Below are 43,300 nucleotides of genomic sequence, written 5' to 3'. Positions count from 1 at the left end.
AAAATATTTATCATTTTGATTTATATCGTGTGGCTGATCCTGAAGAGCTAGAGTTTATGGGGATCAGAGATTATTTTGAAAATGATAGTTTGTGTTTGATTGAATGGCCTGAAATGGGCCAAGGCTGCTTACCTCAAGTTGATGTGAATATTTATATTGATCTTGTGCGTGGTGGTAGAAAAGTCAGTATTGAAGCGATCAGTGATAAAGGGATTAATGCTCTAAAAAGTCTTGACCAAAAGCTGGCTGGCTAAGATAAAATTAGTTACTGCATTGAGATCGTGATAGGCAAGCGTTATAGTGTGCTCTTAACGCTTGCAGCTATCTGATATGTATGAAGAAACTCTATCAATTAACCTTTAATTTAGTTCTCACCTTTAGTCTTTTGTTTACTGTCAATGCATTTGGAGCGACAGTAAAAGACGTGCGTATAGCTCAAGAAAATGGCCTTACAAGGTTGATTTTTGACCTGTCTGAACCTGTTACTCACCGTTTGTTCCCCTTATCCAATCCTGATCGAGTCGTGCTTGACCTAAAAAGTGTTGAGCTTAGTGCGGCTTTGGAAAAGAAGTTAGCCAGCATTTCATCTGGTGTATTAAGACGTTTGCGTGCCGGTAAAAGAGAGGATGGTACGCGTTTTGTTATCGATTTAAGTCAAAAAGCTAAAGCTAAGAGCAGCGTGTTAGGGGCTAATGCTAAATATGGCCCTAGGGTAATGGTTGAATTAAGTTATGGAAAAACAGCCAAGCTAAGCGTGCCGGTTAAAACGACAAAAAATATCGCAAATATAAAACGCGACATTGTGATCGTTGTTGATGCTGGGCACGGTGGTAAAGATCCTGGCGCGTTGGGGCAGTATAAAGTAAGAGAAAAGGACATCGTGCTATCGATAGCAAAATCGCTTGCGAGCAAAATAAATGCGGTGGACGGCTTTAAAGCCGTTTTAACCCGTTCAAAAGATGTCTATTTGAAGCTAAGGCAACGTTCTAAGATTGCCCGAGACGCAAATGCGGATTTACTGGTGTCAATTCATGCGGATGCTTTTACCAATCCAAAGGCAAGAGGCGCTTCTGTATGGGCGCTTTCTTTAAGTGGTAAGACAAGTGAAATGGGTCGTTGGTTGGCACAACAAGAGCAGTCGGCCGAGTTGGTTGGTGGTATATCATTAGATGATAAAGATCAGCTGTTGGCTGAAGTGTTACTTGATATGTCAATGAACTCAAAAATTCAATTTAGTTTAGATATTGGTGACAAGGTCCTTAATCAAATGGATAAGGTTGCCCATATGCATAAAAACACAGTGCAGCAGGCGGGTTTTGTTGTGCTCAAATCCCCTGATATTCCCTCTATCTTAGTAGAAACTGGGTTTGTTTCTAATTCCACTGAAGCAAAAAATTTAGGCAGTGCAGGCTATAGAAAAAAATTAGCATCAGCCATGTCAAAGGGAATAGTTGAAGCATTTACAGCAACGCCACCAGAAGGGTCCTTATTGGCTTGGCGTCAGCAAAATAAAAACACGGCCACCTCTTATGTCGTGTCTAAGGGAGATACTTTATCGGAAATTGCCCGTAAAAACCGTATTTCCATTGCTGAGCTTAGAAAGGCAAATACCCTTAAAAATGATGTTATCTGGATAGGTCAAAAGCTTGTTATACCAGCAGGTTAATTTACAATGACGCTCATTTAGCTTGACATATATCTAGCTTGGTATTTGTGCTCTTTTAATTTAGGTAGTCGTTCTAAAAATTATGCAAAGAATAAATTTATTATCACCGCGTTTAGCCAACCAAATTGCCGCGGGTGAGGTGGTTGAGCGTCCCGCATCTGTGGTGAAAGAGTTGTTAGAGAATAGTTTGGATGCCGGAGCAACTCAGCTCGATGTTGAGGTTGAGCAGGGGGGCGTGAGGCAAATCAAGATTCGCGATAATGGCGCGGGTATTGTAAAAGATGATTTGCCCTTAGCCTTGAGTCGGCATGCGACCAGTAAAATCCATACTTTAGATGATTTGGAAGCGGTGCAGTCACTCGGCTTTCGTGGTGAGGCATTAGCCAGTATTAGTTCGGTTTCTCGTCTTTTGTTGACTTCAAAGGCCAAAGGAGAACAAGACGCTTGGCGAGTAGAGGCTGAAGGCAAAGATATGGGGGCCAATGTGAAGCCTGCTTCTCACCCAGAAGGTACTTGCATTGAGGTGCGTGATCTTTTCTTTAATACACCTGCTAGACGTAAATTTTTACGTACGGATAAAACCGAATTTAATCATCTAAGCGAAGTGGTTAAGCGTCTGGCATTAAGTCGATATGATGTGGCTTTTAGATTAAGTCATGATGGTAAGCAGGTGTATGACTTAAGGGCTGTTACTGATCAAATGCATGCTGAGCATCGGCTGGCGACTTTGTTGGGTAAGAGCTTTGTACAAAATGCATTGGCAATTGATGTTGAAGCTGCTGGGTTAAGGCTTTGGGGTTGGATAGGTCTGCCGACCTTCTCGCGCTCACAGGCTGATCTGCAATACTTTTTTGTAAATGGGCGTGTTGTTAAAGATAAATTGGTGGCCCATGCTGTGCGTCAAGCTTACCGAGATGTTCTATATAACGGCAGGCATCCTACCTTTGTTTTATATCTTGAGTTAGATCCTGCGACAGTTGATGTGAACGTGCATCCGACTAAGCATGAGGTGAGATTTCGAGATGGTCGTTTGGTGCATGATTTCCTCTTCAGTAAAATTCATAAAGTGCTTGCTGATGTGCGCCCGGAAGCGACGGCTGAGCTTGATGTGGTTGATAATGCTGCAGTAAGTCAATCTATTACTCAGCAAGATAGCTTGACCTTGTCTAATCGATCGCCAATGACACCAGGTGCTATGGGTGATGTTTCATGGATGAGTGCAGCAAGCTCGGCCCCAGTCACTTCTGGGCAGGTGTCTGGGCAAATGGGTGTGATGTCTCAAATGGCAGACTTTGCCCATCAAGTAACCTCCTCAGATGTGCCTGTATCAAATGTTAATCCCCTAACGGGTGAGGTCATAGAGCGGGCGCCAATGTACAAAGATGGGGTGGCTGAGGCCGAAAGGTCTGGAATGCCACCGCTGGGTTTTGCAATTGCTCAATTGCATGGCATTTATATTCTTTCAGAAAATCAACACGGGCTTATTGTGGTTGATATGCATGCGGCTCATGAGCGTATTTTATATGAAAAAATGAAGAATGCTTTTTATGCTAAACAGATTGTTTCTCAGCCTTTATTAGTCCCTATTAATATTAGCGTTGCGCAAAGTGAAGCGGACTTAGTCGAAGAGGCGGATGAGGTGTTTAGCTCGTTTGGTTTAAGGGTTGAGCGCTCTGGGCCGGAAAGCATTATGGTTAGAGAGGTGCCTGTTATCTTGAGTCAAGGGCACGTGGAGAACTTGGTTCGTGATGTTGTAAGTGACCTTATTATGCATGGTACGACCGATATTCTTGAGGCGAGATCTAATGAATTAATGGCGACTATGGCCTGTCATGGCTCTGTGAGGGCAAATAGAAAGCTGACCATTGCAGAAATGAATAGTTTGCTGAGGGATATGGAAATTACAGAAAGAAGTGGGCAATGTAATCATGGTCGTCCGACTTGGACTCAAATGACAATGTCAGAGTTGGATAAGCTCTTTTTGAGGGGGCGTTAATTGTGTTAAACGAGAAGCCTCAGGTGGTCTGTTTGATGGGGCCAACTGCCGCGGGGAAAACCAATCTAGCCATCGAAATGGCTGAAAAACATGGTTATGAAATTGTGAGTGTTGATTCTGCTTTGATTTATCGTGGTATGGATATTGGGACGGCTAAGCCTGATTTAGAGATGCAAAAACGAGCCCCTCATCGATTGATTGATATTAAAGAGCCGACAGAAGTGTATTCTGCTGCTGATTTTGTGAGTGATGCCAAAAATGAAATCGAAGCCATCTTAAAGCGTGGTAATAAGCCGTTATTGGTTGGTGGTACCATGATGTATTTTAATGCCCTAATCAAAGGGTTGGCAAAAATGCCTCAAGCCAATCCAGAGGTACGAAAAGACATTGAAAAAGAGGCGGCAGAGTTTGGCTGGTCTCATTTGCATCAAGAGCTTGAGCGTCTCGATCCAGAATCTGCAAAGCGAATACACCCTAATGATCCACAGCGACTACAGCGTGCGATTGAGGTTTGTCGATTGTCAGGGCGATCTATGACAGACCTATGGGCTGAGCAGCAGCAAAGTGCAGGGGATTATCAGTTTGCTAGTATAGCGGTTATGCCTGAAGAGCGATCTGTGTTGCACGATCGTATTCAGCAGCGTTTTGATATTATGATGGAGCAAGGTTTCCTGGCGGAAGTGGAAGCCTTGTATGCAAGAGGTGATTTAAATGTGGATATGCCTTCGGTGCGATGTGTCGGTTATCGACAAATTTGGGCCTATCTTGCGGGCGAATGTGATCTAGATGAGGCGATTTATCGCGGGGTTGTTGCAACGAGGCAATTGGCCAAAAGGCAGGTGACTTGGTTAAGAAGTTGGGAGAATCTTCAAGTTTTTGACACTTTTGACAAAGATCTTTTGTCCAAGGCCTTGAAATCCCTTTGAAGCAGGATTATATAGGGTAAACAAGAAAGAAATAATGTACTATCTACAATATTGTTTTAATGAGATTTAATTTGAATCTCAAGTCAATTTTTTAAGGAGATGACAATGTCAAAAGGGCAATCACTACAAGACCCTTATTTAAACGTTTTACGCAAAGAGAGAGTACCTGTTTCTATCTTTTTGGTTAACGGTATTAAGTTGCAAGGGCAAATTGAATCATTTGATCAGTTTGTAATTTTGCTGAAGAACACAGTAAGTCAAATGGTGTATAAGCATGCGATTTCGACTGTTGTTCCTTCTCGTACGATCCGTATACCATCTCCTGATCAGCCAGAAGATGCTGCTGAATAGTTTGTCTATTACTAAGGCAAACTGAGGTAATTAAATTTGTTTTTTGAACGTCCTGAAAGTGGCGATGTTTCTGTTTTAGTTCATATTGAATTTCACAATGGTGAGATTCAATATGGCCCAGAAGAGTTTGTAGAGCTTGCAACCTCAGCTGGTATCGCTCCTGTCGCAGTGGTTACTGGCTCTCGCCAAAAACCCGACCCTAAATATTTTATTGGTAAAGGCAAGCTTGATGAAGTGCGCGAAATTGTTGAAAAAGAAGAGGCGCAAGTCGTTCTTTTTGATCATGCGCTTTCTCCTTCCCAAGAAAGAAATTTAGAAGAAGCTTTGCAATGTCGTGTTCTAGATCGTACTGGACTGATATTGGATATTTTTGCTCAGCGTGCGCGAACCCATGAAGGTAAGTTGCAAGTTGAGTTGGCGCAATTACAGCATATGGCAACCCGTCTTGTAAGAGGTTGGACTCACCTTGAAAGACAAAAAGGTGGTATTGGTGTTCGTGGTGGCCCAGGTGAGACTCAGCTAGAAAGTGATAGGCGTCAACTTCGTGAACGAATTACATCTATTCAAAAACGATTAGATAAAGTAAGTTCCCAACGAGACCAAAACCGCCGTTCACGTGATAGATCTGCAGTGCCAACTGTGTCATTGGTGGGTTACACCAATGCGGGCAAATCAACCCTGTTTAACTTTATTACTGGGGCTGAGGTGTTTGCTGCCGACCAATTATTTGCCACATTGGATCCAACGTTACGCCGTTTGGATTTGGCGCAAGTAGGTGCGGTTGTTTTGGCTGATACTGTGGGCTTTATTCGCCAATTACCCCACAAACTGATTAAAGCATTTCAGGCGACTTTGAAAGAGTCTTCTGAAGCGGATCTGCTTTTACATGTTGTTGATGCAAGTGACATTAATCGTGATGAAAATGTCGGGCATGTGAATGCAGTGTTAAAAGAAATTGATGCTGATGAAATTCCTACCTTGTTGGTCTTTAATAAGATTGATGATTTGGCAGATGTTGAGCCAAGGATTGATCGTAATGAAGATGGTATGCCGTATCGAGTTTGGATTTCTGCCAAGCAGGGTACTGGAATTGACTTGTTGCGCCAAGCGATTGCTGAAGTGTTAGCAATTGATGTTATTCGAGAAACCTTGGTGTTACCTGCTAGTGCTGGGCGCCTTAGGGCAATGTTATTTGATCAGGGTGCCGTTTTATCAGAGACCTATGATGAAGCTGGTTCCTCTGTGTTAAAAATTTGCATACCCAAAAGTGATTATTTGACTATTTTAGCGAACGCCGGTGTTAAGCCTGAAAGTGGTTTGTCTGCATTTATGCAAGACAGGCAAGAGCTTGACCCTTGGCTTTTAGATTAATTTTATTAGTGGAGATCTAGTATGGCCTGGAATGAACCGGGTAATAACGACAATGACCCATGGAATCCAGATAAGAACAAGAATTCTGGAAATGGTCGACCTGATGATAATGGTCAAGGTGATAATGACCCTTGGGGCCGTAAAGGTCGTAATGACCAAGGGCCACCAGACCTTGATGAAGCTTTCCGTAAGCTGATGGACATGATAGGTGTCAAAGGCAATAAGGGTGGCTCAGGCGGCCCTAGTGGTGGCGGTCTTGGCGGTAAGATGAGTGGTGGTTTGCTTGCTGTCGGTGTTGTTGCTGTTACTGCGCTTTGGGCGGCCTCTGGTGTTTATCAGGTGGATCAGCAGGAACGTGGTGTTGTTTTGCGCCTTGGTAAGTACCATGAAACGGTAATGCCTGGACTGCATTGGAATCCACCTCTAATTGATAGTGTGCAATCTGAGAATGTGACCAAAGTACGTTCACATGACCACAAAGCGCTTATGTTGACCGAAGATGAGGCGATCGTAGAGGTTGGTTTATCGGTTCAATATTTAGTGCAAAATCCTAAAGATTTCTTGCTGAATGTTCGTGACCCTGAAAGTAGCTTGTCGCAAGCGACAGAAAGTGCCTTGCGTCATGTGGTAGGTAGCTCTGAAATGGATCAGATCTTGACAGAAGGTCGTGAGCTTTTAGCTCAGGATGTTAAGACAAGGTTGCAAAGATACATTGACGACTATGGTACAGGCTTGTTGATTTCCCAGGTGAACGTGGAAAATGTACAGGCGCCACAACAGGTGCAGGCTGCATTTGATGATGTTATCAAGGCGAAAGAGGATGAACAGCGTGTTCGTAACGAAGCAGAGTCTTATGCTAATGGTGTGATACCTGAGGCTCGTGGTCGTGCACAACGTATTCGAGAAGAAGCTGAAGCTTATCGCTCTGAAGTTGTTGCCAGGGCGGAAGGTCAGGCGGATCGTTTTGATCGTTTGTATCAAGAGTATGTTAAAGCGCCTGAAGTAACGCGTCGTCGTTTGTATATTGAAACTGTGGAAGATGTTTACGGTAATGCAAACAAAGTCGTTGTTGATGTTGAGGGTGGAAATAACATGATGTATCTACCGCTTGACAAAATAGTGTCTGAACGCAAAACAACAGCTTCGGGTGTTGCTAGCTATGATACAGCCAATATCAGTGACTTAACTGATCAGGTTTTAGATGAGATCAGAAAACGTCAAGGTGTAACACGTAGAGAGGGCCGCAACTAATGAAAGGTATATCATTTGTCGCTTTATTTGTGGTGGTGTTGGGTGTTTTTGCAGCATCTCAGACGCTTTATGTTGTTAATGAAACTGAGCGTGCGGTTGTATTGAAGTTTGGTGAAATCGTTGATAACGATGTTGAGCCGGGTATTCACTTTAGAATACCTATTATGAACGAGATCAAAAAGTTCGATGCGCGTATTTTGACTTTAGATTCAAGACCTCAGCGTTATTTAACACTAGAGAAGAAAGCTGTAATTGTTGATTCTTATGTGAAATGGCGTATCGAGTCTGTTGATAAGTTCTATACCGCAACTTCCGGTGATGAGATTAATGCCAATCGTGTCTTGACGTCATTAGTCGATACAGGTCTTCGTAATCAGTTTGGTGAGCGTACCATGCACGAAGTTGTATCTGGTCAACGTGATAGTTTGATGACTGAATTGCGTGATAATTTGAATGAAGTTGCTAAAGCGCAATTAGGTATCACTGTGATTGATATTCGTGTTAAACGAATTGATCTTCCGCCAGATGTTTCTGAGTCGGTGTACCAGCGTATGCGTACTGAGCGTGAGCGAGAAGCTCGTGAGCATAGATCGAAAGGTCTTGAGCTTGCAGAAGGTATTCGAGCTGATGCTGATAGACAAAAAGTCGTATTAGAGGCTGAAGCATTTCGTGAGTCTGAGATGATTCGAGGTGATGGTGATGCAACAGCTGCATCTGTCTACTCTAATGTTTATACTCAAGATCCTGAGTTTTATGAGTTCTACCGAAGCCTTCAGGCTTATCGTGAAAGCTTAGGTAATCAAGGAGATGTGTTTGTCTTGAAGCCAGATAGTGAATTCTTTAAATATCTGAATCAGGCAGAACAATAAAAGTGGTGTTTTAATACTGAGTTTCCTGTTTGAGGGTCTGTTTGTTCAAATGGGAAACATGGTATGATTACAAAAACCGGGCTCGACCCGGTTTTTTAATGGTTGTAATAAAGAGAATCTATGCAGGAATTGTTGCAGTCGCTACTCGTAGGAGCCAGTTTGTTATTGATCGCTGAAGGTGTGTTACCTTTTTTAGCACCAAATGTGTGGCGAGAAATAATGGCAAAAGCAATCGCTAGTTCAGATTTGAATCTACGTATTTTGGGTGCTGTTAGTATGTTTCTTGGTTTAGTGATGCTTTATTTTATCCGTAGCTAAGAGGAATTATGTTAATGACAGACCGTTGGTTGCTTCCTGAGGGAGTTGATGAGGCTCTTCCAGAACAGGCTGAGAAAATTGAACAGCTTAGAAGAGTGCTACTTAATCTTCATGGTCGTTGGGGATATGACTTAGTAATCCCTCCTTTACTTGAATACCTTGACTCATTATTAACAGGTGCTGGCTCAGATTTGGAGCTGGAAACCTTTAAAGTGATTGATCAATTGTCTGGTCGATTAATGGGTATACGCGCTGACTTTACATCACAAGTTGCACGTATTGATGCTCGCTGTATTAAAGAGCAGGGCGTTCAGCGCTTAAGTTACTGTGGTAGTGTGCTTAGAACTATTCCGGCAGGTCTTGATGGAAGCCGCAGCCCAATTCAAATGGGGGCTGAGTTGTATGGGCATGGTGGCGTTGAGAGTGATATAGAAATTTTATCTTTAATGCTGGAAACGCTTGAGGTTGCTGGCATTAAATCCCCTGTTTTAGATTTGGGGCATGTTGATATTGTGCGTGGCGTGATCGAAGCCAGCTCAATTAATGAGGGTGACAAAGAAACGCTCGCTGACTTTTATCGCTCTAAGGCATTGCCTGAGTTGGAGTCATTTGTTAGCTCATTGTCTATTTCTGAACAGCAAAAGGCCTGGTTGATTGCCTTGCCTAGGCTTTGTGGTGGCGAAAAAGTATTAGCCGAAGCTCAGGCGATTTTTGCAGGTGCAGGCAAAAAAATTGAAGATGCCCTTGCAAGTCTTGTTGCTATAAAAACACAGGTGCAGGCACGTTTTCCTAATGTGGGATTACATTTTGATTTAAGTGACTTGGTATCTTATAGCTATCATACAGGGTTGGTTTTTGCAGCCTATGTGCCAGGTTTTGGTAATGCAATTGCCAGAGGTGGTCGCTATAACAATATAGGCGAAGTCTTTGGTCGTTCGCGTCCAGCGACGGGTTTTAGTACAGATTTAAAAACCTTGGTGTCGCTTGCGGATATCAAGGTTGAAAAAGCGAAAAGAGTCTTGGTGCCAGTGGCGACAGATGTGTCTTTATGGCAGGCAATACAAGCTTTACGTGCGCAAAATTATCAAGTAGTTGAGCAGCTAACCGAATTGGATAGCCAGGTCGATTATGATTATACCTTGGCTCAAATCCAGGGTGAATGGCAGCTAGTGGCTGCGACTAAATAACACTTTTTGTTGAACTATCTATATGAGACCTGAAATTATGGGTAAAAACGTAGTAATTCTAGGCACCCAATGGGGTGATGAAGGTAAAGGGAAGGTTGTAGACCTACTTACTGAAGATGTGGCAGCGGTTGTTCGCTTTCAAGGTGGACATAATGCGGGTCATACCCTAGTTATCGACGGAAAGAAAACCGTACTTCATTTGATTCCATCGGGCATTTTGCGTGATGGTGTTCAGTGTGTGATTGGTAACGGCGTAGTTTTGTCACCAGCAGCATTGTTGAAAGAAGTGAAAGAGTTGGAAGAGCAATCTATTCCAGCGGTTGAGCGTTTAAAGATCAGTGAAGCTTGCCCTCTCATTTTGTCTTACCATATTGCTATGGACCAAGCCCGTGAAGTGGCTAAAGGTGCTAAGAAAATTGGTACTACAGGTCGTGGTATTGGGCCGGCTTATGAAGATAAGGTCGCACGTCGTGCTATTCGTGTAGCTGACTTGCTAGATAGCGAGCGTTTTGCTGAGAAGCTAAAAGAGGTTCTAGATTACTATAACTTTGTTTTAGTTAACTATTACAAAGCTGACGAGATCTCATTTGATGAGGTTTATGAAGAAGGTCTGAAAATGGCTGAATTCTTACGTCCAATGGTCGCTGATACCATTTCTTTGCTGCATGATTTACGCCGTTCAGGTGCGAATATCATGTTTGAAGGTGCGCAAGGTTCCCTGCTTGATATCGATCATGGTACCTATCCTTACGTGACGTCTTCTAATACGACTGCTGGCGGTGCGCCTGCTGGTACTGGTTTTGGTCCTTTGTATTTGGATTATGTCCTGGGGATTACTAAAGCCTATACGACACGTGTTGGTTCAGGTCCTTTCCCGACAGAGCTTTTCTGTGATGATGGTGCAAGATTAGCTGAGCGTGGTCATGAGTTCGGTGCAACAACAGGTCGTGCGCGTCGTTGCGGTTGGTTCGATGCAGTTGCTTTGCGTCATGCGGTGCAAATTAACTCAGTGTCTGGTATTTGCTTAACAAAACTTGATGTCTTGGATGGATCTGAAACTATCAAGGTGTGTGTTTCCTATGCTGATGAAAATGGGCAAGCGGTTGCAGGCTCCTTGGTTGATAGCGAAGGTTATGAAAAGGCTAAACCTGTTTATGTTGAGTTACCGGGTTGGTCTGAGTCAACGGTAGGTGCGCCTGACTTTGATTCGTTACCAGCTAATGCTCAAGCTTATATTCGCTTTGTTGAAGAGCAGGTGGGTGTGCCAATTGATATCATTTCAACTGGTCCTGATCGTAAAGAAACAATAGTTTTACGTGACCCATTCAAAGCTTAACTTAAACTTAAGTTAAGCTTAATGATAAAAAAGCCGACTTGTCGGCTTTTTTATTGCCTAAAATTTATTGGGTTGGATTGTAAATAAATTGAAAATGCCACAGGTATTATGCAACTGGTGAGGTAAAATTTTGTCACTGTTAATAAGCTGTAAATGGCAGCGTTAAATGTTTGAGTAAATTGTGGGGTGGTAAATGGTTAAGCTTCTATTGGCGGATGATGATGCGCGTCTTTCGGACCTAATTAAAGAGTACTTTTCAGGGGAAGGTTATGAGGTGTTGCATGCGTGGAATGGAGTTGAAGCCTTAGATTTACTGGTTAAACAATCTCCAGATTTAGTTATTTTAGATGTCATGATGCCAGAGTTAGATGGCTTTGAGACGCTTAAGTTGATCCGTGCCAAATCCAAAGTACCAGTCATTATGCTGACTGCGAAAGGGGATGATATAGATCGTATTTTAGGGCTAGAAATGGGGGCTGATGATTATTTGTCAAAACCTTTTAACCCAAGAGAATTGTTGGCAAGAATCAAAGCAATTTTGCGTCGAGCTGCCAATGATAAAGAAGAAGATTTGGCCACCGATTTAGTGTCTGGTAATTTGCTGCTGCAAAGAAAAGATAGAAGCGTTTATTTAGAGGGGGAGCTAATTGAATTAACAACCTCTGAGTATACTTTGCTTGAGTGTATGTTGAGCTTGCCAGGTCAAGTGTTGACTAAGCAAGAGTTATCCGAAAAGGCTTTGGGTAGGAAGTTAACTATGTATGATCGTAGTTTAGATATGCACATTAGTAATTTGCGCAAAAAAGTGGGCACCTTAATCAATGGTGAGCCGAGAATTAAAACCGTGCGCGGTGTTGGCTATATTTTTGTTGATCAAGAAATGCGTAAGTAAGCGAAATGCGCAGTACTTTTCTAAAAGTATTTTTGGTGATTTTGCTTTCAAACTTGTTAGTGGTGACCTTAGGGGCCGGCATTATCAAGTTAACTCAAAAGCGTGGCGATTTGTCTCATCAGGAGTTAAGTGATACGGGGGAGCTGTTGGTCTCTCAGTATGAATCGTCAGGTATGCGCTTATTGAGGCGTTCAGCTGAAATGCAGGAGCAAAAGTTGAATGGTCGTTTGTTTTTGTATGAAGAGAATGGACGAGCTTTATTGTTACCTTTGCCTAAAGACTTTGGGATGGATGAGTTGATGGAAGATGATATGGGTGAGTTATCATCTTATCCCGCCTCTGACTTTCATCGTAGTCAGTTTGCGCAAATTCGTAGTGAGTCTGACCGTGGTTATATGCTTATCTTTAGGCCTAATGAAGATATGCGACCTCCTAATGCAAATATTCTAATGGTTATGTCCTTATTTGGTCTTCTATTTTCCAGTGCAGTATTGGCGTATTGGTTGTTGGGCCCGTTAGTCAGTTTGCAAAAAATGGCTCGCGCCTTTGGTCAGGGAAATATGGATGCGAGACTGGATTATAAATTAGCAGAAAGATCTGACGCTATTGGTAAGCTGGCTCTGGAATTCAATGAAATGGCGTCTCGAGTGGAAGGGGTGCTGATGTCGAAAGAGCGCCTGATGCGAGATGTGTCCCATGAGCTAAGAACGCCTTTGGCTCGTATTGAAGTGGCGTTAGTGCTCGCTGAGGATAGGCATGGAGATGCATCCCAATTTAATTATTTAGATCGAATACGAAATGAGCTGCATGAGCTTGATGCCTTGATCGGTAATGTGCTGCTGCTTAGTCGGCTTGAAGAAGAAGCGTTAGTGAAGCAGGAGGTTGATGTTGCTGCGTGGATATCTTCGATTGTGGATGATGTCGTATTTGAATCTCAGTTGAAGAATATTGAGATTGTGCAAACAGGATCCCTGTCTTGTAAGTTACTGATTGATCCTGTGCAGCTTAGGCATGCATTGGAAAATGTGTTGCGTAATGCCTGCTTTTATTCAGGTGAAGGTTCAATTGTGACTGTGTCTATTTCGGAGCGAGGTTCAAATGCCATTATTCTGGTTCGAGATACGGGTGTTGGTGTTGATGAGGTTAAACTTGAGAAGATCTTTCATCCATTTTATCGCTCTTCAGAAGCGCGAGAGGCGAACAGTGGCGGATTTGGTGTGGGCTTAACCATTGCTCAGCGTATTTTGGCGGCGCATCATGGTGATATTAGTGCTAGAAATCATGAGTTGGGTGGCCTTGAGGTGTGCTTAAGTTTGCCAATTGATTAGTTTTTAATCTCATTTCGTTTTGAAATGCTTAAATTTTAATGATTAATATTTTTGTGGTGTAAATTTCATTTAGATGAGCATGTTTTCCTTGTTATTTTCTATTCCTGTCAGTATTATGCGCGTCGCAAGTTGGTCAGGCAGTCGCTGTAATGCTGTTTCAGTGTTATGGAGGAAAGTCCGGGCTTCGCAGGGTAAGGTGCCAGGTAACGCCTGGGGGGCGCGAGTCTACGGAAAGTGCAGCAGAAAAAATACCGCCTAAGCAGTTTACTGCCGGTAAGGTTGAAATGGTGCGGTAAGAGCGCACCGCGCATCTGGTAACAGTATGTGGCAAGGTAAACCCCACCTGAAGCAAGACCAAATAGGAATCCATTGGCGTGACCCGCGCTGGATTCGGGTAGGTCGCTAGAGGCATGTAGCGATACATGTTCGAGAGGAATGACTGTCCACGACAGAACCCGGCTTATCGACCAACTTGCAATTTTCCTTTCTCATTTCTAAATCTCTTTTTCTTGTGTTATCCAATTATCAAAACACCATTTGTACACTTTTGTTGTTCATTTTTATTTCTGAGGCCTACTTTTGCCGCTTTTTGCGTGTGAAGAGACTTTTTTGTCGCTTTTTTTGTAATTTATACACAATAAATCATATTTATTTTTTAAAAAGTGTTAAATTGTGGGTAATAGTGTCGATAAGTGGGTATGGGTGTGTTTCGTGGGATTCATCAAGTCAGTGTAGATGCGAAGGGGAGAATGTCTCTACCTACACGCCTGCGTGATGAGTTGCTGCAATATGAAGAGCCGAGTGTGGTGGTAACTATTGATCCCTCTGCTCGATGTTTGCTCATGTACCCATTGCCTGAATGGGAGCTGATACAGGCAAAGCTAGATAAGCTGCCAAGTTTTCAGCCTCAGGCAAGAAGGCTGCAGCGTCTGCTGGTCGGACATGCAACAGATTTAGAAATAGATAAGGCGGGGCGAATTTTATTGCCTGCGCCTTTGAGAGACTTTGCTCATTTAGATAAAAAAGCGGCGCTTTTAGGGCAAGGTAAGAAAATTGAAATTTGGAGCCAGACCGAGTGGGAGGCCCAAAGAGATGAATATTTGGCGCTTGATGAGCAAGAGCCTATGACATTAGAGAATTTAACGGATATATCATTATGACAGAGTCTATCCCTGTACATATCAGTGTGATGCTTAACGAATCAGTAGAGGATTTAATTACTGATCCAAATGGTAATTACATTGATGGCACATTTGGCCGTGGCGGGCACTCTCGTCTAGTGTTGCAAAAGTTAGAAAATGGCAAGCTATTGGGCTTTGATAAAGACCCTGTCGCCATTGAGTATGGAAAGGCTTTAGAAGGGGAAGATGCACGCTTTCAAATCGTGCAGGACTCTTTTGCTTCTATGGATCAGTATATTGCCAGCCATCTTGATGAAAGTGGCAAGCTAGATGGTGTTTTGATGGACCTTGGTGTGTCCTCTCCGCAGCTAGATGACGCCGAGCGTGGTTTTAGTTTTATGAATGATGGCCCGCTAGATATGCGAATGAATCCTGGTGTTGGTCTAAGTGCTGCTCAGTGGATTGCTCAAGCCAAAGAGAAAGAAATTGCTGATGTGATGTATCAGTATGGTGAAGAGCGTTTTTCTCGTCGTATTGCAAAAGCGATTTGTGAGTATCGTGCTCATACAGAGATTTTAACAACGTTACAGCTGGCTAATATCGTGAAGGATGCGAATCCGGCTTGGGAAAAAGGCAAAAACCCAGCGACACGTGCTTTTCAGGGGATTCGCATTTTTATTAACAATGAATTAGGTGACCTTGAAACTGGACTTGAATCTGCGGCTAATGCATTGAAAGTCGGCGGTCGTCTTGTGGTCATTAGCTTTCATTCTTTAGAAGACCGTATTGTTAAGCGGTTTATGAAAACCATGTCTAAAGGGCCAGATTTACCAAGACATTTACCCATTCGTAATACTGAATTATCGATCAAGTTCAAAACCATAGGTAAAGCGATTAAGCCATCAAAGCAAGAAGTTGACGATAATGTTCGTTCTCGTAGTGCTGTAATGCGTGTTTTAGAGCGTGTAAGTGACTAGATCTATTTCTCCTTTAGTAATCTTGTTCTGGCTTTTATTGGTTGGCGTTATTGCTGTGGGATTAGTGGTTCAAGTGTATCAATTTAGAAAAGAATTCTCATATTTACAGTCACTTAAGCGTGATGAAGTGAATTATGAAGTGGTGTGGGGGCAGCTTTTGTTAGAGCAAAGCGCCCTTACTCAACCCAGTCGATTAGAGCAGGCCGCAGTGAAGGAACTAAATATGCATGCCCCGGATGCAACTGAGATGGTTATTGTGAAACCATGAGTGTGTTGAATCAGTTTTTAAAGCCCGCTCAGTGGCGTTTTTATTTTGTGTACGCTATAGCCATTATGCTATTCGGTGTCATCGCTGGCCGTTTGTTTTATTTGACAGTGGTTGAAAAAGATTTCCTGCAAAACCAAGGTGAAATTAGAGCGGTAAGAACAGAGATAATTCCTGCCACTCGAGGCATGATTTTAGACCGTCGTGGAGAACCCTTGGCGGTCAGTACACCAACTTGGACGCTTGTTGCTAACCCTAAGCGTTTGTGGGCAATGCCTGTTGATGAAGAGAAAGGGACTGGGCCTAAAGCTGAAATTGCTCGCCTCGCAAAAGTCTTGGGCGAGGGACGTGCTTCGTTAACGAAACGTTTTGAGCAAAAGCGTAATAGCTCGTTTATGTATTTAAAGAGGCAAATTCCTCCTCATATTGCTGAAGATATCATGCAGGCAAAAGTGGTGGGAGTGAGTCGTACCAAAGAGTATAAGCGTTTTTACCCGGCAGGTGAGGTTGCCTCTCATGTCGTTGGCTTTACTGGTATTGATGATCAGGGCCAAGAAGGGTTGGAGCTATCTTACGAGAAAGCGCTGGAAGGTGAGCCTGGAAAAAGACAGTATGTAAAAGATTTGACAGGGAATATTATTCGTCAAATTGGGCAAGAAACCCATGCCGAACCTGGTCAAAATATTGAGCTGAGTCTTGATCTTAGATTGCAATATCTGGCTTATAGAGAATTAAAAGCGGCGGTGACTGAACACAGAGCGACATCAGCGTCTGCCGTCATTTTAGATGTTAAAACAGGTGAAGTTTTAGCCATGGTAAATCAGCCTTCTTATAACCCTAATGACAGATCAAAATTAAATTATGATGAGATGCGGAATCGTGCCGTCATAGATTTATTTGAGCCAGGGTCAACCATGAAGCCATTTACATTAAGTGCGGCATTGGGAAGTGGGCAATATACCACTGAATCTAAAATTGATACATCGCCTGGCTATATTCGCTTTGGTCGTCAAACGATTCGAGATTTAGGTAATTACGGTAAAATAGATCTAGAAACCTTGTTGGTGAAGTCGAGTAATGTGGCCACCTCTAAAATCGCATTATCTTTGCCACAAGATGCCGTTTGGAATTTATATTATCAACTGGGGATAGGCTCGCCGGTAGATATTGGTTTTCCGGGTGAGTCATCTGGCTCTTTACCGACCCATCCAAAGTGGCATCCTGCAGAGATCGCAACTCTGTCTTATGGTTATGGTTTGTCTGTTTCTACGCTTCAGCTTGCCCATGCTTATGCCACATTAGGAAATAGGGGGTATAAAGTCCCTGTTACCATGTTTAAGCAAGATGTGATGCCCGAAGGTGAGCAGGTGATTCCTTCTGGCGTGGCGAAAGATGTATTGAAAATGATGCGCTCTGTCGTGGATAAGTCTGCAAAGGCGGCAAAAGTGCCGGGTTATGTGGTTGCTGGTAAAACAGGTACGGTACACAAGGTGGGGACCAAGGGATATGAGTATGATCAGTACATATCTTTATTCGCTGGTGTTGCGCCTGCGACCAATCCAAGGTTAGCCATGGTTGTTATGGTAAATGATCCTAAAGGTCGAGAATATTATGGTAGTGAAGTGTCTGCCCCAGTATTCTCCCGCGTAATGGATGGTGCTATGACGATTTTAAATGTGTCGCCGGATCTGCCAGAAGGTTTGAGAGAGGTTCGGCTCGGTAAAAAAGTTCCTTATAGAGTGGTGCTAAAATAGTGTCTATTTTTTCCACACCAATAAAGTCTCACCTGGTTGAGGCTTTTTTTGGTTTAAAGACGGGCCAACTGTCTTCATTTGATGAGTTTGAGTATCTAGCAACAGACAGTCGTAATCTGTCCAAATCCACACTTTTCTTTGCCTTGCCTGGGGTGAGTTCAAATGGCTGGGATTACCTCGCTTCCATTGCTGCTCAAGGTTGTCGTGTTGTCGTCGTGCCTGAAGTTGTTAAACTTGATGAAACGCTCGATTTAGCTGTCATTAGGGTGCCAGATACGCTAATGAGTATGACGGCTTTTATCACTAAATTTGCTTTGCCTTATCCATCATCAATTTGTGCCGTAACGGGTACAAATGGTAAGTCGTCAATCAGTTATTATAGTGCTCAAATTGCCAAGGCGATAAATTTATCATCGGCTATTGTGGGTACTTTTGGTGTCGGCTTACTGGATGATTTAAAACCTTCAGAGCAAACTACGCCAGACCTTTTATCTATGCACACCTTGGCAATAACGTTTGCTTCTCAGGGGGTTGAGCATATGACCTTTGAGGCCTCATCTCACGCTTTGGATCAAGGTAGAATTGAAGGCCTACCTATTGAAACGGCAATATACTCTAACTTAAGCCGTGATCATTTGGATTATCATGGTTCTATGGCTGCCTATGCAGAGGCAAAGGCAAAGTTGTTCCGTTTTCCGCAATTAAAACGCGCTGTGATATGTATTGATGATGAGTATTCAGACATCATGCTCGATGCTGCTGCTTGTCCTGTTTATAGCTATAGCTTACAGCATGAGAATGCTGACTTTTTTGCCTCTAATCTAAATTATCTTACTGACCGTGTTGAATTTGATCTGAAGGTTTTAGGTAAGTCTTACTCTGTCTCTTTGCCTTTGCTTGGTGAGTTTAATGTGGCAAACGCCATAGCCGCTTTGGCAGCTCACTGGGATCAAGTGGAGGATAAAGCGCAATTAATTTCGGCATTGTCTTTACTGTCAGGGGCGCCTGGCAGAATGCAAATGGTTAATTTGCAATCTGCCCCTTTAGTGGTCATTGATTATGCTCATACACCCAGTGCGATTGAGGTGGCATTAAAAGCGTTAAGGTTGCATAACAAGGGTCGCTTAACCTGTATTTATGGTTGTGGTGGTGATAGAGATAGGGGGAAAAGGCCCTTAATGACTGAAGCCGCTTTAGCTTACTCAGATATTGCTTGCTTAACATCGGATAATCCAAGAACTGAATCTGTTGCTCAAATTCTGGATGACGCTTTGATAATGCTTGAAAATAAAGACGCCTTGGTTGAGCAAGGTAGTCTACATATTTTACCCGATAGACGAGCGGCTATTTTTGATGTGATTGCGAAGGCTCAATCTGATGATGTGATATTAATTGCGGGTAAAGGGCATGAAAACTATCAAGATATTGATGGTGTAAAACATCATTTTGATGATGCCGAAGTTGCTTTGGAGGCGTTGACACTATGTTGGTCGAATTAAAACTAAGTGAGATTGCAAGCATTTGTAATGGCTCATTGCTAGGTGAAGACAGACTAGTTTACTCGGTTAAAACTGATACGAGATTGTCCCTACAGGGCTCGCTCTATCTGGCCATTAAAGGTGACAGTTTTGATGGTCATGCTTATTTAGAAACGGCGTTGAAAAATGGTGCTTTAGCCGTGTTGTCTCAACAAGATAGTCAGGTGAGACCCCTTGTGTTAGTTGACGATACGCGGCAAGCTTATGCCGATATAGCGCATTATCTAAGACAGTTATTCTCAGGAAAGTTGGTTGCTATTACTGGTAGTAATGGTAAGACGACCATCAAGGAATGGTTGTCCCAATGTTTGGCAGAGCGCGTTAAGGTGTTGAAAACAGAAAAGAATAACAATAACCAGATTGGTGTACCTCTTACTCTTCTTGGCCTTAAAAAGGAGCATCAAGTGGCAGTTATTGAAACTGGCACAAGTTTTGTAGGTGAAATAGCTAAGTTAGCACAAATTACAACGCCGGATATTGCCATTATCTCCAATGCAAGTGGTAGTCATTATGAGGGTTTTGGTTCTATTGAAGGGATTGCAAAAGAAAAGGGTGCACTTTTAACGGGTTTGACCGCAGAGGGTGTCGCCATTCTTAACCATGATGACCCTTGGTTTGATTATTGGGTAGGGCTCTTGGATAAAAGAGCCTGTGTTAGCTTTGGTTTTGGCTCTGGGGCAGATTTGGTTGCAAAACAGGTTGAGCTTTTTAGTCAATCTTCAAAATCAATACTCTGTTATCAGGGTGAAGAATATGTATTGCATTTGGCTGTGCCGGGTAAGCATCAGGTGGCAAATGCCATGGCGGTATTATTAGCACTGCTTAATTTAGGGGTGACGTTTGAGTCTGCCTGTGAAAGTTTGTCTCGACCTTTGGTGATAGATAAGCGACTGGAGTTTCAATATTTAAATAGCCAAGCCCTTGTTTTGAATGACTGTTATAATGCGAGCCCAAAATCAGTTGAGGCCGCAATTGATGTCTTAATGAGCCAGTCACAAGGGCAAAAATGGTTGGTGCTAGGCGCGCTGGGTGAGCTTGGAGAGCTAGAAGAAAAAATACATCAGCAGTTAGGTGAATATGCTGCATTTGCTGGTGTGACAGGGTTAATCAGTGTTGGGCCTATTGCGGCGATTGCGGCAAAAGCTTATGAAGAAAGAGGTGGTGTTGCTGTGTATTGCGAAAATAATTTACAGGCAGCGGAATTTATTAAACCACTCGGAAAAGAGAATGCCATCTTGGTAAAAGGGTCTCGCTCTGCCCAGATGGAACAAATTATAAAAGTATTAGAAAATTAGGATAAATCCTGCCCATGTTATTGTTGTTAACTGACTATTTGAGTCAATCATTTACATTTTTTGCAGTCTTTAACTATCTCTCTTTAAGAGCGATTTTAGGTGTGTTAACTGCTTTTGTTATTGCGCTGATTATTGGTGGGCCTGTTATAAGAATGCTGCAAAATCTGCAAATAGGGCAGGCTGTACGAAGTGATGGGCCTCAGTCCCATTTAAGTAAAGCGGGTACGCCAACCATGGGTGGCGCCATGATTATTTTCTCTATTGCTGTCAGTACTTTGCTCTGGGGTGATTTGAGTAACGAATATGTTTGGGTCGTGTTGTTAGTTATGTTGGCTTTTGGTGCGATTGGTTGGGTGGATGACTATCGTAAAGTTGTCGAAAAAAACCCACGGGGTTTGCCTGCTAAATGGAAATACTTCTGGCAGAGTTTATTTGGTTTGTTGGCAGCTGTTTATCTTTATATGAACGCCTCAACACCGGCTGAAACTGAGTTGATCGTGCCTATTTTTAAAGATGTTGTGTTGCCCATGGGGATCTTTTTCATTGTCTTAACTTACTTTGTCATTGTGGGTACCAGTAATGCGGTTAACTTAACGGATGGTTTGGATGGGCTAGCTATATTGCCAACCGTGTTAGTGGGTGGCGCGCTGGGTGTGTTTGCTTATTTAACAGGTAATGTGCGATTTTCAGAATACCTGCTGATTCCTTATGTTGGTGGGGCAGGTGAAATTGTGGTTTTTTGTGCTGCGTTAGTCGGTGCTGGTTTAGGTTTCTTATGGTTTAACACTTACCCTGCACAGGTCTTTATGGGCGATGTTGGTTCTCTCGCTCTAGGTGCTGCTTTGGGTGTGATTGCAGTGATTGTTCGCCAAGAAATCGTGCTCTTTATTATGGGGGGCGTCTTTGTTATGGAGACGGTGTCCGTCATCTTGCAGGTAGGGTCCTATAAATTAACTAAGCGTCGAATTTTTAGAATGGCACCTATACATCATCATTTTGAGCTTAAAGGTTGGGCTGAGCCAAAAGTCATTGTGCGTTTTTGGATTATTACGGTTTGTCTTGTGTTAATCGGTTTTGCCACATTAAAAGTTCGATAAGGATAGCCGTATGTCATTAATAGGGTCTGATAAAATTCGTGCAGTTGTGGGTCTGGGTATTACGGGCTTGTCCTGTGCAAAATTCTTGGCAGCTAAAGAATTAGATTTTTATGTGGTTGACTCGAGAGAAGCACCGCCTGGCCTTGATGAAGTCAAGGCGCTGGTTCCTGAGGACCGTATTTTTACAGGCAGCTTGGATAAGCTTTTAGAGTTGCCTGTTACTGAACTTTTTGTTAGCCCTGGTGTTGCTCTGGCGGAACCTGTTTTGCAAACATTGGCAGAGCAAGGTGTGCAAATGCGTGGTGATATTGATTTGTTCTGTGAGCATGTCAATGCACCGCTTGTTGCTATCACAGGGTCAAATGCGAAAAGCACTGTGACAACCATGGTGGCCGATATGCTTCTAGCTTCAGGTAAGAATGTCGCTGTGGGGGGGAACCTAGGTCAACCTGCATTGGATTTGTTAACGCACACACCGGACTATTATGTGCTTGAGTTGTCTAGTTTTCAGCTAGAAACCACCCGAGTCTTGAATGCAAAAGTGGCGTGTATTCTTAATGTTAGTGAAGATCATATGGATAGGTATGACTCTTTATATGACTATCAGAGGGTGAAGCAAAAGGTTTATCGAAATTGTGAGTCTGCTGTTTGTAATAAGCAGGATATTTTGACGGCACCTTTGTTGCCTGCTGGCACCCCGGTTGGTGTTTTTACAACAGGGTTAGCAGATCTGAATGAATTTGGTTTGATTGAGGATGAGGGTTTTTGGCTTTGTCATGGGGTTAAACGACTTTACCACTCTTCTGATATCAGATTAAAAGGCAAGCATAACTATGCCAACTTTTTGGCATCGTTTGCTATGTTGCATTTGTTGGGGGTCGAACTTAAAAGTGATGCAATTGCGGAATATTTAAAGACGTTTTCGGGGTTGGCTCATCGCTGTGAATTTATCGCTGAGCACCAAGGTGTGACTTATATTAATGATTCAAAAGGGACAAATGTTGGTGCCACTCTTGCGGCATTGGAGGGTTTGGGCTCTAAACATAGGAATATTCATTTAATCTTGGGTGGTAAGGGGAAAGGCGCTGACTTTTCGCCTTTGTTGTCAAGTATTCAGCAATATGTGAAATCTGTTTCCGTATTTGGTGAGGATGCGAAGATTATTATTGGTGCCTTGGGTGCAGTAGACAACCTCTCTCATTATCAAGATTTAGATGAGGTCATGGTTGGGTGTGTTGAGCAAGCCGTTGCTGACGATATTGTGCTATTTTCGCCTGCGTGTGCGAGCTTTGATCAGTTTGCAAGTTATGTGGCAAGAGGGGAATACTTTACTTCTTTGGTCAGGGCGTTATGACGCCAAATAAATTTATCAATAGAATATCTTTAAAGGAGCTATATGAAATAGATTTTATTTTCATTTGCTCCTTGTTTGCTATTTTGGTGATGGGTTTTGTGATGGTGTCCAGTGCCTCTGTCTCTGTCTCCGATGACCTATTTGGTCACCCTTATCATTTTATGACGCGTCAACTTATTTATCTTGTTCTTGCTATCTTGGTTGGCGTGTTGGTTGTGAATATCTCCACTGATACGCTTCAGCGTTGGGGTGTCGCCATGATGCTCCTCTCTCTCTTTTTACTCCTCTTGGTGCTCATGCCTGGTATAGGTAAGAGTGTTAATGGCAGTCAGCGCTGGATTAACCTGATTGTATTTAATTTGCAAGCGTCCGAAGTCGCCAAAGTGTGCATGGTTGTGTATATGTCTGGTTATTTAGTGAGACGTGCAGATCAGGTGAGAGAGCAGTGGAGTGGCTTTATTATCCCCTTAGGCTTGACCTTCTGTTTTTTAGTGCTGCTATTGCTCGAACCTGATTTCGGTGCGTCCGTTGTTTTGTTGGGTACCGTGATGGCGATGCTTTTTTTGGGTGGGGCTAGGGTCTATCAGTTCATTTTAGTACTCTTTATTGCCTGCTGTGCATTAGCTGTTGTGGCTGTTTCTGAAAGTTATCGAATGAAGCGTTTAATGAACTTTATTGACCCTTGGGCTGATCCGTTCAATGAGGGCTATCAGTTAAGTCAGGCTTTGATTGCTTACGGACGAGGTGAATGGTTTGGTTTAGGTTTGGGTAATAGTGTTCAAAAACTTTCTTATTTGCCTGAAGCACATACGGATTTTGTGTTTTCAATTTGGGTGGAAGAAACAGGCATGTTGGGTGGCATAGTTTTAATTTTGTTATTCGCAGTGCTTGTTAGTCGAATTTTTAGAATTGGTAATAAAGCTTTGAGTTTATCACGGCCTTTTGCTGGTTATATGTGTTATGGTTTTTCTATTTTGATCGTAGCGCAAGTGGTAATTAATGTTGGGGTAAATACTGGTTTTTTGCCTACTAAGGGATTAACACTGCCTTTGATTAGTTATGGCGGGAGTAGTTTGATTATTACCTTGTGTAGCCTGTTTATTGTGGCGCGGGTAAATATTGAAAATAACCGACTCGACATTGAAGGTGTGAATGAGAAAAGGTCGAAAAATATAAAAGATTCGAACAAGGTTATTAATGAATAAAAAACGTGTATTAATTATGGCAGGCGGAACAGGAGGGCACATCTATCCTGCGTTAGCGTGTGCAGAGCTTCTTGCGTCTCAAGGTTATGAAGTTAGATGGCTAGGTTCAAAAGGTGGGATGGAGTTAGATTTAGTCCCTCAGCATAATATTGAAATTGATGCCATTGCCATTAAAGGTGTTCGAGGGAATGGGATAAAAGGTTTATTGCTGGCACCTTTGCGCGTTTTGTATGCCATAGGTCAATCTATCGCTTTAGTTAGGCGATTCCGCCCCCATGTTGTTTTGGGTATGGGGGGCTTTGTTGCAGGCCCTGGTGGTGTTGCTGCAAGACTTTGCTCTATTCCTCTGGTGGTGCATGAGCAAAATGCGATTGCAGGCACAACCAATAAATTACTGTCAAAAATAGCCACAAAAATTCTACAGGCTTTTGCCGGCGCGTTACCAAAGGGGCAAACCGTCGGTAATCCGGTGCGTGCTGATATACTTGAACTTAAGTCAAAGCCTGAAGGTTATCGTCAAGGTCGTCCCTTAAAGCTCCTTGTTGTCGGAGGGAGCTTAGGTGCGCAAGCTATTAATACTTTAATGCCGCAAGTTTTATCCCAGTGGGGTGGCGATGTCAGGCTCGATGTTTGGCATCAAACAGGTAAGCGCAATATCGATTCTGTAGCAGCTTTGTATGAGGATGCCCAAGTTGAAGCGCGTGTAGATGCTTATATTGAAAATATGAATGATGCCTATTATTGGGCGGATGTTGTGCTTTGCCGTGCTGGTGCCATGACAATCAGTGAACTTGCGATAGCAGGTTTGCCTTCGATATTAGTGCCATTCCCCTATGCTATTGATGATCATCAGACAAAAAATGCAAAAAGCCTAGTGATGGTTGGTGCAGCTAAATTAATGGCGCAGGATGAATTGAATTTATCTTCATTAACTCAGGTTCTTGAGGAATTTGTAAGTGATGAAGGTTTGCTAAATAAGATGGGGGCAGCAGCAAAGCGTGTTGCTTATCCAAATGCCACGCAAAATGTCGTGGCTGAATGTAAAAGGTTGATTAAACATGATTAGAGAGCAAGGACAACAAGTATTACCAACGATGCGTCGTATTCAAAATATTCACTTTATCGGTATTGGTGGCGTGGGGATGTGTGGTATCGCAGAGGTATTACATAACCAAGGCTATACGGTATCTGGCTCTGACTTAAATGAGTCTGTCACGACTAAACGACTGTCGGATTTAGGGATTAAGGTCTTTTATGGGCATGATGCTAGTAATGTTGAGAGTGCTCATGTCATTGTTGTTTCAACGGCAATTAATATTGAAAACCCAGAAATTAAATGGGGGAAGGAAAATCGAATTCCGATAGTGCGCCGTGCAGAAATGTTGGCTGAGCTTATGCGTTATCGTCACGGTATTGCGGTGGCGGGAACCCATGGCAAGACAACAACGACAAGTTTAATGGCGTCTGTCTTGGCGGCAACAGGTGATGCGCCTACTTTCGTTATCGGTGGTCGATTAACCAGTGCAGGCACAAATGCTCAATTGGGCAGTAGTAAGTATTTAGTGGCTGAAGCAGATGAAAGTGATGCTTCGTTTCTGCATTTGCAGCCACACTCTGCCATTGTTACCAATATTGATGAAGATCATATGGATACCTATGGTGGTGATTTTGAGAAGGTTAAGCATACTTTTGTTGAGTTTCTTCATAACTTGCCATTTTACGGTATGGCGGTGCTATGTGTTGATGATGAAAATGTCAGGGAGATTTTGCCTCAGGTTAGTCGCCCTATTTTGACTTATGGTATTGAGCATGAGGCTGATTTTTATGCAACAGATCTAGTGCAAACTGGCCGTTATTGTGAGTTTGTTGCTCATCGACCTAATTTAGAGCCTATTCGTATTCGCCTGCCTATGCCGGGTAAGCATAATGTGCTAAATGCTTTGGCAACCATTGCTGTAGCAACTGATTTAGGGGTTGAAGCTGTTGCGATTCAAGCCGGTTTAATGGGGTTTGAAGGGGTTGGTAGACGTTTTCAAGAGCAGTCTCCGTTGGCCTTGCCTAAATCTGGTGAAGTCATGTTTATCGATGATTATGGGCACCATCCTCGTGAGGTTGAGGTGACCATAGATGCAATTCGAGATGGTTGGCCGGATAAACGTTTGGTGATGATTTATCAGCCCCATAGATTCTCACGTACCCGTGACTTATATGAAGACTTCGTTAAAGTGCTATCTAAGGTTGATGTGCTCTTGTTGTTGGATGTATATGCCGCAGGAGAAGCGCCTGTGAATGGAGCTGATAGCCGAGCTCTGTGTGCCAGTATTAGGCAGCGTGGTGCTGTAGATCCGATTCACGTTGGTAAGGATGAGGACTTGTCTTCGATTTTAGCGAATGTGTTACGTGATGGTGACCTTATGATTACACAAGGTGCTGGTGATATCGGCTTGATTTCTAAATCTCTTTCTCTACATGGTTTAAAGGGGTTGGCTGAATGAGCTTAAAAGCTGCAAAGATCCTTGTGATATATGGTGGTCGTTGTGCAGAAAGGGAAGTCTCTCTGCAAAGTGGTGGCTTGGTGTTAGCAGCATTGCAGGAGAGTGGTTATCAGGCCACTGGTTTGGATTTATATGGACAGGACTTATCTTTGAACCCTGTTGAGCAATTGCAATCAGCTGATTTTGATTTGGCTTTTATCGCCTTGCATGGTGGTGAGGGAGAAGATGGTCGAATTCAGGCATTGCTGGAGTTAATGGGTAAGCCTTATACCGGCAGTTCTCCTCTTGCGTGTGGTTTTGCTATGGATAAAGTGTTATCCAAAAAGTACTGGCAAGGTATTGGCGTGCCAACCCCGACTTACTTAGCTTTTAGAGCACCCGATGCTTCAGATATAGATGCGATTGAAGATGAATTAGCTTATCCGGTTATTGTAAAGCCATCGCGAGAAGGCTCTACGATTGGCATTAATAAAGCAAATGATAGAACGCAATTAGAATCAGCCTTAGCTAAGGCTAGAGAATATGATTCTGATGTCTTGGTTGAGCAGTTTATCGCAGGGCCTGAGTTTACGGTCACCATTATTGATGATGTTGCCTATCCTGTGATCGGTCTAAAGGCGTCTGATGAGCATGAATTGTATGATTATGATGCTAAATACATTGCTAATGATACCCAGTACTTATTGCCTTCGGGTTTGTTAGAAGATGATGAGTTATATGTGCAAAAAATCGCATTGGATGCTTATCAGTCTTTAGGGTGTTCCGGTTGGGGGCGAGTGGATGTCATGCAAGATCAAGCGGGTGTTTTTTGGGTGTTGGAAGTGAATACTTCGCCAGGGATGACGTCTCACAGTTTGGTGCCAATGTCGGCTGCTTATGTGGATATTTCTTACTCAGCGTTAGTGGAGAAAATAGCGCAAGCGGCTTGGGCGCAATCATTACAAGACGAGAAGAGATGATCCGGTGCGAATAGCTGCATTGTTAGGGGCCTTCTTGTTATTTTTGTTGGCTTTTCTTCAAGGAGAGGCAGAATCAAGAGGTTGGTTTAGTATTGCTGACGTTGAGGTTGAGGGGCGTTTTAAATATGCCTCACAGCAAGAACTAAATCTCGCTTACGATGTCTTTGTTGGGCAGAGTTTATTGTTTTCATCGGTAAAAGAGTTCTCTGCTCTTGCAAGCCAGCTTGCTTGGGTTGACTCTGTCAGCGTGAGAAAGATTTGGCCTAATAGGTTGATTGTTACCGTTGTAGAAGAGGAGCCTGTTGCGAATTGGCGTGATGGGCAGATAATTACCGCTCAGGGCGAGGTTATTTTACCGCCTAGGTCGGCTAATTTGCCGTTGCCTAATTTGCAAGGGCCAAAAGGTATGAGTCGCCATGTGCTTGAGCAGTTCAGATTGGTGAGTCAGGTGTTAACGAATTCTGATTTGAAAGTGAAAACACTTGAGCTGGAAGAGCGTGGCGCTTGGAATGTCTATTTTACGAATGGTCTGTTGGTGAAATTGGGTCGAGATGAGATTCTCTCTAGGTTGCAGCGTTTTATTGCCGTGTATAAATCTGATTTATCGGGTAGAATGGCGAATATTGAAAGTATCGATGCAAGATACCCTCATGGTATAGCTGTTGCTTGGCAAACCATTGAAAAGTAGAAGTGGCTTGATACTTGCTTAATGGCTAAATTAACATCTTTAAATTTGCTTTTTTTTATTGGAAGAATGAATGATAGTTGGACTTGACGTTGGAACATCAAAAGTAGTTTGCCTTGTTGGTGAGGTGATGGCTGATGGACGTCTTGAAATTGTAGGAATAGGCTCCCATGCGGCTAAAGGTATGAAGCGTGGTGCCGTTATCAATATAGAGTCTACCGTGCAATCGATTCAGCGTGCGGTCGAAGAAGCTGAGTTGATGGCAGGCTGCAATATACATTCTGTTTATGTCAGTGTGGCAGGTAGCCATATTAGAAGTTTAAATTCCCATGGCATAGTCGCAGTTAAAGATGGTGAAGTGCATGAGGCGGATATTGAGCGAGTGATTGACGCTGCTCAGGCTGTTCCTATTCCTTCTGACCAGAGAGTGCTACATATATTGCCGCAAGAGTACAGTATCGACTCTCAGGAAGGGATCAAAGACCCTTCTGGCATGTCTGGTGTTCGCTTGGAAGCAAATGTACATCTGATTTCTGGTGCCGCAAATGCGGTAATGAATATTGAAAAGTGTATTAAACGATGTGGGTTAGGTGTTGATGGTGTCATTTTATCGCAGCTTGCCTCTAGTCATTCTTCTTTGAGTGATGATGAAAAAGATTTAGGTGTTTGCTTGGTTGATATTGGCGCTGGTACCGCAGATATGGCGGTCTGGATAGATGGTGCGATTCATCATACTTCCGTTGTGCCTGTTGCGGGTGATCAAGTGACAAACGATATCTCTATGGCGTTAAGAACACCAACACAGCATGCTGAAAATATTAAAGTTCAATATGCGTGTGCTTTGTCTTCTCTAGCGGGTGCAGATCAAAATATTGAAGTGCCAAGTGTTGGAGATAGACAATCAAGGTCAATATCGCGTCATGCTTTAGCAGAAGTGGTTGAAGCAAGATACGAAGAAATTTTTAGTTTGGTGCTCGATGAATTGCGCCGAAGTGGATATGCGGAGCGTATTCCAGCTGGCATAGTTGTGACAGGTGGTACCTCTTTAATGGAAGGGGCGACAGAGTTAGCGGAGCGAGTGTTTGATATGCCGGTTCGCATGTCGGTCCCAGTAAGTGTGAAAGGGATGTCTGATATTGTAGATAATCCAATCTTTTCGACAGGTGTTGGTTTAATTATGTATGGCATTGATGAATCGGACTTAGGAATGGCTCAGCAGCATGTGAGTTCACTTAAGGTTGAAGAATCAAAGCATAGTGTTAAATCTGAATCCACCGCGGAAGCTGCGAATAAAATGTGGCGGAATATGAAAAGTTGGGTTAAAAGTAATTTTTAGTCAAGGGTTGACATCGATTAGAATTGAGGAGCGATAAGCCCATGAATGTCTTTGATTTGGCAGAAGAAAATTTATCCGATAACGCGATTATTAAAGTTGTTGGTGTTGGTGGCGGTGGCGGTAATGCTGTGCGTCATATGTTGGAGAATCAGTTAGAAGGTGTTGAGTTTATATGCGCCAATACGGATTCTAAAGCTTTGGTGGGTATTGATTCTGGTATGTCTTTACAGCTAGGTTCAGCCATCACTAAAGGTCTTGGTGCAGGGGCAAATCCTGAAGTTGGAAGAGATTCTGCGCTAGAAGATCAAGAAAAAATTACAGAATTATTATCTGGTGCCGATATGGTATTTATCACAGCAGGAATGGGTGGTGGAACCGGGACAGGAGCTGCGCCAGTAATTGCTAAAGTAGCACGTGATCTAGGTATTCTTACTGTTGCTGTTGTGACTAAGCCGTTTCCTTTTGAGGGGCGTCGAAGAGCAAAAGTTGCTGAAGCCGGTGTTAAAGAGTTAAGAGATAATGTTGATTCTTTGATTATTGTGCCCAACGAGCGTTTGTTACCTGTTTTAGGTAAAAATATATCGCTACTGAAGGCGTTTGGTGAAGCAAATAATGTGCTCTTTAATGCTGTTCAAGGTATTACAGATTTGATTATGCGACCTGGTCTGATTAACGTCGACTTCGCAGATGTAAGAACTGTAATGTCTGAAATGGGAATGGCCATGATGGGCATTGGTGCTTCAACAGGGGAAGATAGGGCGTTGGTTGCGGCTGAGTCTGCGATTCATAACCCTTTGCTAGAGGATATTAACTTAAAAGGCGCACGTGGTGTGTTGGTTAATATTACTGCCAATGAAGAAGTTGGTCTGTCTGAGTTTACTGAGGTGGGTAATATCATCGAAGAGTATGCTTCAGAAGATGCAACAGTTGTTATTGGTTGTGCAATCGATCCTAGTGTTGGTGATGAGATGCGAGTAACTGTTGTTGCAACAGGTTTGGAGTCAGCTCAGGCTGCTCAACAAGCGGCAGCACAGGTAGCACAAGTTGCTGAAAAAGCGGCTCCAGTTCAAATGGCGGCGCCCGCTCAGCAGGTAGTAAATAGTGCTGTTGATTCTACTCGAGTTGAGACGGTATCAGTGACTAGAGGGAATGTTGGGGAAGTGGCTTCCAATCGTTCTGTTGATGTTGAAAAGACGGAGCGAGTAGAGGCTGGAACGAATGCCAATCCTCAGGCAGATGAAGATAAATTGTCTTATCTGGATATACCGGCATTCTTACGCCGACAAGCGGATTAGATTTTAGCTTGTTGTAAATTGTTAATGCTCTATAATTGCGTTGTAACTGAGTTGTTAAATTGTTACTATTCGCGAATTATTGTAGCTCTGGTCATAAAACTGTAGGAATATCATGGTACGTCAACGCACTCTTAAAAATGTAATCCGCGCAACTGGTGTTGGATTACACTCTGGCGAAAAGGTTTATCTCACTCTAAAACCTGCCCCTGCTAACACAGGTATTGTTTTGTCCGTACAGATCTAGAGCCCGCAGTTGAAATTACAGCAGATGCCTCTGCTGTAGGATCAACTAATTTTGCAACTGTACTTTGTCAAGGTGAGGTGAGTATAAGTACGGTAGAGCATCTATTATCGGCAATGGCTGGTTTAGGTGTTGATAATGCCTATGTTGAAGTTAGTGCAAGTGAATTGCCGCTAATGGATGGTAGTGCTAGCCCATTTGTTTTCTTACTTCAATCTGCCGGTATTGAAGAGCAAGATGCCTATAAGAAATTTATTCGCATTTTGAAGCCTATCACGGTTGAAGACGGTGATAAGGTTGCAAGTCTGAAACCTCACTCTGGTTTTAAGCTTTCTTTTACCATTGATTTTGATCATCCTGCTATTGGTGAAGATGTTCAGTCTACCTCAGTTGATTTCTCTACCACTGCGTTTATTAAAGAAATTTGTCGAGCACGTACTTTTGGTTTTATGAAGGATATTGAGTACTTTAAAACCAATAATTTAGCACGTGGTGCAAATATGGAAAACGCGGTAGTACTTGATGAATATCGAGTGCTTAATGAAGAAGGTTTACGCTATCGCGATGAGCTTGTAAGGCATAAGGTTCTTGATGCAATTGGTGATTTATACCTTCTTGGTCATAGTCTGATTGGTGAGTATACCGCTCATAAATCAGGGCACGCCTTAAATAATAAGCTTTTACACCAACTACTTGAGCAAAAAGATGCTTGGGAATATGTTGTTTATGAAGATAAAGAGCAAGCTGTTCCTATTTCTTATGTAGAGCCTATCGCGGTAGGTTAATCTGCAAAGATTGAGTTTTTCAAAAAAGCCGGACAAATGTCCGGCTTTTTTGTGTCTATCACCTTGATATTATGTGATTAGTTCATATCTACCATGGTAGACTGTGTTTAATATTAACTGGCTGAGTTGAGTTCAAGATGTTAGGAAATGTCATAAAAAAAGTCATTGGTACGAAAAATGACCGCGAAGTAAAGCGATTAAAAAAACTTGTAAATCAAATTAATCAATTTGAGCCAGCACTTGAAGCCTTATCAGATGAGCAGCTTTCAGAAAAGACGAGTGAATTTAGAGCGAGATTAGAAATAGGTGAGAGTTTAGATGTACTTTTGTCTGAAGCGTTTGCGACGGTAAGGGAAGCGAGTAAACGTGTTATGGGGATGCGTCATTTCGACGTGCAGATGATAGGTGGCATGGTGTTGCATGAAGGCCGTATCTCTGAAATGAGAACGGGTGAAGGTAAAACCTTGGTAGCGACCTTGGCTGTTTACTTGAATGCTTTGCCAGCCAAAGGTGTTCACGTTATTACAGTGAATGATTATCTTGCTAGTCGTGATGCGAACTGGATGAGACCTTTGTATGAATTCTTGGGTCTATCTGTGGGTGTTGTTGTATCTGGGCAGGAAAAAGAAGAAAAGCGCAACGCTTATGCTGCCGATATCACTTACGGAACAAATAATGAGTTTGGCTTTGATTACCTCAGAGACAATATGGTTTTTCGCCTGGAAGATAGAGTGCAACGTGACCTAGCCTTCGCTGTTATTGATGAGGTTGATTCTATCCTTATTGATGAGGCGCGTACGCCGCTTATCATTTCTGGGGCTGTAGAAGACAGTTCTGAGCAATATCGAAAAATTAATAAACTTGCTCCCCTTCTTGAGCGTCAAGAAATGGAAGGTGATGAGGTTAAAGTTGAAGGTCATTTTGTTTTTGATGAGTCTCAAAAAAGTGTCGAACTGACTGAGGCTGGGCATACCTATGTTGAAGATTGGCTAGTAGAGCAATCTATGTTAGCCGAAGGTGATAGCCTTTATGCTGCAGCAAATTTAGGTTTGTTGCACCACGTGCATGCTTGTCTAAGAGCGCATGTGGTTTTCCAAAAGAATGTTGACTATGTGGTCCAGGGTGGCGAAGTCGTTATTGTTGATGAGCACACTGGGCGAACAATGGCGGGTCGTCGTTGGTCAGAAGGTATTCATCAGGCTGTTGAGGCAAAAGAAGGGGTTGATATTCAACCAGAAAGTCAAACGTTGGCATCGACTACCTTTCAGAACTTCTTCCGTCTTTATGAAAAATTAGCGGGTATGACTGGGACGGCAGATACCGAGGCATTTGAATTTCAGCAAATTTATGATTTAAGTGTTGTGGTTATTCCGACTAATAAGCGGGTGCAGAGAAAAGACTTTAATGATCTTATCTTTATGTCTACGCAAGAGAAGTTTGATTCGATTGTTAAAGATATTGAAGAGAATGTTAATAATGGTCGCCCTGTTCTGGTGGGTACAGCCTCTATCGAATATTCAGAGCTTTTATCAAAATACTTAAATGATAAAGGTGTAAAGCATAACGTTCTGAATGCAAAACAGCATGAGCGAGAGGCGCAAATCGTTGCGGAGGCAGGGAAACCTGGTGCAGTGACGATTGCTACCAATATGGCGGGTCGTGGTACTGACATCGTATTGGGCGGTAATCTTCAGGTGGAATTGGCTGAACTGAATAATCCAACTGATGAAGATAAAGCTAAGCTTGAGAAGGATTGGGCCGAGCGCAATCAGTCTGTTTTAGCGGCAGGTGGTTTGCATATTATTGGTACCGAGCGCCATGAGTCTCGACGTATTGATAATCAATTGCGTGGTCGTGCTGGTCGTCAAGGTGATGTAGGTTCTTCAAGATTCTACTTATCCCTTGAAGATAATTTAATGCGTATCTTTATGTCTGACCGTATCAAGCGAATGATGCAGGCGTTAGGAATGGAGAAAGGTGAGGCGATTGAACATAAGATGGTCTCCAATGCGATAGAAAAAGCGCAGCGTAAAGTTGAGGGCAGAAACTTTGATATTCGTAAGCAGCTTCTAGAATACGATGATGTTGCTAATGATCAGCGACAAGTTATTTATAGCCAGCGTTATGACATGATGGTCAGTAATGACCTGTCTTCTGCTGTGATCGCTATGAGAGAAGATGTGGTTGCAGGTGTAATCGATGAATATATTGCGCCGCAAAGCATGTTTGATCAATGGGATCTTGAAGGGCTTGAGGAAAGGTTGAAGTCTGACTTTAGTTTGGATATGCCGATTCAAGAATGGGTGAAAGAAGATAAAAAATTATACGAAGAGCCACTTCGTCAACGTATTTTATCCAGCTTTATCGAAAACTATCAGGCCAAAGAAGAGATTGCTGGAGAAGAGTCTCTGCGCATGTTTGAAAAGCAAGTTCTTTTGCAGGTACTAGATACATTGTGGAAAGAGCACCTTCAAACCATGGATATGTTGCGTCAAGGTATTCACCTTCGCGGTTATGCGCAAAAGAATCCAAAGCAAGAATATAAGCGTGAATCGTTTGAGTTGTTTCAAGGCTTACTTGAGCAGATTAAATTTGATGTTGTTCAAATTGTTACCCAGGTAAAAGTGCAGTCTCCAGATGAAGCAGCCAAGATAGAAGAAGCGCGTCGTCAAGCTGAGTCAAATATGAAGATGACAATGACACATGCTTCGCCAACGCAAGAAGAGGGTGTTGACGAATCTGTAGAGCCGCAAGAAACGGTTCCGCGAGTGGGTCGTAATGAGCCTTGTCCTTGTGGGTCAGGTAAGAAGTATAAGCATTGTCATGGTCGTTTGGTTTAGGGGGTTGTAATGGCGGTAGGTAATGGTGAGTTTCCTTCTATCAATCAGATTGATGGCTTGCGTTTAGGTGTTGCAGAAGCGGGTATTAAGTATCCTGGCAGAAAAGATTTAGTTGCCTTCGAAATTTGCGAAGGGGCTTCGGTAGCGGGTGTTTTCACTTTGAATGCATTTTGTGCTGCTCCGGTTACCTTATCAAAAAAACACATGGCTCAAGCGCAATCTCGTATGTTAGTTATTAATACGGGTAATGCCAATGCAGGTACAGGTGTGCAAGGCATGAAAGATGCTGAGCGTATGTGTGAAGCGATGGGGTTGGCAGCGGGCTTGGATGCGAATCAAGTGTTGCCTTTTTCGACCGGCGTAATTGGTGAGCCTCTGCCGATTGAAAAAATTGTAACGGCTATGCCTAGTCTTGTTGCATCATTTGGTAATACCTCATGGCAGGATGCTGCTTTAGGCATTATGACAACAGATACAAGGCCAAAAGGCGCGGTTAGGCAGTTTACCTTTGATGGAAAAACCTATTCTTTAGCGGGTGTTTCTAAAGGGGCAGGCATGATTAAGCCTAATATGGCGACTATGCTTGGCTTCGTTGCAACGGATGTCAATGTAGAGCAGGCTTTTCTACAGAGTTTGTTAAAAGAGGTTACAGATCAAAGTTTCAATCGCATCACGATTGATAGTGATACCTCTACAAATGATTCATGTATTCTGATCGCTACAGGCAAGGCTGATAATCCGCAAATTGTGGATTCAGCGTCTGAGTTTGCGCAAGTGTTTATTGCTGAGTTAACTTCCATTATGCAAGAGCTTGCGCATGCGATTGTGCGTGATGGTGAAGGGGCGACTAAGTTTGTTGAAATTGAAGTCAGCGGTGCTCGCACTCAAGATGAAGCGGCGAAAGTAGCGTTTGAAATTGGTCATTCGCCTTTGGTTAAGACGGCACTTTTTGCGTCTGACCCAAATTGGGGGCGAATTTTGGCTGTTGTTGGTCGTGCTGGTGTCGAATCATTGGATGTTGAGAGAGTGCAAATCTTTATTAACGATGTTCAGATTGTCGAAAATGGTGGGCGTGCTGCAAGTTACACTGAAGAGCTTGGTCAGCAAGCAATGACACCAGAGGAAATAAACATTCAAGTTCAACTTGGCCTAGGTGACGCTGTTGATCGGGTTTGGACAACGGATCTGTCTCATGAGTATGTGACGATTAATGCTGAGTATCGAACCTGATGTTTGTTCGAGTGGCGGCCGGTATTATTGTTCGTGATGGAGAGATCTTTTTGGCTAAGCGAACAAAAGAGCAGCACCAAGGTGGGCTTTGGGAGTTTCCAGGCGGTAAGTGTGAGTCGCATGAAACACCAGAGCAGGCGCTTGTGAGGGAATTGCAGGAAGAGGTGGGCATTACTCCTCTTTCGCCAAAATTGTTTGAAGAAGTTGAGCATGACTATGGTGATAAGCGAGTTTGCTTGTATTTCTTTTTGGTTGATTCATTTGCGGGAGAAGCCAAAGGCAATGAAGGGCAACTCACGGCTTGGTTCGATTCTTCTGAGCTGGCGAATCTGGATTTTCCTGCAGCGAATAAGGTGATTGTAGAAAAATTGCTGAATTCTTGAATTTGTGTGTTAAAAAAAACGGCCTTTGGGCCGTTTTTTTTGTTTTAAGCAGGTGTTTTAGTTATGACATTATTTGGGATAATAGTTGCCTCACTGTTGCCGGCTCAAAAGGTTTGTCGCAGATAGCGTCAACACCTGCTTGAGCGATGTTTGATAGGTGTGTTTCGTTTGCTTCAGAGCTCACCATTAGTACGGGAATATGGGAAAATTCACCTGAGTTGCGTACTGCTTCAGTAAGTTCTCTGCCATCCATTTCTGGCATGTTGTAGTCAGTGATGATCAAATCAAACGCTTCTGTTTGGAGAAGTTTTATTGCCTCCACCCCGTTTTCGGCTTGCTTGGGCTCTTGAATACCCATGCCATCCAGTACTCGTGAGATGTGTTTTCTGGCAAGTCGGCTATCGTCAACAATAAGCACTCTTAAGAGTTTTGTGTCGAATAGTTCAAGTTCAATCTCATCTTCACTAATAATGTCTATGGTGGCTTTTAATGCTCGCGTAATTGCTTCTGAGGTGAAGGGTTTTGGTAGGATCGCGAGTACACCAGACTGTCTGAGTTGCTCCAAGTAGGATTTGTTTCTTTCGCTTGAGATAAGCATAAAGGCTTGATGTTCGGTGTTTTCATTGTGGCGAATTTTTTGTAAAAAATCATCGGCATTGCCATCTTCAAAGTACATGGCGCTGATAACAAGATCAGGCTGATAATCTTCGAGTATGTTGAGTGCGTTTGCAATTGAATTAGCGCTTTCTATTTGGCTAACGCCGCTCTCTTGTAGGGCTCTATGGATAAGTTTTTGTTGAACATCGGAAGGCTCAACCAATAATATTGACAGTTCTTGTATTCCTACTAGATTGCTCATTTCTATTTTCTCTATGCTTGAAGTCTGTTACTAACAATAACGTTACCATATATTTGCACTTTCTAATTGGGTTAAAATGTATCTTTAATTTACAAACTTTATTTTTTTTGAGGGTTTTATGTCTGTTGCCAGTGCTTGTCATATTTTGACAAAAAGCAAAGCTGAATGTGAGAAGGTCAAAGCGTTATTGGATAAGGGTGGAGACTTTCATCAGTTGGCTAAAAAGTACTCTACTTGCCCATCGGCTAAAAAAGGTGGTGATCTTGGGGAGTTTAGAAAAGGTGACATGGTGAAAGCGTTCGATAAGGCTGTGTTTAATGGCCCTTTGCTTAAAGTACAGGGGCCTATTAAAACGCAGTTTGGTTTTCATTTGATTAAAGTCTTGTATCGTAATTAATTTTTTAAAAGGTGTGTTTGATGGATCCAATTAAATTAACTGATGATTACTTTGTATTGCCTCAGATAGCTGAGCTAGATGTTGCTGAGTTGGCTTCTTTGGGGTTTGATATTATTGTCAATAATCGTCCAGATAATGAATCAGAGGGCCAACCGTTATCAGCGGATTTAGCTCAAAAGTCTGCTGATTTAGGGGTTGAATATGTTTATAACCCAATCGATTTGTCTAAGCTTTCTCAAACTAACTTGGATGTACAGCAAGAAGTTTTGTCTTCGGGTAAGAAGGTTTTGGCATTTTGTCGTACTGGTACTAGATCGTCTGTGCTTTGGGTGTTAAATAACCAGGTTGAGTATGGTTTTGATGCGCTTGTTGAAAAAGTAAGTGGAAAAGGGTTTGATTTAGCGCGTTGTTTGCCTGCAATGGAGCCCTTTAGAAAAGCTTAATTGCTCAAATTGCCGTGTTAGTACCTAGGTACAATAGTTTTTATAGCCAAATCGTTTATTTTGTTAAGTAATCGGAAAACTATTATGACTTAGGTGCTAAATATGAGTGATGGACAGGTATCTTTTGCAACTTTGGGTAAAGCGGTTGGTTTTGTTTTACAAGTTGATGGCGGAGTACGTGCTCAATCAATTGATGGACAAGAACGTCCATTAAAAGTTGGCGATCCCATTTTTTATGGGGAAACGGTTGTTTCGCAAGGTGTTGGTACCGCTGTCATTGAGTTTGTAGATGGCAATCATATTGTTATAGGCCAAAAGTCAATAGTTGAAATAACTGATGAAGTATTTACCGAAAAAGAAAATGAAGAGTTAACCGCGGAGGCGGCAGCCGAAGCTGAAGCCCTCCAAGAAGCCATTCTAGCCGGCCTTGACCCGACGCAAATCCAAGAGGCACCTGCTGCCGGTGAAACAACGGATGGCTCAGATGCTCAAACAAATACCGATGTTGATGTCCTTCGTGATAATAGTTTTGCCTTACCTGAATATGGTTATGATACCGATGATACGCCTGCAGAAAGCCAAGATAATACCCGTGAAATTGAGGCTAACCAAGATTCAACTGCCGATGAGGGTAATGACCTAACAGTTTCGGTTTCCAGTGCCAATATTGGCTTTGTGAATGCCATTGAATCTTCTAATGTTTCAAGCTCTTTGTCTGGTGTTGACCCTGATATTGTGAGTGTTACCGTTACTTATTCCGATGGTGCAAACCAAATAACGGTTAACGCAACAAATTCTGGCTCTGATTGGAGTACAGGTGCGACGGACATCAGTAGCCTTGCTGATGGTACGATTAGTGTTAGCGCTCTTGTTACCGACTCTTCAGGTAACTCTTCTGCGGTAACCGATTCTTTTACTTTAGATACTACAGCCGATGCGGGTACTGTGACGGTTGATGCTATTACCTCTGATGATGTGATTGATGCTTCTGAAGCGACAAGTACCATCTCAGTAACAGGTACAGCAACAGGTGGTGATATTTCAACCGGTGATACCGTTACTTTGGTTATCAATGGCACAACTTATACCACTACCGTAGCGGCCGATAATACCTGGTCTGTTGATGTGGCAGGCGCTGACCTGGCTGCAGATACCGCATTTGATGTCGTTGTTACCTCTAATGATGCGGCAGGTAATACTGTCGACTCAACAGCATCCTCAAGTCATACCCTTGATGATACAAGCTTACAGATTAATATCGATATTGACCCTATTACCGATGATTCGGTTCTCAATGCTACTGAAGTTGCTGGCGATGTTATTGTTACCGGTTCGGTGACAGGCGATGCTTTTGATACTGGCCTTGTGACTTTAACTGTTAATGGTGTGAATTATACCGGCTCGGTTGAAAATGGCACTTTCTCTATCAGTGTTCCTGGTTCTGAATTATCGGCTGACTCTGATACTACTGTGGCAGCAAGTGTTCAGGTGTCTAATGCTGTCGGCCAAGAAGGTATTGCAGACTCTACTGAGAAATACTTTGTAGACACCAGTGCCAGAGCAACTATTCGTGTTAATTCAATTACCTCTGATGACGTAATTAATGCCAGTGAAGCGGCTGGCACTGTTACCGTTAGTGGTAGGGTTGGTTTTGATGCTCAAGCTGGAGATACCGTCACTCTTGAAATTAATGGAACGACCTATACCGCAACTGTCCAAAGCAATAAAACATGGAGTGTTGAAGTAGCAGGTAGTGACCTTACACAAGATACGTCTTTCGAGGCGAGTGTCACTGGCCAAGACTCATCTGGTAATAGTTACTCAGCTAGCACAACCTCAACTCATACGGTAGATACCTCAGCGACAGCGGGAACAGTGACCGTGAATGCGATTACTTCTGATGACGTGATCAACGCGAGCGAAGCCGCCGGCACAGTGTCCGTGACAGGTACGGCGATAGGTGGCGATATCGCAGAAGGCGATGTTGTGACCATGACGGTCAATGGTGAAGACTACACAACCACAGTTGATGAGGATGGCAACTGGACAGTGGATGTTGCAGGTAGCGACTTGGCAGCGGACACGGCGTTCGATGCGGTTGTTGAGTCAAGCGATGCGGCCGGAAACACAGTCGTAAGCTCAGGCTCTTCAACTCATACAGTCAATGTAGCGCCAGTTGCTGAAGCCGCAACAGGTGCGGTGGCAGAAGACGCGAGCATCACAGGCACCATCAGTGCCAGCGATGTGGATCTGGCTGACGATGCGAGCTTGGTGTTCAGCACCGAGTCAACAGTCGAAGGCTTGACGCTGAATGCGGACGGTTCTTACAGCTTCGATGCGTCGTCTTACGACAGCTTGGAAGCAGGTGAAACACAGGTGATAACAATCCCTGTGACCGTGACCGACGACCAAAATGCGACCGACACAACGACCTTAACGATTACCGTGACCGGCACAAACGATGCGCCAGTTGCTGAAGCCGCAACAGGTGCGGTGGCAGAAGACGCGAGCATCACAGGCACCATCAGTGCCAGCGATGTGGATCTGGCTGACGATGCGAGCTTGGTGTTCAGCACCGAGTCAACAGTCGAAGGCTTGACGCTGAATGCGGACGGTTCTTACAGCTTCGATGCGTCGTCTTACGACAGCTTGGAAGCAGGTGAAACACAGGTGATAACAATCCCTGTGACCGTGACCGACGACCAAAATGCGACCGACACAACGACCTTAACGATTACCGTGACCGGCACAAACGATGCGCCAGTTGCTGAAGCCGCAACAGGTGCGGTGGCAGAAGACGCGAGCATCACAGGCACCATCAGTGCCAGCGATGTGGATCTGGCTGACGATGCGAGCTTGGTGTTCAGCACCGAGTCAACAGTCGAAGGCTTGACGCTGAATGCGGACGGTTCTTACAGCTTCGATGCGTCGTCTTACGACAGCTTGGAAGCAGGTGAAACACAGGTGATAACAATCCCTGTGACCGTGACCGACGACCAAAATGCGACCGACACAACGACCTTAACGATTACCGTGACCGGCACAAACGATGCGCCAGTTGCTGAAGCCGCAACAGGTGCGGTGGCAGAAGACGCGAGCATCACAGGCACCATCAGTGCCAGCGATGTGGATCTGGCTGACGATGCGAGCTTGGTGTTCAGCACCGAGTCAACAGTCGAAGGCTTGACGCTGAATGCGGACGGTTCTTACAGCTTCGATGCGTCGTCTTACGACAGCTTGGAAGCAGGTGAAACACAGGTGATAACAATCCCTGTGACCGTGACCGACGACCAAAATGCGACCGACACAACGACCTTAACGATTACCGTGACCGGCACAAACGATGCGCCAGTTGCTGAAGCCGCAACAGGTGCGGTGGCAGAAGACGCGAGCATCACAGGCACCATCAGTGCCAGCGATGTGGATCTGGCTGACGATGCGAGCTTGGTGTTCAGCACCGAGTCAACAGTCGAAGGCTTGACGCTGAATGCGGACGGTTCTTACAGCTTCGATGCGTCGTCTTACGACAGCTTGGAAGCAGGTGAAACACAGGTGATAACAATCCCTGTGACCGTGACCGACGACCAAAATGCGACCGACACAACGACCTTAACGATTACCGTGACCGGCACAAACGATGCGCCAGTTGCTGAAGCCGCAACAGGTGCGGTGGCAGAAGACGCGAGCATCACAGGCACCATCAGTGCCAGCGATGTGGATCTGGCTGACGATGCGAGCTTGGTGTTCAGCACCGAGTCAACAGTCGAAGGCTTGACGCTGAATGCGGACGGTTCTTACAGCTTCGATGCGTCGTCTTACGACAGCTTGGAAGCAGGTGAAACACAGGTGATAACAATCCCTGTGACCGTGACCGACGACCAAAATGCGACCGACACAACGACCTTAACGATTACCGTGACCGGCACAAACGATGCGCCAGTTGCTGAAGCCGCAACAGGTGCGGTGGCAGAAGACGCGAGCATCACAGGCACCATCAGTGCCAGCGATGTGGATCTGGCTGACGATGCGAGCTTGGTGTTCAGCACCGAGTCAACAGTCGAAGGCTTGACGCTGAATGCGGACGGTTCTTACAGCTTCGATGCGTCGTCTTACGACAGCTTGGAAGCAGGTGAAACACAGGTGATAACAATCCCTGTGACCGTGACCGACGACCAAAATGCGACCGACACAACGACCTTAACGATTACCGTGACCGGCACAAACGATGCGCCAGTTGCTGAAGCCGCAACAGGTGCGGTGGCAGAAGACGCGAGCATCACAGGCACCATCAGTGCCAGCGATGTGGATCTGGCTGACGATGCGAGCTTGGTGTTCAGCACCGAGTCAACAGTCGAAGGCTTGACGCTGAATGCGGACGGTTCTTACAGCTTCGATGCGTCGTCTTACGACAGCTTGGAAGCAGGTGAAACACAGGTGATAACAATCCCTGTGACCGTGACCGACGACCAAAATGCGACCGACACAACGACCTTAACGATTACCGTGACCGGCACAAACGATGCGCCAGTTGCTGAAGCCGCAACAGGTGCGGTGGCAGAAGACGCGAGCATCACAGGCACCATCAGTGCCAGCGATGTGGATCTGGCTGACGATGCGAGCTTGGTGTTCAGCACCGAGTCAACAGTCGAAGGCTTGACGCTGAATGCGGACGGTTCTTACAGCTTCGATGCGTCGTCTTACGACAGCTTGGAAGCAGGTGAAACACAGGTGATAACAATCCCTGTGACCGTGACCGACGACCAAAATGCGACCGACACAACGACCTTAACGATTACCGTGACCGGCACAAACGATGCGCCAGTTGCTGAAGCCGCAACAGGTGCGGTGGCAGAAGACGCGAGCATCACAGGCACCATCAGTGCCAGCGATGTGGATCTGGCTGACGATGCGAGCTTGGTGTTCAGCACCGAGTCAACAGTCGAAGGCTTGACGCTGAATGCGGACGGTTCTTACAGCTTCGATGCGTCGTCTTACGACAGCTTGGAAGCAGGTGAAACACAGGTGATAACAATCCCTGTGACCGTGACCGACGACCAAAATGCGACCGACACAACGACCTTAACGATTACCGTGACCGGCACAAACGATGCGCCAGTTGCTGAAGCCGCAACAGGTGCGGTGGCAGAAGACGCGAGCATCACAGGCACCATCAGTGCCAGCGATGTGGATCTGGCTGACGATGCGAGCTTGGTGTTCAGCACCGAGTCAACAGTCGAAGGCTGACGCTGAATGCG

At 43.9% G+C, this 43,300-nt stretch carries 35 protein-coding genes, 1 other RNA gene and 1 pseudogene; 36 read left to right on the top strand and 1 reads right to left on the bottom strand.

Going from position 1 to position 43,300, the window contains the following annotated elements:
* From tsaE to mutT, 33 genes and pseudogenes are all read left to right on the top strand, one after another.
* A partial coding sequence (gene tsaE / locus MED121_RS08140; protein WP_009833178.1) for a tRNA (adenosine(37)-N6)-threonylcarbamoyltransferase complex ATPase subunit type 1 TsaE occupies positions 1 to 254 on the top strand: 254 nt, incomplete at its 5' end.
* 80 nt (positions 255 to 334) lie between these two features.
* A complete protein-coding gene (locus MED121_RS08135) occupies positions 335 to 1,666 on the top strand; it encodes an N-acetylmuramoyl-L-alanine amidase (RefSeq protein ID WP_009833177.1) in 1,332 nt (443 codons plus the stop codon).
* 82 nt (positions 1,667 to 1,748) lie between these two features.
* A complete protein-coding gene (gene mutL, locus MED121_RS08130) occupies positions 1,749 to 3,662 on the top strand; it encodes a DNA mismatch repair endonuclease MutL (protein WP_009833176.1) in 1,914 nt (637 codons plus the stop codon).
* A 2-nt stretch (positions 3,663 to 3,664) separates the two neighbouring features.
* Positions 3,665 to 4,588: a tRNA (adenosine(37)-N6)-dimethylallyltransferase MiaA gene (miaA, locus tag MED121_RS08125; protein WP_036179765.1), complete on the top strand. Its 924-nt coding sequence runs from the start codon at positions 3,665 to 3,667 to the stop codon at positions 4,586 to 4,588.
* A gap of 105 nt (positions 4,589 to 4,693) precedes the next feature.
* A complete protein-coding gene (gene hfq / locus MED121_RS08120) occupies positions 4,694 to 4,939 on the top strand; it encodes an RNA chaperone Hfq (RefSeq protein ID WP_036179762.1) in 246 nt (81 codons plus the stop codon).
* Between the two features lie 36 nt (positions 4,940 to 4,975).
* A complete protein-coding gene (gene hflX / locus MED121_RS08115; protein WP_009833173.1) occupies positions 4,976 to 6,310 on the top strand; it encodes a ribosome rescue GTPase HflX in 1,335 nt (444 codons plus the stop codon).
* A 21-nt stretch (positions 6,311 to 6,331) separates the two neighbouring features.
* Entirely contained in the window at positions 6,332 to 7,561 is a 1,230-nt protein-coding gene (hflK, locus tag MED121_RS08110) for an FtsH protease activity modulator HflK (protein WP_009833172.1), read from the top strand.
* Complete coding sequence (gene hflC, locus MED121_RS08105) at positions 7,561 to 8,430, top strand: protease modulator HflC (protein WP_009833171.1); 870 nt, start codon at positions 7,561 to 7,563, stop codon at positions 8,428 to 8,430. Before hflK ends, hflC begins: the two co-directional genes overlap by 1 nt.
* A 120-nt stretch (positions 8,431 to 8,550) precedes the next feature.
* Entirely contained in the window at positions 8,551 to 8,748 is a 198-nt protein-coding gene (locus MED121_RS08100) for a DUF2065 domain-containing protein (RefSeq protein WP_009833170.1), read from the top strand.
* Positions 8,749 to 8,762: 14 nt separating this feature from the next.
* On the top strand, positions 8,763 to 9,935 hold the full coding sequence (locus tag MED121_RS08095) for an ATP phosphoribosyltransferase regulatory subunit (RefSeq protein WP_242603193.1): 1,173 nt from the start codon (positions 8,763 to 8,765) through the stop codon (positions 9,933 to 9,935).
* A gap of 37 nt (positions 9,936 to 9,972) precedes the next feature.
* Positions 9,973 to 11,271 (top strand): adenylosuccinate synthase, encoded by a 1,299-nt coding sequence (locus MED121_RS08090; protein WP_009833168.1) that lies wholly within the window; start codon positions 9,973 to 9,975, stop codon positions 11,269 to 11,271.
* Positions 11,272 to 11,464: 193 nt separating this feature from the next.
* The gene (locus tag MED121_RS08085) at positions 11,465 to 12,163 is read left to right on the top strand and encodes a response regulator transcription factor (RefSeq protein WP_009833167.1); all 699 of its coding nucleotides are present in this window, start codon (positions 11,465 to 11,467) and stop codon (positions 12,161 to 12,163) included.
* A gap of 5 nt (positions 12,164 to 12,168) precedes the next feature.
* Positions 12,169 to 13,491: an ATP-binding protein gene (locus MED121_RS08080; protein WP_009833166.1), complete on the top strand. Its 1,323-nt coding sequence runs from the start codon at positions 12,169 to 12,171 to the stop codon at positions 13,489 to 13,491.
* A gap of 125 nt (positions 13,492 to 13,616) precedes the next feature.
* Positions 13,617 to 13,970: RNase P RNA component class A (gene rnpB, locus MED121_RS23720), an RNA gene on the top strand.
* A 225-nt stretch (positions 13,971 to 14,195) separates the two neighbouring features.
* On the top strand, positions 14,196 to 14,651 hold the full coding sequence (gene mraZ / locus MED121_RS08075; RefSeq protein ID WP_036180014.1) for a division/cell wall cluster transcriptional repressor MraZ: 456 nt from the start codon (positions 14,196 to 14,198) through the stop codon (positions 14,649 to 14,651).
* Positions 14,648 to 15,589, top strand: a complete 942-nt coding sequence (gene rsmH / locus MED121_RS08070; protein ID WP_009833164.1) for a 16S rRNA (cytosine(1402)-N(4))-methyltransferase RsmH — start codon at positions 14,648 to 14,650, stop codon at positions 15,587 to 15,589. The genes mraZ and rsmH overlap by 4 nt, the downstream gene beginning before the upstream one ends.
* A complete protein-coding gene (gene ftsL, locus MED121_RS08065; protein WP_009833163.1) occupies positions 15,582 to 15,857 on the top strand; it encodes a cell division protein FtsL in 276 nt (91 codons plus the stop codon). Before rsmH ends, ftsL begins: the two co-directional genes overlap by 8 nt.
* Positions 15,854 to 17,608, top strand: coding sequence for a penicillin-binding protein 2 (locus MED121_RS08060; protein WP_009833162.1), 1,755 nt, complete (start codon positions 15,854 to 15,856; stop codon positions 17,606 to 17,608). Before ftsL ends, MED121_RS08060 begins: the two co-directional genes overlap by 4 nt.
* Entirely contained in the window at positions 17,608 to 19,107 is a 1,500-nt protein-coding gene (locus tag MED121_RS08055) for a UDP-N-acetylmuramoyl-L-alanyl-D-glutamate--2,6-diaminopimelate ligase (protein ID WP_009833161.1), read from the top strand. The genes MED121_RS08060 and MED121_RS08055 overlap by 1 nt, the downstream gene beginning before the upstream one ends.
* Positions 19,092 to 20,441 (top strand): UDP-N-acetylmuramoyl-tripeptide--D-alanyl-D-alanine ligase, encoded by a 1,350-nt coding sequence (murF, locus tag MED121_RS08050; protein WP_009833160.1) that lies wholly within the window; start codon positions 19,092 to 19,094, stop codon positions 20,439 to 20,441. Before MED121_RS08055 ends, murF begins: the two co-directional genes overlap by 16 nt.
* A 14-nt stretch (positions 20,442 to 20,455) precedes the next feature.
* Positions 20,456 to 21,538 carry a phospho-N-acetylmuramoyl-pentapeptide-transferase gene (gene mraY, locus MED121_RS08045; RefSeq protein ID WP_009833159.1) on the top strand — a complete coding sequence of 361 codons (1,083 nt, stop codon included), beginning with the start codon at positions 20,456 to 20,458 and terminating at the stop codon, positions 21,536 to 21,538.
* A gap of 10 nt (positions 21,539 to 21,548) precedes the next feature.
* Positions 21,549 to 22,892 (top strand): UDP-N-acetylmuramoyl-L-alanine--D-glutamate ligase, encoded by a 1,344-nt coding sequence (gene murD / locus MED121_RS08040; RefSeq protein ID WP_009833158.1) that lies wholly within the window; start codon positions 21,549 to 21,551, stop codon positions 22,890 to 22,892.
* On the top strand, positions 22,889 to 24,097 hold the full coding sequence (gene ftsW, locus MED121_RS08035) for a putative lipid II flippase FtsW (RefSeq protein ID WP_009833157.1): 1,209 nt from the start codon (positions 22,889 to 22,891) through the stop codon (positions 24,095 to 24,097). The genes murD and ftsW overlap by 4 nt, the downstream gene beginning before the upstream one ends.
* Positions 24,090 to 25,163, top strand: coding sequence for an undecaprenyldiphospho-muramoylpentapeptide beta-N-acetylglucosaminyltransferase (murG, locus tag MED121_RS08030; RefSeq protein WP_009833156.1), 1,074 nt, complete (start codon positions 24,090 to 24,092; stop codon positions 25,161 to 25,163). The genes ftsW and murG overlap by 8 nt, the downstream gene beginning before the upstream one ends.
* A complete protein-coding gene (murC, locus tag MED121_RS08025; protein ID WP_009833155.1) occupies positions 25,156 to 26,592 on the top strand; it encodes a UDP-N-acetylmuramate--L-alanine ligase in 1,437 nt (478 codons plus the stop codon). Before murG ends, murC begins: the two co-directional genes overlap by 8 nt.
* Positions 26,589 to 27,551 (top strand): D-alanine--D-alanine ligase, encoded by a 963-nt coding sequence (locus MED121_RS08020; RefSeq protein ID WP_009833154.1) that lies wholly within the window; start codon positions 26,589 to 26,591, stop codon positions 27,549 to 27,551. Before murC ends, MED121_RS08020 begins: the two co-directional genes overlap by 4 nt.
* 4 nt (positions 27,552 to 27,555) lie before the next feature.
* Complete coding sequence (locus MED121_RS08015; protein WP_009833153.1) at positions 27,556 to 28,239, top strand: cell division protein FtsQ/DivIB; 684 nt, start codon at positions 27,556 to 27,558, stop codon at positions 28,237 to 28,239.
* A gap of 70 nt (positions 28,240 to 28,309) precedes the next feature.
* Entirely contained in the window at positions 28,310 to 29,572 is a 1,263-nt protein-coding gene (gene ftsA / locus MED121_RS08010; protein WP_009833152.1) for a cell division protein FtsA, read from the top strand.
* Between the two features lie 41 nt (positions 29,573 to 29,613).
* Entirely contained in the window at positions 29,614 to 30,867 is a 1,254-nt protein-coding gene (gene ftsZ, locus MED121_RS08005; protein ID WP_009833151.1) for a cell division protein FtsZ, read from the top strand.
* Positions 30,868 to 30,979: 112 nt separating this feature from the next.
* Positions 30,980 to 31,893, top strand: a pseudogene (lpxC, locus tag MED121_RS08000) (UDP-3-O-acyl-N-acetylglucosamine deacetylase).
* Between the two features lie 137 nt (positions 31,894 to 32,030).
* Positions 32,031 to 34,733, top strand: a complete 2,703-nt coding sequence (secA, locus tag MED121_RS07995) for a preprotein translocase subunit SecA (protein ID WP_009833149.1) — start codon at positions 32,031 to 32,033, stop codon at positions 34,731 to 34,733.
* A gap of 9 nt (positions 34,734 to 34,742) precedes the next feature.
* Entirely contained in the window at positions 34,743 to 35,963 is a 1,221-nt protein-coding gene (gene argJ / locus MED121_RS07990; RefSeq protein ID WP_009833148.1) for a bifunctional glutamate N-acetyltransferase/amino-acid acetyltransferase ArgJ, read from the top strand.
* Positions 35,963 to 36,346, top strand: coding sequence for an 8-oxo-dGTP diphosphatase MutT (gene mutT, locus MED121_RS07985; protein WP_009833147.1), 384 nt, complete (start codon positions 35,963 to 35,965; stop codon positions 36,344 to 36,346). The genes argJ and mutT overlap by 1 nt, the downstream gene beginning before the upstream one ends.
* Before the next feature lie 61 nt (positions 36,347 to 36,407).
* On the opposite strand, the gene MED121_RS07980 is transcribed toward mutT, so the two are convergent.
* Positions 36,408 to 37,205 carry a response regulator gene (locus MED121_RS07980; protein WP_009833146.1) on the bottom strand — a complete coding sequence of 266 codons (798 nt, stop codon included), beginning with the start codon at positions 37,203 to 37,205 and terminating at the stop codon, positions 36,408 to 36,410.
* 118 nt (positions 37,206 to 37,323) lie between these two features.
* On the opposite strand from MED121_RS07980, the gene MED121_RS07975 reads away from it, so the two are divergent.
* From MED121_RS07975 to MED121_RS07965, 3 genes are all read left to right on the top strand, one after another.
* Positions 37,324 to 37,602, top strand: coding sequence for a peptidylprolyl isomerase (locus MED121_RS07975; protein ID WP_009833145.1), 279 nt, complete (start codon positions 37,324 to 37,326; stop codon positions 37,600 to 37,602).
* Between the two features lie 20 nt (positions 37,603 to 37,622).
* Positions 37,623 to 38,045, top strand: a complete 423-nt coding sequence (locus MED121_RS07970) for a TIGR01244 family sulfur transferase (RefSeq protein ID WP_009833144.1) — start codon at positions 37,623 to 37,625, stop codon at positions 38,043 to 38,045.
* Positions 38,046 to 38,147: 102 nt separating this feature from the next.
* Positions 38,148 to 43,289: a VCBS domain-containing protein gene (locus tag MED121_RS07965; protein ID WP_009833143.1), complete on the top strand. Its 5,142-nt coding sequence runs from the start codon at positions 38,148 to 38,150 to the stop codon at positions 43,287 to 43,289.
* Positions 43,290 to 43,300 lie beyond the last annotated feature (11 nt).

Origin of the sequence: Marinomonas sp. MED121 (assembly GCF_000153025.1) — a bacterium.
GTDB lineage: Bacteria > Pseudomonadota > Gammaproteobacteria > Pseudomonadales > Marinomonadaceae > Marinomonas.
This window is presented reverse-complemented; position numbering and strand designations above follow the sequence as displayed.

Excerpts from the sequence above, each read along its gene's own strand:
- MED121_RS08135 (WP_009833177.1), top strand. The coding sequence starts at position 335 with ATGAAGAAACTCTATCAATTAACCTTTAATTTAGTTCTCACCTTTAGT.
- mutL (WP_009833176.1), top strand. The coding sequence starts at position 1,749 with ATGCAAAGAATAAATTTATTATCACCGCGTTTAGCCAACCAAATTGCC.
- hfq (WP_036179762.1), top strand. The coding sequence starts at position 4,694 with ATGTCAAAAGGGCAATCACTACAAGACCCTTATTTAAACGTTTTACGC.
- hflK (WP_009833172.1), top strand. The coding sequence starts at position 6,332 with ATGGCCTGGAATGAACCGGGTAATAACGACAATGACCCATGGAATCCA.
- hflC (WP_009833171.1), top strand. The coding sequence starts at position 7,561 with ATGAAAGGTATATCATTTGTCGCTTTATTTGTGGTGGTGTTGGGTGTT.
- MED121_RS08100 (WP_009833170.1), top strand. The coding sequence starts at position 8,551 with ATGCAGGAATTGTTGCAGTCGCTACTCGTAGGAGCCAGTTTGTTATTG.
- MED121_RS08095 (WP_242603193.1), top strand. The coding sequence starts at position 8,763 with ATGACAGACCGTTGGTTGCTTCCTGAGGGAGTTGATGAGGCTCTTCCA.
- MED121_RS08090 (WP_009833168.1), top strand. The coding sequence starts at position 9,973 with ATGGGTAAAAACGTAGTAATTCTAGGCACCCAATGGGGTGATGAAGGT.
- MED121_RS08085 (WP_009833167.1), top strand. The coding sequence starts at position 11,465 with ATGGTTAAGCTTCTATTGGCGGATGATGATGCGCGTCTTTCGGACCTA.
- MED121_RS08080 (WP_009833166.1), top strand. The coding sequence starts at position 12,169 with ATGCGCAGTACTTTTCTAAAAGTATTTTTGGTGATTTTGCTTTCAAAC.
- rsmH (WP_009833164.1), top strand. The coding sequence starts at position 14,648 with ATGACAGAGTCTATCCCTGTACATATCAGTGTGATGCTTAACGAATCA.
- MED121_RS08060 (WP_009833162.1), top strand. The coding sequence starts at position 15,854 with ATGAGTGTGTTGAATCAGTTTTTAAAGCCCGCTCAGTGGCGTTTTTAT.
- murF (WP_009833160.1), top strand. The coding sequence starts at position 19,092 with ATGTTGGTCGAATTAAAACTAAGTGAGATTGCAAGCATTTGTAATGGC.
- mraY (WP_009833159.1), top strand. The coding sequence starts at position 20,456 with ATGTTATTGTTGTTAACTGACTATTTGAGTCAATCATTTACATTTTTT.
- murD (WP_009833158.1), top strand. The coding sequence starts at position 21,549 with ATGTCATTAATAGGGTCTGATAAAATTCGTGCAGTTGTGGGTCTGGGT.
- ftsW (WP_009833157.1), top strand. The coding sequence starts at position 22,889 with ATGACGCCAAATAAATTTATCAATAGAATATCTTTAAAGGAGCTATAT.
- murG (WP_009833156.1), top strand. The coding sequence starts at position 24,090 with ATGAATAAAAAACGTGTATTAATTATGGCAGGCGGAACAGGAGGGCAC.
- murC (WP_009833155.1), top strand. The coding sequence starts at position 25,156 with ATGATTAGAGAGCAAGGACAACAAGTATTACCAACGATGCGTCGTATT.
- MED121_RS08020 (WP_009833154.1), top strand. The coding sequence starts at position 26,589 with ATGAGCTTAAAAGCTGCAAAGATCCTTGTGATATATGGTGGTCGTTGT.
- ftsA (WP_009833152.1), top strand. The coding sequence starts at position 28,310 with ATGATAGTTGGACTTGACGTTGGAACATCAAAAGTAGTTTGCCTTGTT.
- ftsZ (WP_009833151.1), top strand. The coding sequence starts at position 29,614 with ATGAATGTCTTTGATTTGGCAGAAGAAAATTTATCCGATAACGCGATT.
- secA (WP_009833149.1), top strand. The coding sequence starts at position 32,031 with ATGTTAGGAAATGTCATAAAAAAAGTCATTGGTACGAAAAATGACCGC.
- argJ (WP_009833148.1), top strand. The coding sequence starts at position 34,743 with ATGGCGGTAGGTAATGGTGAGTTTCCTTCTATCAATCAGATTGATGGC.
- mutT (WP_009833147.1), top strand. The coding sequence starts at position 35,963 with ATGTTTGTTCGAGTGGCGGCCGGTATTATTGTTCGTGATGGAGAGATC.
- MED121_RS07980 (WP_009833146.1), bottom strand. The coding sequence starts at position 37,205 with ATGAGCAATCTAGTAGGAATACAAGAACTGTCAATATTATTGGTTGAG.
- MED121_RS07975 (WP_009833145.1), top strand. The coding sequence starts at position 37,324 with ATGTCTGTTGCCAGTGCTTGTCATATTTTGACAAAAAGCAAAGCTGAA.
- MED121_RS07970 (WP_009833144.1), top strand. The coding sequence starts at position 37,623 with ATGGATCCAATTAAATTAACTGATGATTACTTTGTATTGCCTCAGATA.
- MED121_RS07965 (WP_009833143.1), top strand. The coding sequence starts at position 38,148 with ATGAGTGATGGACAGGTATCTTTTGCAACTTTGGGTAAAGCGGTTGGT.